Below are 57,671 nucleotides of genomic sequence, written 5' to 3'. Positions count from 1 at the left end.
CATTGCAGGATGTCAGGATCTGTGGCGGCTACCGCTGGTCTCCGCGGCCGTTCGGCGCCGGGATCTCGATCACGTCGTGGACGGTGCCCTGCCCGTCGATGGGGTTGCAGATGGCCAGAACCCACTTCTCGGGGTAGTACCCGCCGTAGTTGGTGCCGAAGTTCATCCAGTCGGTCCTGACCCGCTCGAACATCTCGCGGGTCATGTGCGGGCCGGCGATCTCGATCTGCTGGTTGGGCAGGAGGATCATGTCGGGCACCAGGTGGGTGCGGATGACGGTCTCTCCGGCGCTGAACGTCCACTGCCAACGCTTGAGGGCGTCGTGGAACTCTTCGCGGGCCCGGTCGCGTTCCTTGTGGCCGATGTTGCCGGCGCACCAGTCGTCGTCGGCTTTCTTGAACGCCTTGAGCTTGGGGAGGACGAGTTCGGCGAAGCGTTGTTCGATGCGGCTGGTGTCGACGTTCTCGGTGGTCTCGACGGGGGCGAGGGTTGCTGATAGCATTGGGGTGTACTCCATTCAGGTTGCTGGGTGGTGGTTGGCCCGGTCGGGTCCGCGATTTGAGTTGCTAGGCTCTGCGGTCCGGTCGGGTTTTCTCGTGCGCGGGGGTCACTGCTCGTTCTTTCCACTGCCCCAAATGGGGCATTAGGGGTTTTCTCGTGCGCGGGGGTCACTGCTCCGGCTTGTCTGTGGGGAGCGGTTCGAGGGGTTTCTTGGGGCGAGGCTCGTAGTAACAGTCCTCGCAGGGCATACCCATCACGCCGCATCACTCTTCGCGGTGTCGCCGACGACCTGCGCCGGGGTGATGCCGAGCTTCTCGGCGAGGGGGGCGACGGGGACGATGTAGCGGCCGCCGATCTTGAATGCGGGGGTGGGGAAGTCGCCGTTGGCGATGGCGGTGTACGCGGTCTGTCGGCTGATGCCGAGCAGCGCGGCAGCACGGGCGACGCCGATTGATGCTGACACTGTGTGCTCCTGTTCGGTCTGGATTGGCTTATATGTTGAAGCGTACACATGGTTGGACTAGACTGCAAGACTGGACCTAAAATAGGGACCGATAAGCATTTTCTAGACAACTGAACAGTGGATCAGGAACACTTGACCGCATGGCAGCGGGCGAATGGGTGTATCAGGGCATTAGCAGGGTTTCTCGGGATGACAGCGAGTTCGTCGCGGGTACTGACCTGCACCGAATTGAAGCGCGTCGCGCTGTCGGCGTGTCCGACATCGATGCTCCGGATGGAGTTGTTCCGCGTGACTATGTCCGCCTACAGATGTTTGCGGAATGGGACCAGAACAGTCGGGACCAGTTCTCCATGCTGAAGATGACGGTTGATGGCATTACGGTCTATGAGTCGCGCTCTGGGATGCAGGTCGACACTGAAGGATCCCCGGATATCGAGCTGCGCACGTGGCTCACACCCGACTCCGACTTACTGCGTAGCGTGCCCTTCCGGCGCCTGTTCAGCCAGGCGTCGGCAGAACTGCTCGCTCGATCGCAAGTCTCGGACCAAGTACCGGCCGACGCGGTGCCCGGATTCCTCCCCGATTTCAGAGAGCTGAGATCGGAGTGGCCGAAGGGGGACACGCGCCAGGTCGCACGGTGGGCGGGCTACGTGTACGCCACTGCGGTGGCAGACGGTCAGCCAGCAAACAAGGCAGTCGAGGAAGCATTCGGAGTCTCACGCACAACGGCGAAACGCATGGTCACTTTGGCGCGTGAGCTCGGTTTCCTCGCAGACAGTGTTGTCGGTGCCCCTGGTCCCTCTACGCGAAAGGGATAGAGCTATGGGCAAGGGTAGGCCGGTCACGCCGCTGGGCACGTGGGGTGAGATCAACGTCAGTGAAATCAGTCCGGGCACGTGGCAGGCAGAGGCGCGGATCCGGATGGAGAGCGGTAAGCGCAAGCGCGTGCGCGCCCGCGGTGCGTCGAAGTCTGCGGCCACCAGGGCGATCAAGGCGAAGCTCTCCAACATGGGGACGACAATCGACTCGGACCTCCTGACGTCGACCAGCACTCTCACCGCGCTGCTCGACCAGTGGATCGACCGGCACGACGTGTCCGGGCGGACAAAGACGATCTACAAGCAGTGCATCCGCCTGCACATCAAGCCGGCGCTCGGCGACGTGTGCCTCAACGAGATCACCACCCCGCGGCTGCAACTGTTCCTCGACGGTCTGTCTGACGCGACGGCGCACACGGCCCGGGCGGTTCTCGGTAGCGCGGTGAGTCTCGCGGTGCGGTGGGGGATCATGTCGCACAACCCCGTGCGAGATACCGCGCTGCGGAAGAAGCAGCGGCAGGAAGTGCGGGCGCTGACGGACGCGGAGATCTCGGCGTACCGCACCCGCCTGGTGAAGTGGTGCGGCGGCAACCAGATGGGCCCGGCCCGCGGTGAGGGGCTGGTGGAGATCATCGACGTGTGTATCGGCTCCGGTTGCCGCATCGGGGAGGTGCTGGCTCTGCGGTGGGAGGATGTCGACATCGACGGTGGTTTCGTCACGGTGACGGGGACGATCGACGACGATGCCGGCGACCGGAAGGAACTCCCGAAGACGGAGGGGAGCCGTCGGACGGTGAAGGTCACCCCGGATGCTGTCGCGGCGCTGCGGCGCCAGTGGGACAAGCCGTACCGGCCTTTCCTGGGCATGCCGGTGTTCCCGACCCGTTCAGGTGGCTACCGGACGGTGAGCAACACGGAGACGCGCCTACGGAAGGCGCGGGACAACCAGGACGACATCACGCCGCACGACTTCCGGAAGACGGTGGCGACGCGGATCGAGCAGCAGTTCGGGATGTTGGCGGCGTCACGGCACCTGGGGCATTCGTCTACGTCGGTGACGGAGCAGGCGTATCTGGCGCGGCCGGAGGTGCTGCCGGACTACACGGCGGCGTTGGTGGTGAAGCCGCTGCGCGCCGTGTGATCGGCTAGAGCATGCGCGACTTCATCGCCTTGTTGATCTGCCTGCTCGCATTGTTCATCTGGGCCTGCAGGTAGCCGCGGGGGTCGTTGACCGTGACCGGCCCGTTGAACACAGCGCCGATCGCGCTGCCGATCTCGCGGCCGCCGGCGTGCTTCGCCGCGTCCATGTTCAAGCCCAGGCGGTCCAGGCTGGTGGTGTCGCCAGATGAGAACTGCAGCTTGCCCTCCATTAGGCCGGGCAGGCCCGATCCGATCAGGTTCGCCATGCTCAGGACGTCGACGCCGAGACGCTTCCCGGTCTCCGCCCACAAGTCCAGGCTGCGGGCCCGCTTGTTCCGCGACAGGGGGATGTAGGCCTCGTCCCCGGCTTCGCCCCACAGAATCGCACTGCCTTCGTTGAACTGCGCGTCACGGGCCGCGCCGAGGATCCCGCTAGTCCCGGTGATGGCGCCGTCGGCCATCGCGGTGATGCCGAACGCCTGACCCGCCGAGGTCGGTGCCGCCTTCTGCTTCTCTACCGCCACCTTGAGCTGTTCGTTGGTCTTGCGCAGCTCCTCAGTCTCATCACGCATGTCGATGAGCTTGTCGGACAGGTCAGCGACCTTATCCCGGGCATCATCCAGCTCCCACTGGGCCTGCTCCTTGTCCTCCGGCTTCGCCTCCGCCAGCGCCTTCTCTTTCTCGCCGATGTCCTTCTTCGCCTGCGCGAGGTCGCGTTCGGTGGACTGGATGTTGCGGTCGTGGGCGCGCATCTCACGCTCGTGGCGGCGCTGCTCGGTTTCGAGGTTCTCGCCCTCAAAGGTGGTACCCAGCCCGAGGACGTTGCCCCAGGACACGACGTCGTCTGCCATCGGGGTGTTGTTGTGCAGGGCCCATGCCGCAGCCGCAGCTTCCAGTACGGACCCGTCCTTCAACAGCGGCCCCGCGCCGCCGTTCACGGACTTCGACACGCTCGACCCGCCGCCGCCAGACGAGCCGCCCGCCGACGACGAGTACGCGGAGTACGAGCCCATCTCGTCGTAGCCGTCCTCAACCTCCCCTCCATCGCCCGGCAGGTAAGCCCAGTCGGTGAAGCCGCGGCCATCCAATGGCCCAGCCGCGCCGCCGATCGTCAGGCCGCCGCCAGTGTTGCCGCCGGACTCGATGAACGTGCCGTCCGGCAGAACCATCGCCGTATGCCCACCGCCGGGGCCACCGTTGTACCAGCCGACCACGACATCGCCCGGACCACCGCGGCCCTGCTGGAAGCCGCGCTCGGCCAGCCACCCGGCCATGTTGCCGGTGCCGGTGCGGGACTCCAACGGATCCCGGCCCAAGTAGGAGTTGACGCCCATGGACACGGCGCCGGAGCAGTCCGTGCCGCCCGGCCCCCACCCTCCGAACACATACGGCGTGCCGTTGTAGGGCGACAACTCCGACTTCACCCGGTCAGAAGTACGGCCGCCGTTCGCGAACTGCTCCAAGTCGGTCAGGAACGCCTGCACGACCTGTGAGACGTTGCCACCGTTGACGGCGGCGAGGGTGCCATCCCACGTCTCGGACGAATCCCTGTTGACGATCCACTCGCCAGCATCAACCCATGACGACGGGGCGCCGTTGCCGTCTACGCCGAGGATGCCATCAACCACCCCGGTGCCCGGTCCGGTAGTGGGGAGACGATACCCGCCGTGACGGGCGCCCGATGCGTTCCGGGGAAGCCGTGAACCCCGGGCGTTCCGGGGCAGCCGGCCACCATCAGCGTTGTTCTGCGCCTCGATCGACTGGCGCATAGCCTGCCCCATCTGCGCCGCCCCCTGACGCATCACCTGATTCGACACAACCCGACGCTCCTCAATCGTCAACGTCGCGTACAACTGTCGACGATCCTGCGCGTCCATCTGCGCTGCGATCTGAGCGATGTTGCTGATGACCTTGTGGTCAGCCGACCGCGGGTTCTCCGACTCCCGCAACTGATCCAACAGGCCCGGAAGCTCGTGGTGGATCTCGTGCAGCGCGGTCCGCGTGAGTTCGGTTTCCCGGAGCTGACCGAGCAGGGAATCAAGGTCGTTGTCGATGACCAGCTTTCCATCGACAACTGAGAGGACACCCATCTCGTGCAGGCGGGCGATGGTGCTCCCGATGTCGTCCTTGATCCGCACCTCGCCGTCGATCTCAGCCGCAAGGCCAAGCTCGACGAGTTCCTGCTGCGCTTCGTCGGTCATCGCCTTCACGTTGATCTGGCCATCTTCCATGTATTTTACGGCGTCGCCCATCTGCTCGAGCTGCATCAGCACGCCGGTACCGTCCGGCATCGAGATGCTCAACTCGTTGGATTCGGGCAGATCCTCAACCGTGTACCCAATGTCCTCGAGGGCTTCCTTCGTCGCCATGCGGGTGTCCTCGTCCACCTCGATACGGAGTTCGTCGGGGGATTCAAGACGGGTCGTCTCGTCCGACAGAAGCTCGGTGGCATCTTTCGCCTTCTTGGCGGATTCGGCATAGTTGTTGAGCTTCTGCTCTGCCTCCGCGGAGACGACGTCGGTGGTCATCTCGCCCATTCCGAGGACTTCGTTCTTCAGCTCGCCGGTGGCTCCCGCAGCCTCCCGGGCGCCGTCGCGGAACTCGCGGAAGTACTCACTCCACTCGTTGCCGCGGCCCATTTTGTCGGGGTTGGCGCTCTTCACGTCGTTCAGCATCGACTGGATCTCCGCGGTGCCCCCGGAGGCTTCATCGGCGGCGATGGCGTCGGCTACGTCGCCGGCCTCGTAGCCCTGGCCTTGCCAGTACTCGCCGTAGTTCTGCCAGTAGTCGGACCCCTCGATGTTCTTGATGCGCTTCTGGTCGATGTCAGCATCAGCCTTCGCGGTGAAGTCGCGTGTGGCCTGAGCATCGCCGGTTGTGGCGCCGATGAGCATGTCGTCTGACATGCCGAGCTTGCGAGCGGTGTCCCGGACGCCGGACTCCTCGAGGCTCTTGAGCTGGATCTGTTCAGTTTGCTCGGTGATCTTGCCGGTGGTCTCGTCGAGGGAGTCGCGCAGCTCATTCTGCTTCTGCTTGTGCCTCTCGACCTCCGCGGCGGCGTCCTGGTGCTGCTTGATCAACGCCATGATCGCGGCGGTAACGCCACCGAAGATGAGGCCGGGCAGACCGCCTACCGCGGTCAGTAGGCCCTGCCCGGCGGTCTTGGCGAGCGACAGCCCACCGGCCACCGATCCGCCGACGACGCCGCCGAACGACTGCAGTGTGCCCTTCGCTGTACCGGCAACCCGGTTCAGGCCGCCGAGTTCGCGGCCCATGGCCCTGGACTCCATGCCGGCCAGGCGGAGACCGTCGCCGGCCTTGCGGTACGCGTCGCCCATGCGACCGATGGCGGGCACCCGCTGGCCGAGGGTCATCATGGCAGTGGACACGACGCCGATCTCCCGGCCCTGGCCCTTGAGCGCGGACTGGGACTCGGTCACGTTGTCGAGGAACGAGTCGAACGAGCCCATTCCCTTCGACATTGCGCCGGTCAGGCCCTTGTGTTTCGCTACCGCCATGCCCAGCAGGCCGACGTAGGCCTCCATGGGGATGGCGGTCATGACGGTGCCGATCTTCTCGACGACGGGCCACACGGCCTGCGCGGTGTCCTTCAGTGTGCCGAGAGCGGCCTTGACCTGGGGGATAGCACCCTGGGCGAAGTCAGAGAGCCCCACGGTCAGCTTCTCGGCCATGGGGCCAGCCCGGTCACCGAGTTCATCGATGCTGTCGGTGATGTTCCCGATGACGCCGGGCGCCGCGTCGAATGCAGGCTGCAGGATCTTCTCGCCGAGACGTCCGACTGCGGCACCGGCGTTGTTCATTGCGCCCTGGAACGTGTCGCCGGCGGCCAGCGCGGCGCCGCCCATACCCTCTTCGAGAGCGTTCTGGAACGTCTCGAACGAGACCTCACCATCCGAGGCCATCTTCCGTGCTTCATCCGCGGTGACACCCATCTCCTTGGCGACGAGCTGCAGGATCGGGATACCAGCGTCCATCAGCTGGTTGGCGACGTCCATCTGCATCATGTCGGACGTGGCGACCTTGTTGATGATCGAACCCATCTCGCCGAGTTCAGTGCCGGCGATCGTCGCGGCGTCGCCAGTCAGCTTGAGGGTGCGCTGTAGTGCCTCGCCCGGTTCGATGCCGGCGGCGACGGCCGAGGCGGCGATGGTGGCGGCGTCGCCCATGCCGAACGCGGTGCCCTTCACGCTGGCGAGGGCATCGTCCATGATGGCGGAGACGTTGGCGGTGCTGTGGCCGAGGCCGGTCAGCTTGGCTTCCGCCTGGTCGATGTCGTTGAGCCGGGAGAATCCCTTGGTGAGGGCGACTCCCATTCCACCGATGGCCGCGGTAGCGGAGGTGATGGCGCCCCACTTGATCGTCTTGGTGAGGGCGCCGGAGGTGACCTTGCCGATGCTGTCCACGAGCTTGCCGGCGGCGTTGTCAGCGCGGCCCAGCTCCGCGGCGGGCTGTGAACTGACCTTGAGGCCGGTGCCGGACTTCGATGCCTTCTGGAGGTTCGTGTCGAGGTTCTGTGCTTCCTGGGCGGCCGTGGTGACCGCGCCGGTGCCAGTTGGCGTGACGTCGAGCTTCGTGTTCGCGGTGGCGTCGGCTGTCCGCTGTAGGTCGACGAGGTCGGTCTTCGCGCCTTTGATCTTGGACCTGAACGGGCCGTCGTCGACGTCGATGGTGGCAAAGAGGGTGCCGAGGTCGAGTGACATGTGGTTCTCCCTGTGGTGCTGTGGTGGTTGTGCCGGGATATTTGCACAGGTCGGGCGGTGTTCAGGGCAGCAGAAAAGCCCCCGGGAACAGGGGTGTCCTGGGGGCTTCTCACCACAGTGAACCTCGGCGACCTCATCGAAGCGTTCGGCTCGGTGCACACAGTAGGGCAGCCGGCGGGGTGTTGAGATCCGGCCGGGTAGCGCTGGTTATGCTGGGGAAATGACGTTCAAGAAGATGATGGCGGCCGCCGCGGTGGCAACCGTGGCCCTCATGACCATGGTTGCCTGCAGCAGCGGGGACACCGACAGCGCGGCGACAACGAATTCGGAGGCCGGAGTTCCGGCCCAGAATCCATCAGCGGAGCTACTGGTCGAGCGCACTAACCCCAGCACGATGACCGAGTTCGCTGCTGTTTCCCGCATCCTTGACCGTGACGATATCGCCTACGGGGATGTTGAAGACACCAGCGAAGATTCCGGTAGTGGCACGCTTGACGTTGATGAGCTCGGTTCTCTCTACTTCGGAGAGTCTGACAATCCCGACGTTGCAGTCGTAACGATGCTGAACCGAGCGGGTGACGACGGAACTTCACACGTCATGGTCGGCGGGAACTGGATCATATGGGTCAATGGGGCAGGGAACGATGATAAGGCTGTAGAGGTTGCTGAGTCGCTCGGTGGAGCTCTCTACGCACTGCGCTAGGTGTCACCCCTGACCCCGGGGGGGCTGTGGTGACCCCCGGGTCTGTGGTGCCACCCGGGTCTGTGGTGCCACCCGGGTCTGTGGTGCCACCCGGGTCTGTGGTGCCACCCGGTGTCCACTTAGTGTCCATTTAGTGGGCGAACTCAGGCGTGACTATATGGACACCATTGGCTCTTGGAGTGCCGCTGACCTCGATGGATTCTTACGCTGATTGACTGTGGGTACCTGTGCATCACGGGGTTCAGACTACGAAGGGTTGCTGGTTCGAGTCCAGCTGGAGGAGCAGAACATCACCGCCGACCACACCGTGGTCGGCGGTTTTGCTGTGGGCGATGTCTGGTCGGCTTAGTAGTCATGCAAGCGTACCGGGATCGGTCGAATTGTGGCAGTGGGACAGCGATTTGGGTACGGGTGCACTCACCGCGTCGCCCACGCGACGCAGTGCAGTGCGCTCCATGCAGAGAAAACCCCTACCCTGACGCCGTGCGCTGTGCATATACTGGATCTCCCGTTGAAGGAGCGCCCGCCATGCCTGTCCGGACCGTCACCAAGAACACGGCAGAATCGACCATCGAGGTCGTCGCCGACTACCCCGTCTCTGCGGACAGGCTCTGGAACGCCTACGCCGACCCGTCCCAGCTGGAACGTTTCTGGGGGCCACCGACCTACCCCGCCACGTTCGCCCGCCATGATGTCGCCGTCGGTGGCCGCTCGAACTACGTCATGACCGGTCCGGACGGGGACCGCTCCGCCGGGTACTGGCACTTCACCGATGTTGCAGCGCCGTCCACGTTTACCGTGAAGGACGGATTCGCCGACGACGCCGGGGAACCGAACACCCGGGCGCCCGAGGTGACCATGACCTTCCGGTTCGAGGACGCTGGCCAGGGCGCCACGATGACCATGCTGACGTCTTTCGCCGGGCCCAGGGAGATGGACAAGATGGTCGACATGGGGATGGCGGAGGGGATCGAGGCTGCACTGAGTCAACTCGACGCCGTCCTCGCCGAGCCGGACCCGGCGGCCGTCGGTACCGGAACACGGCCGGTGATCCTCGGAGACACCCTCGTGCGGATCAGCAGGGTCTTCCCCGGCAGCGTCGACCAGGTGTGGCGCGCCCACCACGACGCCGACCTCCTGCGACAGTGGCAACTGGGGCCGGACGGCTGGTCGATGCCGGTGTGTGAGGTGACCACCACCGTCGGCGAGACGTACCGCTTCGGTTGGGTGAAAGACGACGTGGCTGACGGCCAGGACGCGGAAGCATTCGGCTTCACCGGTACCGTTCTCGAGTCCGAGGAACCGTACCGCATCGTCACCACGGAGATGATGACCGACGGTGATGGGACCCCCGTGCCGGACGGTCCGGAGACCCGCAACGAACTGACCTTCACTCCGGTGGCGGACGGCACATTGGCGACGCTGATCGTCACCTACCCCGGGGTCGCGGTACGTGACATGATCCTCGGCACCGGCATGGTCGACGGTATGGAGATGAGCTACGCCCGTCTCGATCAGTTGCTGGGCTGAAGAGCGTTCCACAGGTCGTCGTTGAATCCCGCCCAGCGGTCTTTCGCCCAGGTGCCGAACGCCCGGTCTGTCAGCGCCACGCCGGCGCGACCCGTCGGCCGGTGGAACCACAGGAACGTCCCGGACTGCCCGAAGTGGCCGACGACGTCGCGCGGCATTGACGACCCGACCCAGTGCGGGGCCTTGGCGCCGCGGATCTCCGGACCCAGCCCCCAGGGGCACGGGGACTGACGCCCGTAGCCGGGGACGATGCCGTCGAGGTCGCCGTACTGCGGCGACAGGGCGTCCTCCCAGGTCTGCTCGGACACGAGCGTGGGGGAGAGGAACTCGGCCGCGAGCACCAGGAGAGCGGACACGGAGGCGCTGAAGCCGTGACCGGCCGAGCCGGAGAGGTCCAGGGCGTCGACGGACAGTCCCAACGGCTCGCACACGGCCGCCCGTGTGTATTCGGTGAACGGGATGCCGGTGGCAGAGACCAGGTCGGCGAGGATCTCGTAGCCGGCCGAGGAGTAGATTCTGCGCGTGCGGGCAGGCTTCTCACGTTGCCGTGACTGCATCCCGACCCCGGAGGAGTGGCTGAGCAGCTCCCGTACCGTCGCGTCGTCCGGGGCCTCGACAGGGACGCCGTACTCCCGGCTGACCGTGGCCACGGTGTCGTCGAGGTCGAAGGCGCCTTCCTCCACCGCGATGAGCACGCTGTAGGCGGTGATCAGTTTGCTGACACTGGCCAGCGGGAACACCCGCCCAGCGTCGCCGACGGTCACGTCGCCGGCCTCACTGAGTGCGCCGGCAACCACGGTGTCCACCGGCCACTGCGCGGTGGTACGCAGGACGTCCTGCACCGACATGAGGTCAGTTGCTCCCGGACGGCATGTTCTGCCCGGTGGCGGGGAAGCGGGACTCCACCAACCGCGCAATGTCCTGGACGGTCTGCGCGGAATCCAGGTCCTCTTCCTCGACGCGGACGCCGAAGGCGTCCTCGATCCGGATCGCGATGTCGATCCGGGAGACCGAGTCGATGTGGAGGTCGTCGGTCAGGTCACTGTCTGCGCTGATTTCCTCGACGTCGACACCGGTGGCGTCCTCGATGATCATCGAGATTCGTGTCACCGGGTCGACGGAGGCGCTGCGGGCGTTGCGGGACGGACGCGTCCCCTTGGCTGCCCCGCTCTCTGCCGCGGCGGGGTCTCCGCCGAGTTTCTCGGCGAGCTTGTCTCGGGCATCCGGTGAGATCTCCACGGACATCAGCCTTTCTGGGTTCGGTGGTCCCGTCACTGTCGGGGACCACACTACCAACAGTTGAGGCGCCGACTGACCTACGCCTTCGTCGGGTCCGTCAGGTTCAGCTCCTCGGCGGCGTCGTTGACGTCGTCCCAGCTGACCTTGCCGTCGCGGGCGAGTGCGGAGAGCACTGCCACCACGATGGACTCGGCGTCCGAGTTGAAGAAGCGGCGTGCCGCGGCGCGGGTGTCGGAGAAGCCGAACCCGTCGCAACCCAGGGTGGTGTAGTCGCCGGGGACGTAGGCGCGGATCTGCTCGGGCAGGTCGGTGGCGAAGTCGGAGACACCGATGAACGGGCCGGTGGCCTCGTCCAGCACCTCGGTGACGAACGGCTTCGTGGTCTCCGCCGACGGGTGGCGCAGGGCCTCGCGCGACAGTGCGGCACCCTCACGCGCCAGCTCGGTCCAGGACGTCACCGAGTACAGGGACACGTTGACGTCGAACTTCTCGCGCAGCATCTCCTTGGCGCGGATCGCCTCGGTCACGCCCACGCCGGACGCCAGGATGTTGGCGACCAGGTCGGTCTGGGGAGCGGCTCCGACGTCGCCGGCGGACTGCTCACCGGTGCCGATCAGACGGTCTGCCGGGGAGTAGAGGTAGATGCCCTTGAGCAGGCCGTCGACGTCCAGGTTCTCCGGTACGGCCGGCTGGTGGACCGGCTCGTTGTAGGCCGTGAGGTAGTAGATGACGTTCTCACCCTGGCCGTTCTCGCCGGCACCTTCGCCGTACATGCGCTGGATGCCGTCGCGCAGGATGTAGCCGATCTCGAAGCCGAAGGCGGGGTCCCAGGCCACGACGGCCGGGTTCGTCGCCGCGAGCAGCAGGGAGTGGCCGTCCATGTGCTGCAGGCCCTCGCCGGTCAGCGTGGTGCGTCCTGCGGTGGCGCCGATAAGGAAGCCGCGCGCCATCTGGTCGGCGGCGGCCCAGATGCCGTCGCCGGTGCGCTGGAAGCCGAACATCGCGTAGAAGATGTACAGCGGGATCATCGGCTCGCCGTGGGTCGCGTAGGACGTGGCCGCGGCGGTGAACGAGGCGATGGAACCGGCCTCGTTGATGCCCTCGTGCAGGATCTGGCCGGAGGTGGCCTCCTTGTAGGACAGCATCAGGTCGGCGTCCACCGGCGTGTAGTTCTGGCCGTGGTTGTTGTAGATCTTCAGCGTCGGGAACCAGGAGTCCATGCCGAAGGTGCGGGCCTCGTCCGGGATGATCGGCACGAGGCGTTTCTTGATCTCCGGGTCACGCATCAGGTCCTTGAGTGCGCGGACGAGCGCCATGGTCGTGGCGACCTCCTGCTTGCCGGAGCCCTTCAGGACGCTACGGACGCCGTCCTTGACCTCGGGGACCTTCAGCGGTGTGTAGGAGTTGCGGCGCTCCGGCACGGCACCGCCGAGCTCCTCGCGACGCTCGAGCATGTAGCGGACCTCGGGGGAGTCCGGACCCGGGTTGAAGTACGGCGGCAGGTAGGGGTCCTTCTCCAGTTCCTCGTCGGAGATCGGGATCTCCTGCTTGTCACGGAACTGCTTGAGGTCCTCCAGTGCCAGCTTCTTCATCTGGTGGGTGGCGTTGCGGCCCTCGAAGTTGTGGCCGAGACCGTAGCCCTTGATGGTGTGGGCGAGGATTACGGTGGGCTGGTCCTTGGTCTCCAGGGCGCGCTGGTAGGCCGCGTAGATCTTGCGGTAGTCGTGGCCGCCGCGGCGCAGGGCGAAGATCTCTTCGTCGGTCATGTCCTCGACGAGTTTGGCGGTCTCCGGGTTCTTCTCGAAGAAGTACTTGCGGACGTAGGCGCCGTCCTTGGCCTTGAAGGTCTGGTAGTCGCCGTCCGGGGTCGTGTTCATGACGTTGACGAGGTCGCCGTCCTTGTCCTTGGCGAGCAGGTCGTCCCACTCACGGGCCCACACGACCTTGATGACGTTCCAGCCGGCACCGCGGAAGAAGCTCTCGAGCTCCTGGATGATCTTCGTGTTGCCGCGCACCGGGCCGTCGAGACGCTGGAGGTTGCAGTTGACGACGAAGGTCAGGTTGTCCAGGTTGTACAGTGCCGCCTGCTGGATCAGGCCGCGGGATTCCGGTTCATCCATCTCGCCGTCGCCGAGGAAGGCCCAGGTGTGCTGGTCGGAGGTGTCCTTGATGCCACGGTCGTGCAGGTAGCGGTCGAAGCGTGCCTGGTAGATGGCGTTCATCGGGCCAAGGCCCATCGACACGGTGGGGTGCTCCCAGAAGTCGGGCATGCCGTGCGGGTGAGGGTAGCTGGGCATGCCGATGCCGGGCTTGCTCTTCTCCTGACGGAAGGCGTCCATCTCCTCCTCGGAAAGACGTCCCTCGAGGAAGGCACGTGCGTAGACGCCGGGGGAGGCGTGGCCCTGGAAGAACACGTGGTCGCCGCCACCGGGGTGGTCCTTACCGCGGAAGAAGTGGTTGAAGCCGACCTCGTAGAGTGCGGCGGCGGAGGCGTAGGACGAGATGTGGCCGCCGACACCGATGCCCGGGCGCTGGGCGCGGTGGACCATGACCGCCGCGTTCCACCGGATCCAGCGACGGTAGCGCTTCTCCATGTCCTCGTCGCCGGGGAACTCGGGCTCCATGGTGGTGGGGATCGTGTTCACGTAGTCCGTCGACAGCAGCGGCGGCATCGGGACGCGCTTGGCGGAGGCTCGCTCCAGCAGGCGCAGCATCAGGTACCGGGCACGGTCGGGGCCGGCGTCGCCGAGAAGGCCGTCGAGGGAATCCATCCACTCCCTGGTCTCCTCGGGGTCGGAGTCCCGGAGATACGATGCGACACCGTCGCGGATACTGCTGAAATTGCTGTCCGACGAGTCGGACTGGGGTGACCTGCTGGACGCAGTGGTCATAGCGCTCCTCCTGGGTACGGGAAAGGACGTGACGCGCAGTCCAGGATTACGACTGCGGCGTCTGTCGACGGTCTGTCACTGTCCGATACTACGGAAGACAGGGGTGGGTAATTCCAGTGCCGCGGTGTCGAAGTTGGGTCGTCGTCTAGCCATGACCAGATACTTCCCCTACTATGCAGGGGAGATCGGTGCCTTGAACTGCGGGTGTCGCGTCCGTCGCGTCAGATGCAGTGCCGAGGTGCCGCACGAATGGTGAAATATGCCACTCGGAAGATCTACGAGAAGTACCCTCACAGAGGGCGCAACAAGTAATGGCACCAGAAATATCAGAGGAAAGGTCAGGGAACCGCAAGTGGGAGACGCCTCCGGCGCAGCAGTGCACGAAGGACAGGACTGGGCAGAGTTGTTGGATGTGACCAACGGCCAGATCGTGCAGGAGCTCGGTTGGGACGAAGACGCCGACAGTTCCATCAGTGAGGGCCTCGAAGAGATCATCGGCGAAGCCCTGCTCGACGAGGAGACCGACGAGATGGTCGACGTCGTCCTGCTGTGGTGGCGTCACGACGACGGTGACCTTGTCGACGGACTCGTCGACGCGACCAGGAACCTCGGGGAATCGGGACGGATCTGGCTGCTGACCCCGGCGGCGGGCACCCCTGGAACCGTGGAACCCGGTGAGATCGCCGAGTCTGCACAGGTGGCGGGTCTCGTGCAGACGACCTCGACGCGGCTCGGCAGCTGGCAGGGGGCCTGTCTGGTCCCCGGCGGCACGAAGCGCTAGAGTCTTCGGAAGGTTCCCTGCGCACGGTCCTGTCGTGACTTGCACGGGAATGACGCGCATTTAGCTCAGTTGGAAGAGCAGCTGGTTTACACCCAGCAGGTCGGCGGTTCGAGCCCGTCAGTGCGCACCACTACTGGCCAGCGATTTCGCCACTCTCCGGAGTGTCGGGGCCGCTGGTTTCGTCGTTTCCACCTGCTTCTCGGCTACCTGGTGAGCCTCGGGATCAGGAAACCGGTACGTCGGTCGCCGTGCAGTGCTCCCAGGCATCGGCCACCGAGCGGACGTCCAGCTTGAGGGCACCGCAGAGGCGCACCACCGTACCGAAGGCGGGGGAGGGGAGCCTCCCGGTCTCGATCTTGCGCAGCGTTTCGGCGGAGACGCCGGCCTCGTCGGCGACTGTGGCGAGCGTCCGGTCGGCGGAGTTCCTCGCGTCCCGCAGAATCTGGCCGATGCGCCGTCCTGCTTCGATCTCCGATGCGGTGAGTGGGTTTCTGACCACGGTTGCCCCTTTCGTCTACCGGTATTATTGTACCGTCCATGGTGGAAATCAAGACGGTGTCGGAGATAGCGAAGATGCGGGAGGCGGGGCGCCTCGTCGCCACGATCCTCGAGGACCTCAGCGGCATGGTGGAGCCGGGTGTCAACCTCATGGAGCTGGAGTACCGCTGCCGGGAGATGATCAGGGAATCCGGGGCGGAGTCCTGCTACTGGGACTACGACCCCGACTTCGGTGACGGGCCTTTCCGCAACACCGTCTGCCTGTCCCTCAATGACGGTGCCCTCCATGGCCTGCCGCACCCCACCGTGCTCGCCGACGGTGACCTGCTGAGTATCGATCTTGCGCTCAGCCTCGACGGTTGGTGCGGGGACAGTGCTGTGTCTGTCATCGCCGGCACGCCGCGGGAGGACGATGAGCGGCTCATCGAGGCGACCCTCGTGGCACTGGACGCCGGTATCAGCGCCGCGAAGGCCGGAAACCGGCTCGGCGACATCTCCCACGCCATCGGTACGGTCGCGGAAGACTACGGAATACGGCCGAACGCCGAGTACGGCGGCCATGATATCGGGCGCCACATGCACGGTGACCTGGTTATCCCCAACGTCGGTAGGGCTCATCGTGGTCTGACGCTCCGCGAGGGTATGACGTTCGCCATCGAACCATGGTTCGCCGGTACCCACCTGGTGGAGGTCGGTGACGACGGCTGGACCGTCGTCACGGTCGACGGGTCACGTGCCGCGCACTCGGAGCACACCGTGGTCGTCCGTCCCGGGGGTGGGGAGATTCTGACGGTGGCCTGACACCCCGGGGGCGGGTGCCGGCGGTGGGCTTGGTGGTGCTCGTCCCGGAGTTGTAGCCTAGCCTAACTGCGTCCAGCTGCTCTCCGACATCCTGAGGAATGAGATACCCGTGGGTTCCTCCCCGTTTTTCCGCCCCGCCGTGGGACGCTTCCGCGTCATGACCGTGGCTGCCCTGGTCCCGCTCGTCGGCGTCGCGACGGTCGTGGCGCCGACAGCCGCTGCGCAGCAGCCACAGGACAATGCGGCCGACACGTCCTGTGGCGTCGGGGACCCCGCCGGGCCCACCGTCGTCGACGCCAGGATGGGGTGGGGGGTGCGGGAATCGTTCAGGAGCTACATCACCTCCAGCATCGCCAACGGTGGCTGGACGTCGGGCGACGGTGCGGTCTTCAACGACGGCACGTTCTACTTCCCCGGGGACGGCGGCATCGTGTCCGGCGCTGGTGGGGAGGCGACGGAGATGAACGAGGCGACCCTGTCGTTCGGCGGCTCGGTCACGTTCACCGGTCATGACGGCGTTCTGGACCTGACCGTCGCGAATCCGGAGATCCGGATATCCGGTGACGAGGGGGCACTCGTCGCCGAGGTCACTTCGAATGACACGGACGGGCGTCCCCATGACTTCGGGCGCATCGACGTCGCCTCCCTCTCGCTGAACCTGGATGGCGAAGACGGCGAGGACGGCGAGGACGGCGAGGACGGCGAGGACGGCGTCCTCGACGGGCGTGCCGATGTCACGCTCACCCCGGAGGGGTCGGAGGCGATGGGGCAGTTCTACGAGGCAGGTGCGGAGATGGATCCGTTGTCCTTCCAGGCTGTGCTGGGTGACGGCTGCGGAACCGGCGCTTCGGCGCTCGGGCCCATGCCCCGGGACGAGGGGGACGGCTCCTCCGACGGTGACGGAGAGGTGACGGTCCGCGCCAACGGTGGTGATTCCGCTGACGGACAGGACACGCAGGACGCGCAGGACGGTGAGAATCCCGTCGTGACGTTCCTGACGACCCCTGCGACGGTCGTGCCGACCGCACTGGTTGCACTGGTACTGGTCGTGGGGGCCTGGTTCGGGGTGCGGCATCGGCGTCGAGGACGGTGAGGCCGGGAGTCGGCAACTGTCGCAGCGCCTGCCGGCGGTACTAGACTCGGGGGCGTGTCTGAGCCCGTAGCTGAGCGTGATTCTGCCTCGTCGTCCGGTCCACCGGTCGCTGCCGGGAAACGGCGGCGGACGGGCTGGCGGTCGTTCCTGACTCCAGGGTGGGTCATCACCGCGGTGGTCGCCGTGGTCTTCGCCTATGTCGCGTTCACTGTCCTGGCGCCGTGGCAGCTGGGCAAGAACCGGGACACCAACGAGTTCAACGACCGGCTCCGGGCGGGGCTGGAGGCGGATCCTGTGCCGGCGTCCACGGTAGTGCCCGGGGACGGATCCAGTGCCGGGGTCGAGCACGAGTGGACCCGCGTCGAGATGCAGGGGCGGTTCTTCGACGACGACGAGGTCCTGTTGCGTAACCGGCCGGTCGACGGCCGCCCTGCCTACCATGCGCTGACGCCGTTCCGGCTGGAGAACGGTCTGACGGTCCTGGTCAACCGCGGTTGGGCACGACCTGCCGACGGGACGGCGGCACCGGATGTCCCTCCGGCGACCTCGACACCGGTGACGGTCACCGGTTTCCTGCGGATGTCCGAGGCCCCCCCGGGCAATGCACCGATGACGTCGGACGGTCGGCTGCAGGTCTACAGCATGAACACGGCGATGGTCGGGGAGGCGGTCGGTCTCGACCTGGCGGCGGACTACGTCCAGCTTGACGACGAGTCCGTTCAGGTGGCTGATCCCGGCGGTGAGATGTCGGCGCTGGAACTCCCCAACCTCGATTCGGGCCCCTACCTGTCCTACGGGCTCCAGTGGATCGCCTTCGGTGTGATGGTGCCGCTGGGCCTGGCGTACTTCGTCTGGGCGGAGATCCGTGAGCGTCGGCGTCGGCGGGAGGAGGTCGCCGCGGGGGGCACCCCTGCGGCAGGTGACGACGGTGCCGCCGCGTCGGAGCCGCGTGTTCCGTCGCAGTCCCGGGCCGGCAAGCTGGAGGACCGCTACGGCGGGACCCGGACCCGCTTCCACGAGAAGCGCAACAGCCGGGATGAAGAGAGATTCTAGTTTTCCGGTAGAACTTGTACGGTGTTCAAGTTAGGATGTGTCCATGGACGACATCCTCACAACTGCACGTGCCCGGGTCCTCGACGAGGGCCTCGGGCTTGACTACGACGACCTCCTCCGCATCCTCAGGCTCCCCGACGACCGCATCCCCGACCTCCTGGCCCTCGCCCATGAAGTCCGGGTGCGGTGGTGCGGCGAGGAGATCGAGATGGAGGGCATCGTCAGCCTGAAGACCGGCGGATGCCCGGAGGACTGCCACTTCTGTTCCCAGTCCGGGCTCTTCGAGTCTCCGGTGCGGTCGGCGAAACTGGACGTCGCCCAGCTCATCGAGCAGGCACGCCAGACGGTGAAGACCGGTGCCACCGAGTTCTGCATCGTCGCCGCCGTCAAGGGGCCGGACGAGCGTCTCATGGCCCAACTGGAGCAGGCCGTCGAGGAGATCTACGCCAACGTCGAGGGGGTCGACGTCGCCGTCTCGGTGGGGCTGCTGACCCCGGAACAGGTCGACCGGCTCAAGGCGGTCGGTGTCCACCGCTACAACCACAATCTCGAGACCGCACGCAGCTACTTCCCGAACGTCGTGACCACCCACACCTGGGAGGAGCGCCGCGACACCATGCTGATCATCAAGGACGCCGGAATCGAGGTCTGTTGCGGAGGCATCATCGGGATGGGGGAGTCGGCGGAACAGCGTGCCGAGTTCGCCGTCCAACTCGCCGAACTCGACCCGCACGAAGTCCCGTTGAACTTCCTCGACCCCCGGCCCGGGACCCCGTTCTCCGACATGCCCGTCATGGACGGTAAGGACGCTCTGCGTGCGGTCGGCATGTTCCGCCTGGCCATGCCGGCGACGACACTCCGCTTCGCCGGTGGACGGGAACTCACTCTCGGCGACTTCGGCGTTGAACAGGGACTGACCGGTGGCATCAACGGGCTGATCGTCGGCAACTACCTCACCACGCTCGGGCGTCCGGCCGAGGCGGACATGGACATGGTCGGGAGGCTCAACCTGCCGATCAAGGTGTTGAGCCGCAGTGTCTGACCCTGTTTCTGACCGGCGCACCGGACCTTTCGACCCCTTCACCGGTGCCGACCTCGGACGTGGCGAGGTCATCGCCTACTCCCCGGCGCAGAAGGCCGGGCTCGACGTCCCCCGCTACTGTGCTGCCTGCGGACGTCGGACCGTCGCGCAGGTCACCCCTCACGGGTGGACGGCGACCTGCTCCCGCCACGGCACGACCGATTCGGTGGAGTTCGATCTGCGCTGAGTGGCCCCGCGCCGTCTGGTGGAGCGCGGGGCGGGGTGAGGATGCGGAGTCAGCTCCGGGCGGCGACCTGTCCGCGCGCCCATTCCACGACCCCGGGGATCGCCTCGGCGAGCTGCCGGGAGACCTCACCGAATCCGTCCTTCCCGCCGTAGTAGGGGTCTTCGACCTCTTTCTCCCCGGCGGGACCGAAACTGCGGAACAGGGCGATCCGGTCCTCGGGGACCCCCTGTTTGACCAGTGCTTTACGGTGGGCGCCGGTCATCACCAGAAAGAGGTCGGCGTCCCGGTGCTCCGGGCCGAACTGGGCAGCCCGGTGCCCGGATCCGTTGAACCCGTCCTGCCGCAACCGTGAGACGGCCCGCGGGTCCGCTGCTTCCCCGACATGCCAGCCGTCGGTGCCGCAGGAGTTCAACCGGATGTCACCGGAGAGGCCGGCGTCCTCGAGCGCGGTGCGCAGCATGATCTCACCCATCGGCGAGCGGCAGATGTTTCCGGTGCACACCACACAGATGTGCGGGCGTTCGTCCGACCAGTCGTCCACCAACCGACCCAGTTCGGCGGCGTCGGCGACGGAGTAGTCGGCTTTCCGGTGTTCGTCGCGGATGCCGTAGCCCCAGTCGACCAGCACGGTACGGATACCGAAGGTGTGTGCGCCCTCCACGTCATGGATCCGGTCACCGACCATCAGCAGACCGTCGCGGTGGGACGGGCCTCCGTCGGACGCGGGGGTCACCGGTCCACCGGGGGCGCCGAGCTGCTCGAGGGCGTGGGCGACGACGGCGTCTTTGGCACGTCGGGTGCCGTCGTCGGAGGCGGTGGCGATGACGTCGAAGTAGTCGTAGAGATCGAAGTGCTTCAGCAGCCGCGTCGCCGAGCTGAGGGATTTCGACGTCGCCGTGGCCAGGGTGTAGCCCTGGTCCTTCCAGGAACGCAGCAGGTCCGCGACGCCGGCGAACGGCGCGGCCTCGAGCCAGCCGCCCCCGTCGTAGTGCTTCCGGTAGCTGGCCACGGTGGCGTCGAGCTGGTCGCCCTCGAGCCCCAGGTTGCGCAGCGTGTCGACCATCGGTGGGCCCGCGATGAGGCGGAGCAGGTCCTCCCCGGGGACCGGGACGTCGTTGTCCTCGAGGGCGCGCAGGAAACTCGACCGGATGCCCGGATAGGAGTCGACGAGGGTCCCGTCAACGTCGACCAGTAGAGTCCTGCTGCCGTTTCCTGCGTGCTCATGTGCGTCCGTCACGGACCCCAGGGTGCCAGAATCACGCGCCGCAGGCCACGACCGGGGCCGATTACCTCCCGGCGTGTCTGCCGGATCCCTGGTCCCTGTGCCGGTCCCCGTCGGCCACGTATCGTTGTCGGTGTGAGTGAACATCAATCAGACACGGTACCTGGGCCGTCCGACGGCACGGTCACTGTCGCCGATGTCGTGGCGACCATCGAACACGCCTACCCGCCCCAGCTGGCGGAATCCTGGGACGCCTGTGGTCTGGTCTGCGGTGACCCCCAGGCCCCGGCCCGTCGGGTGGCTGTCGCCCTGGACTGCACGGACGCGGTCGTCGACGACGCGGTCGCCCGCGGGGTGGACGTCCTGCTGGTGCATCATCCGCTGCTGATGCGGGGGGTGACCGGCGTGCCGGCGGACCATCCGAAGGGCCGGATCGTGCACCGGCTGATCCGGGCGGGAATCGCACTGTACGCGGCGCACACCAGTGCCGACGCCGCCCGTCCCGGAGTCAACGACCGCCTTGCGGAGCTCCTCGGTGTCAGGCCTGGCACACCGTTGCGGGCGTCATCGGCTGCGGCGACCACTGCCGCACGGGCGGCGCGTGGGGAGTCCGGGCCGCCCGCGCTGGACTCGTGGGGTGTCACGGTGCCTGAAGGTGACGCGGCGCAGGTCAAGGCGGCCGTCTTCGGCGCGGGTGCCGGCACGACCGACGGACGGTACACCGAGTGTTCGTACGATTTCCCCGTCGCCGGGCAGTTCCGTCCTGCCGCCGACGCCTCCCCGTACATCGGGCACGTCGGGGAGCTGGAACAGGTCGGGGAGCGGCGCGTCGAGTTCGTCGCACCGCGCTCCCGGCGCGCGGACGTGCTCGCTGCGCTGCTCACCGCCCATCCGTATGAAGAGCCGGCCTATGACGTCACTGAGGTCGTCGGGGTCGACCGGGCACCGGACACCGCCTTCGGCATCGGCCGTGTGGGAGAGCTGGACACCCCGATGACACTGCGGGAGTTCACCGCCAGGGTCGCCGACCGCCTGCCGGCGACCCGGTGGGGCGTGCGTGCGGCGGGTGACCCGGACCGCGTCATCCACCGGGTGGCGGTCTCCTCGGGTGCCGGTGACAGTTTCCTGGACACGGTGGCAGGACTGGACGTCGACTGCTTCGTGACCTCCGATCTGCGGCACCACCCGGTCGACGAACATCTGCGCGCCGGGGGATGCCCGGTCATCGACACGGCGCACTGGGCCAGTGAGTTTCCCTGGTGCTCGCAGGCCGCCGACGTCATCGCCGCCGCACAGCCGCAGGTCACCACCGAGGTCATCGGGGTGCGGACGGACCCGTGGACCGTTCACGCAGCCTCGCCGCAGGGTGGTCCGTCACAGCCCGGAGGAGATCACGCATGACCGGCACACCGACCGGGAGTGGCGCCGCACAGCGCCCTGGACGACCCGCACGCACCGTGTTGCGCGACCTGATGACCGTGGACGCCAGACTGCGCGCGGTGACGGCTGAAATCTCCGGGCTTCGCGACTCCGGGGAGATCCGACGCCTCGAGCAGGTGGTGGCGGAAGAACGCCGGGCCAAGGTCGCCGCAGACCAGGCGGCCGGAGACGACCAGGCGAGGATCCGACGCATGCGGCAGGACGCGGCGAAGTTACGGGCCCGACGTCGCGACGACGTCAAGGGGCTGGGGGCGGCGGTGGACGTCGAGAAACGCCGCGACCTGGCCCACGACCTGGCCGTCGCTGAACGTCGACTCGCCGAGGTGGAGGCGGCCATCGAGGAGGCGGAGCGTCCCGCCCGGGCTGACGCGGGCGCCGACCGGGAGCGGGCGTTGGACGAGGCGGTCCGCGCCCTTGACGAGGCCCGCCGGCGGCAGCGTGCGGGTGACCGCGAACTCAGCGGTCAGCGGGACTCGCTCGCAGACCATTCGGCGACGTTGCGTGCCGAGCTTCCACCGCCGTTGCTGCGCAGGTACGAGCGAGGAGAACAGGAGAACGGTGTCGGCGCCGCGACGCTGACCGGCTCGGCCTGCCGGGCGTGCTTCATGTCGTTGGACCGGTCGTCGCTGGCGGAGATTCTCTCTGCACCGCCGGATCTCCCCGCCACCTGTCCGGAGTGCGGGACGATGCTGCTGCCCGACACGGAGTCCTACACCGACTTCGTCGACCGTGGTCGACCGGCGGGGTGAGCGTCGTGGGAAGTCGCGCCACACCCGGGTGGATCGGTGACCGGGGCACCCCGGTCCGTCTCCTTCTCCTGCGTCACGGCCAGACGGCCATGTCCGCCGCCGGTGTGTTCTCGGGGCGCAGCGACCCGTCGCTGACCGAGCTGGGGCAGGACCAGGCGCGCCGGGCGGCGTCCTATCTGGCGTCCCGGCAGGAGGCGGGGGAGGGGATCGGCCGTATCATCTGCTCGCCGTTGGAACGGACCCGGCAAACCGCCGCCGCGGCCGCGGATGCGCTGGGGCTCGGGGTCGAGTACGACGACAACCTCATCGAGACGGACTTCGGACGGTGGGAGGGGCTGACCTTCGACGAGGTCCACCGCCGGTGGCCTGACGAGCACGCCGCCTGGGTCGCCGACTCCCGGGTACCCACGCTCGGTGGCGAGAGCATGAGCCAGGTGGAGCGACGGTGCAGCGAACTGGTGGGAGGGCTGACGGGAGGCTCCCCCGGCAGTTCTCCCGACAGTGGGACGGTTCTGCTGGTCAGCCATGTCTCGCCGATCAAGGCGATCCTGCGCGATGCACTGCAGGTGCCGGCCACGATGTACTCCACCCTCCACCTGGACCTGGCGGGGCTGTCCTCGGTCGAGTTCTACCCGGGCCACTCGATGGTGCGGGAGGTCAATGACACCCACTACCTGAGACACTCTGCCTGAGACCCGTCACCTGGAGGTGACGGTCGCGGACTCGGGGGTGCTAGGATCGTAGCCGTCGAGAGGGCCGGGTGATCGCGGTGCCGGGGACAGCGTCTGCCCGTGTGGCGGCGTCCGCCCGGTGTCGAGGAAAGTCCGGACTCCGCAGAGCACGGTGGTTGTTAACGGCAACCCGGGGTGACCCGCGGGCTAGTGCCACAGAAAACAGACCGCCCCGGAACGTCCGGTCCGCCGGTGTACCGGGGTAAGGGTGAAACGGTGCGGTAAGAGCGCACCAGTGCGTCGGGTAACCGGCGCAGCTGGGTAAACCCCACCGGGAGCAAGGTCAAGTGGCCGCGACCGTTCCTCGTCGTGAGGACCACGGTGCGGCCGTGCCCCGTCGGCTGCTCGCCGGTGAAGGGGCAGGTAGACCGCTTGAGGCAGTCGGTGACGGCTGACCCAGATGGATGATCGCCACCACCTGCGGTGTGCACTGCGCACCGGGGCGTGGAACAGAATCCGGCTCACAGGCCCTCTCGACGCCTCCGTGGCTAGACTGTGGAGTCATGAGCGATCAACAGTGGTACTACGACACCTCCAGTGGAGAAGTCACGCAGGGCAAGTCTTCCGGATGGGACAACCGGATGGGTCCGTACGCCTCGCGCGAAGAAGCGGAGCACGCCCTCCAGATCGCCAGAGAACGAAGCAAGGCCGCCGACGAGTGGGACGAGGACTAGAGGGCACCGGTTAGAAGCAGTGTTCGGCGGCGGGGAACGTCCCCTCCGCCACCTCACGCTTGTAGGCGGCTGCGGCGGCGGTGAGGTCCTCGCCGACCTGCGCCCAGTGCTTGGCGAACTTCGGGCGGTGCCCGTCGGCGGGCAGCGCGGCCATGTCGTGCCAGACCAGCACCTGCGCATCAGTGTCCGGACCGGCGCCGATGCCCACGGTGGGAATGTCGACGGACTCGGTGGCACGGGCGGCGACCTCCGCCGGCACCATTTCCAGGACGACGAAGTCCGCACCGGCGTCGGCGACGGCACGGACGTCGGCGAGCAGTTGCCCGGCGGCGTCTCCGCGCCCCTGGACCTTGAAACCGGACAGGGCGTTGACGGACTGCGGGGTGAACCCGATGTGTGCGCAGACCGGGATACCTGCGGCCACCAGCGCCCGGATCCGCGGGGCGATGCGCACCCCACCCTCGATCTTGACCATGGCGGCACCCGAACGCCGCATCATCTCCGCCGCGGAGTGGACGGCCTGTTCGTCGGAGGCCTCGTAGGTGCCGAAGGGCAGGTCCGCGACGACCAGCGCGTTGCCTGCGCCACGGACCACGGCGGCGGCGATGTAGACCATCTCGTCCAGGCTGATCTGCTGGGTCTGGGGGTACCCGAAGACCACGTTGGCGGCGGAGTCGCCCACCAGCAGGCATTCGACGCCGGCGTCGGAGAACGCCCGGGCGGTGGAGTAGTCGTAGGCGGTGAGCATCGCCCACTTGTCGCCTGATCCCTTGCGCTTGCGCAGGTCGCCGATGCGGACCTGGCGGGTCGGGGCGAGGTATCCGGTGGTCTCTGTCTTGTCAGCCATGTCACGACATTGTGCCACGTCAGACGGGCAGGTGTTAACGATGTGTAACAACCCGTCCGTCGGGCCGGGAAAAAGGGGCTGCGGTCCGGGACGGGCGTTACGATGGGGGCCATGAGTCGCCAACAGGAATACGTCCTCCGCACCCTTGAGGAACGGGACATTCGCTTCGTCCGTCTCTGGTTCACGGACATCCAGGGGTACCTGAAGTCGGTCGCCGTCGCCCCGGCCGAACTTGAGGGGGCGTTTGCCGAGGGGATCGGATTCGACGGCTCCTCGATCGAGGGCTTCTCCCGTGTCGTGGAGTCCGACACGATCGCCAAGCCGGACCCGTCGACGTTCCAGATCCTTCCGCTGGACACCGCCGGTGGTGACAACCAGGTGCTCACCGCGCGGATGTTCTGCGACATCGCCATGCCCGACGGCGAGCCGAGCTGGGCGGATCCGCGTCAGGTGCTGCGCCGCCAGCTCAACAGCGCCGCCGACGAGGGTTTCTCGTGCTATGTCCACCCGGAGATCGAGTTCTTCCTGCTCAAGAACGGCACCGGCCCGGACGGGCGTCCGGTTCCCGCGGACACCGGCGGATACTTCGACCAGGCGGTCACCGACGCCGCACCGTTGTTCCGCCAGGACGCGATCTCGGCGCTGGAGTCGATGGGTATCTCGGTGGAGTTCTCCCACCACGAGGCGGGCCCCGGCCAGCAGGAGATCGACCTGCGGTTCGCCGACGCCCTGTCGATGGCGGACAACGTGATGAGTTTCCGCTACATGGTCAAGCAGGTCGCCACCCGGAACAACGTGCGGGCGACCTTCATGCCCAAGCCGTTCCAGGAGTACCCCGGCTCGGCGATGCACACCCACATGTCGCTGTTCGAGGGGGAGAACAACGCCTTCCACGATCCCGACGACCAGTTCTACCTGTCCGGCACCGCGAAGTCCTTCATCGCCGGGATCCTGGAGCACGCCCCGGAGATCTCTGCGGTGACCAACCAGTGGGTCAACTCCTACAAGCGTCTGACCAGTGGGGCTGAAGCGCCCACGGCGGCGACGTGGGGAGCGTCCAACCGCTCGGCGATGATCCGTGTCCCGATGTACACCGTGCACAAGCCGTCGTCGCGGCGGGTGGAGATCCGCACGCCTGATTCCGGGGCGAACCCGTACCTGACCTACGCCGTGCTGATCGCCGCCGGCCTCAAGGGCATCCGCGAAGGATATGAGCTCCACCCGCCGGTGGAGGAGGACGTGGCGGGTATGACCCGGCGCGAACGCATGGCCATGGGCTACAAGGACCTGCCCACGGACCTGGACCTCGCACTGCGCGAGATGGAGAAGTCCGAACTTGTCGCCGACGCGCTCGGCGAGCACGTCTTCGAGTACTTCCTGCGCAACAAGTGGGAGGAGTGGAAGTCCTATCAGGCAGAGGTCACACCGTGGGAGTTGGCGCACAACCTGGAGTTCTGACACCCCGGTGTCGCCCTCCCCGGCATCCACTACGATGGGACGGAGTCACACGGCCCCGACACGGTGCCGCACCACGATGCCACAGTCCCAGGAGTTGAGTCCCCGGTGAATCAGCCGCGAACCACCCGTCGTCGAGTTCCTTCCCCGGTGTCGCTGGGGCTGACCAGGCCGACGGCGGGGGAGGACCTCGCGACACTCGGGTGGGACGACGAGGACCACCGTGAGGTGCTGTCGGTGCTGGCGTCGACGGGGGATCCTGACCGTGCGTTGAATGCGGTCGTCCGCCTCGTCGAGACCCTCGACCGCGACGGTGTGGACGGCGAGGCGTCGTCGGCCTCGCTGCTGGCCATGATCGACGCCGACGCCGACTTCCGGACGCGTCTGCTCGCGCTGCTGGGAGGGTCGACGCTGCTGGGGGACCATGTGGTCGCCAACCCGGGGATCTGGCCGGCGCTCGCCGGGGAGCTGCCCGGCAGGGACGAGATCATGGGGGCGCTCACCGGGGCCGTCGGCGCCGAGAGAGTGGACGGTCACGACGGGGATTCACTGCTGTACCGTGCCACGGTGACCGGGGTGGACGCCGACCGGGCGATGCGCACGGCCTACCGGACGATCCTCGCGCGGATCGCCGCCATCGACCTGGCGGACACGTTCAGCGGGCGTGAGTCCCCCGGCGACCCGTTGGCCTTCGAGGTCCTCACCGAGCGACTGGCCGACGCCGCCGACGCCGCGCTCACCGCGGCGCTCGCGGTGGCCACGGCGACGGTGTACCCCTCCGGGCCGGTGCCGGCGAAACTGTCGGTGGTGGCGATGGGCAAGTGCGGGGCACGCGAGCTCAACTACATCTCGGACGTCGACGTCATCTTCGTCGCCGAACCCGCCGACGCCCAGACGACGCGTCTGGCCGGGGAGTTCATCAACATCGGGTGTCGGGTGTTCTTCGAGGTTGACGCGGCCCTGCGGCCGGAGGGGCGACACGGTGCACTGGTACGCACACTGGAGTCGCACCTGACCTACTACCGTCGGTGGGCGTCGACCTGGGAGTTCCAGGCGCTGTTGAAGGCACGCCCGATGACCGGTGACCTTGACCTCGGGCGTGAGTACGTCGAGCAACTCGCGCCCATGGTGTGGAGCGCCGCGGAGCGGGAGGACTTCGTCCCGGACGTCCAGGCGATGCGTCGCCGGGTGATCGACAACGTCCCGGACAACCTGCTTCCCCTGGAGCTGAAGCTGGGTCCCGGCGGCCTGCGCGACGTGGAGTTCGCCATCCAGCTGCTGCAGATGGTGCACGGACGCGTCGACGAGTCGCTGCGGGTCCGTTCCACCGTCAAGGCGCTCAACGCACTGGTCGACGGCGGATACGTCGGCCGGGAGGACGGGCAGATCCTCATCGCCTGCTACGAGTACATGCGTCTGCTCGAGCACCGTCTGCAGCTCCAGCACCTGCGGCGTACCCATGCGCTGCCGGCGCTGGACGACGAGGCGGGGCGTCTCCGCCTGGCACGGACCGCCGGGGTGCGGAGCGACGGCCAGGAAGGCGCGGACGCCGCCCTGTCGGCGAAGGTCCGCAAGGTCAGTACCCAGATCCGCCAGCTGCACAACAAGCTGTTCTACCGTCCGCTGCTGTCCTCGGTGGTCACCATGCCCGTCGACGCACTGCGGCTCACCCCGGAGGCGGCGGAGCGCCAGCTGGCCGCCCTGGGCTACCTGCACCCGTCGCGGGCGATGGACCACCTGTCGGCGCTGGCGTCGGGGACGACCCGCAAGGACCGTATCCAGGCGATGATCCTGCCGTCGCTGATGGAGTGGTTGTCCGACACCGTCGACCCCGACGCGGGGCTGCTGGCCTACCGGAAGCTGTCGGAGGCGGCGTTCGACCGGTCCTGGTTCCTGCGCCTGCTGCGCGACGAGAACATCGTGGGCAAGCGTCTGATGCGCATCCTGGGGACATCGCCGTACATCGCCAACCTGTTCATCGCCTCGCCAGACGCGGTGCGCATGCTCTCCGACGGGGCGAACGGCCCGAAGCTGCTGGAGAAGGACGCCGCGGTCATCAGTCATTCGCTCGTCGCTGCCGCCGGACGCCACCGTGACCCGGACGCGGCGATCGCCGTCGCACGCTCGCTGCGTCGGACGGAACTGGCGAAGATCGCGTCTGCCGACCTGCTGGGAATGATCGACACCCCTGAGGTGTGCCGGTCGTTGTCGATGATCTGGGACGCGGTGCTCGAGGCGGCCCTGCGTGCGGAGATCCGGGCCTGGGAGGACGAGAACCACCGCAACGCCCCCGCCCTGATCAGCGTCATCGGTATGGGGCGGCTCGGCGGGGCCGAGCTCAGCTACGGCTCGGACGCCGACGTGATGTTCGTGTGCGAACCCGTGCCGGAGGCAGCCGACGGCACCGACGGCACCGACGGCACCGACGCTGCCGAGCCGTTCGACGCGGACGGGGACGGTGAGGGTGGCACCGACCAGGATGCGGTGACCTGGGCCAGCGGTATCGCCAAGCGGCTCCGGACCCGGCTGTCGCGTCCGTCGCAGGACCCTCCCCTGGAGGTCGACCTGAATCTGCGACCGGAGGGGCGCAGCGGTCCGACGGTGCGGACGCTGGAGTCGTACCGCGCCTACTACGAACGTTGGGGGGAGACCTGGGAGTTCCAGGCCCTGCTGCGCGCGACGTGGATCGCCGGGGACAAGGACCTCGGCATCCGTTTCCTGCGCACGATCGACACGTTCCGCTACCCGGAGGGCGGCGTGGACCGGACCACGGTTCAGCAGGTGCGTCGGATGAAGGCCCGGGTCGACGGGGAGAGGCTGCCACGCGGCGCCGACCGCTACACCCACACCAAACTCGGCCGCGGTGGACTCGCCGACATCGAGTGGACCGTCCAGCTGCTGACCATGCAGAACTGCCACCGGATCGACAACCTGCACAACACCTCCACGCTGCAGGTCCTCGAGGAGATCCGGGTCGCCGGTCTGCTGTCGGAGGCGGACGTGGACACCCTGCGGGACGCCTGGATCGTGGCCACCCGTGCCCGTAACGCGATCATCCTCGCCGACGCCAAACGACGTGACCAGCTCCCGGGTCCGGGACCGCAGCTGGCCAACATCGCCGCGGCGGCGAACTGGGACCCCGAGGATTCCCAGGGCTTCCTCGACGACTACCTGAAGTCGACCCGGCGGGCGCGACGGGTGGTCGACCGGGTGTTCTGGGGCGAGGAAGTCACGGACGCGGAGTTCGGCGATTAGGGGGACCGGAGGGATGACCGACACCCTCACACGTCGTCGTGCAACACGACTGACCACCCTGACGGTCCTGGTGGTGCTGCTTGTCGCGGCGGTCGGGGTCAATCTCGTCCTCGGGCAGTTCACCCTGACCCCGGGCGAGGTCTGGTCGGCGTTGATGCGAGGGCTGGGCGGACGTGGCCCCGGCGACGTGGACAGCGCCGGTGAGGCGGTACGCGCCGCGAACGTCCTGTGGCAGATCCGCCTGCCGCGGATCGTGCTGTGCCTGTTGGTGGGGGCCGCGCTCGCCGTCGCCGGCACCCTGCTGCAGGGGTTGTTCGGCAATCCGCTGGCCGAGCCCAGCGTCATCGGGGTCACCTCCGGTGCCGGTGTCGGTGCAGCGGCGGCGATCGTGCTGAACATCTCGGTGCTGGGGGCCGCTACGGTGCCGGTGCTCGCGTTTGCCGCCGGGGTGGTCACCACCGTGGCGGTGTACCGGCTGGCGTCGATCAACGGGGAGGTCCGTGTCCTGACACTGATCCTCACCGGGATCGCGGTGAACGCGGTGGCCGGTGCGGCGATCTCCTTCCTGGTCTTCCTGGCCCCGACGTCGTCACGCGAACAGGTGATCTTCTGGCAGATGGGGTCGCTCAACGGCGCCCAGTGGAACCAGGTCGCCGTGGTGGCGCTGCCGGTCGTCCTGTGTCTGCTCGGGGCACTGCTCATCGCGGGACGCCTGGACGTCCTCAGCCTCGGCGAGCGGGCCGCGGGGCATGCCGGGGTGAACGTGGCCGTGATGCGGGTGGTGATCATCGGGTTGTCGACGGCACTCGCGGCGTTGGCGGTGAGTTTCGCCGGCATCATCGGCTTCGTCGGCCTGATCGTCCCGCACATCCTGCGCCAGGTCACCGGGCCGGCGAACCGGTGGCTGGTGCCGCTGTCGGCGCTGGGAGGGGCGGTGCTGCTGCTGCTCGCCGACCTGGCGTCGCGCACGATGATCGCGTTCGCCGACCTGCCGATCGGGATCTTCACCGCGCTGGTCGGTGGGCCGACGTTCTTCATCCTGCTGCGTCGCATGCTGAAGAGGGGCGGTGTCGTGGGATGACCGCTGAGGTGATTCTCTCTGCGCGGGGCGTGGTTGTCGCCGTCGGTGGTGCCCGGCACCTCGGGCCCGGGACCGAGATCCTCCACGGTGTGGACCTCGAGGTGCACGCCGGAGAGGTGCTCGGTCTGATCGGGCCGAACGGCGCCGGCAAGTCGACGCTGTTGGCGGCCCTGTCCGGGGACACGGACCCGGTGGCCGGTGAGGTGCTGCTGGCGGGGCGCGCCTACAGGGACTACGCGGTACGCGAGGCTGCCCGGGTGCGCTCGGTGATGCTGCAGGACTCCCGGGTGTCCTTCGCCCACCTGGTCCGCGATGTCGTGGAGATGGGCCGGTCAGCGTGGACGGGCCGACGCGGGACGAATGAACGTGAGGACCGCGGGACCGACCGTGCGCTCGTCGACGACTGCCTGCGCGACGTCGGCATGCTGGAGATGCAGGACCGTGACGTGACGACGCTGTCCGGCGGCGAACGGGCCCGGGTGGCGTTCGCCCGGGTGATGGCGCAGCAGGCCCGGTGCATGCTGCTGGATGAACCGACCGCGGCTATGGACATCGGGCATCAGGAACGCACGATGTGCTCGGTGCGACGTACCGCCGCCGGGGGAGTGGGGGTCATCGTGGTTCTCCACGACCTGAATCTGGCGGCCCGGTACTGCGACCGGCTGGCGTTGCTCGGAGACGGACGCATCCAGGCGGTCGGGACCCCGGCGCAGGTGTGCACCGCGGAACGGTTGTCGGGGGTCTACGGATGGCCGGTGAGCGTCGACGGTGTCGGCGAGGAGTTGTGGATCCGCCCGACGCCGATCAATCTTTCGGATGATCCGAAGTAAGGGTCTCCATTGTTAGCATGACCTGTACACGATGTTGACCGAACGCGAACATCCGAGGACAGGAACGGGAAGGCAGACGATGGCGACAACGACCACCCTGCTCTCCGAGCAACTCCGCGAGGAGACACGGCAGGCCCATGAGGACGCGGAGCACTCCGTGTTCATGGAGCGGCTGCTGGACGGAAGTCTGGATGTGTCGGCTTTCGTGGCGTTCCAGGAGCAGGCCTACCTGTTCTACTCGGCTCTGGAGGATGCGGTCGACGCCTGCGCGGGTGACTCCCGGCTGGGCGCGGTCGCGGACCGGCTGCTGGACCGCCGTGAGGTCCTGCGGCAGGACCTCCGGGCGCTCGGAGGCACCGTGGACGCCGCTCCGCTGCCGGAGACGGCCGCGTATGTCGCCGAACTGCAGCGCATCGGCCGGGAACGTGACGTCCCGGCACTCGTCGCCCACCACTACACCCGCTACCTGGGTGATCTGGCGGGCGGTCAGGTCATCGGCCGACTCATGACGCGTCACTACGGCGTGGATGAGTCGGCCACGGCCTTCTACCGCTTCCCTCACATCGACAAACCCAAGCGTTACCGGGACTCCTACCGTGGCGCCCTGGATGCGATGGAGCTGGACGGCGGGGAGAGGCGTCGACTTCTGCTGGCGGCCCGGGAGGCGTTCGCCTACAACTCCGGGGTCTTCGACGGACTGCGCAGGGCACTGGAACCGCGCTGGCCTGCGCAGCTTAATTAGGGTAGGCTCACAGATCGTGTGGATCCTCGGAGGATCCTCTTTCCCGCGGAAACCCCGCAACCCCGGCAGCGAAGGACGGTGACGGACATGCAACGGCAGACCTCCAGCGCCCACGCCGGCGTTCACGACCGGCGCGAGGGCGGGGCGTCACGCCCCGGGACCACCGAGGTCGTCAGCCTGCTCACCGTCGCGGGAGACTCCGCCCTGGAGTGCGTCCGCCGTTCCACCGTCTTCCGTCGGATGGCGGGCGGGACGCTGCCGTTCGCCGGACGGGCGGCCTACCTCGAACAGCACTGGGAGGGGCTGAGGATCCTGCGGTCGGCACTGGCCACACCCGGCCTGGACATCGACCCCGCGGCCGCGGCGTCCCTGCTGTCCGCGCTCGCCGCGGCCACCGACCAGTTCTCCGGGGCACTGGACCGCGCCCACGCCACCGCCCGGTGGCGCGAACGCCACGTCACCATGCCATCGATGCTGCAGTTCCGCCGCCACATCGCCGAACTGCAGGACAAGGGTGACACCGTCGGCCTGGTCGCGCACACCTACCTGCGGCTGCTGGTGTCCCGTGCGTGTCCCGCGCCGGCGGCCCAGGGCGGGGAGCCACGTGCACTCTACGGTGCAGTGGCCGCGGTCGTGCAGGACGAGGAAACACTTGAACAGCTCTCGGAGGAACTCAGCGTGGCACTGCTGCTGTTGATGCAGCACGGGGCGGACGTCTGTCGTGGCTACCACGAGCGGGACGCGGACAGCGGCTGCGCGGTCACGGTCTCGACGATCCGGCGTGCCCTGCGGTGAGTGGGGCCGTCGGCGACGATATCCGGGTCAGCGCCGTCGCCTTCCTCCGTGACGCACCGGAGGTTCCTGGCGGCGTGGAGGTCCTGACCGTGCGCAAACACGGTACCCGCCTCTACCAGTTCCCCGGTGGCAAGCCCGACCCCGGCGAACATGCCCGTGACGCCGCCGTGCGTGAGGTTGCCGAGGAGACCGGGGTGCACGTCGTCGGCTCCTCCCTGGGCTTCGCCGGAACATTCACGGCGCCGGCGGCCAACGAGGCCGGACACACCGTCACCGCCGACCTGTTCCTGCACGTGGGGGACATGGCCGGGGAGCCGGTGGCGGCGGCCGAGATCGCCGACGCCCGCTGGCTGCCGGTCGGCACACCTCACCGCACACCCGATGATCCGGAGTACCCGCTGGCCCCGCTGATGCACGCCACGTTCCCGCGGTTGGCTGACGCGGTCCCCGCCGCGTCCTACCGAAAGCACAATCCGGGGCGCCCCGGAGACTGGGAGCAGGCCGGACTGGACTGGCTGGACGCCGCCGCGGCGGCCGGTGGGGTCCCCGTGGCCGGGGTCCGTGCCCGGATGCCTGCCGAATCGGGGCGGGGCAGGGGCGACCTGCTCCTGCGTCGGGTGACCCCGGTCGCCCCGGACGTGCGGGCCGCCGAGGACTTCGGACGCCGGCTCGCGGTCACCCATCGCTGCGGAGCCCCCGCTTTCGGTTCCGGACCCGACGGCTGGCAGGGCAGCGGGTACCAGGGACCGAATGACAGCCTGCTGGACCTGCCGCTGGCACCGACGCCGAGCTGGGGTGACTACTACGCCGCCGTCGTCATCGCGCCGCTGGCACGCCGTGTGCGCGACGGTGTGCCGGGCGGTATCCCGGGCACGGACCGGTTGCTCGAGCGGCTCACCGCCGGAGACTTCGACGACGGCCGGCCCCCGGCACGCCTGCACGGCGACCTGTGGTCCGGCAACCTGATGTGGGCCGCCGACGGGGCTGTGCTCATCGACCCCTCCGCGCACGGTGGTCACGGACTGACTGACCTGGGGTTCCTGACGATGTTCGGTGCCCCGCACCTCGACAGGATCCTCGACGCCTACGCTGAGGCGGCACAGCTGCAGGACGGGTGGCGCGAGCTGCTGCCCCTGCACCGGCTGCATGTGCTCTACCTCCACGCCGCGGTCTTCGGCGGCGGGTACGTCGACGAGACCGCGGCCACCGTCCGGCAGGTTCTCGCGCTGTAGCAGTGTGCGACACTGGGGCCATGACCGATCAGTTCGCCGAGGGACCCACACCCCAGACGTCACCACAGGCCGTCCTCGACTCCATGAACCGGGTGTCTGCGCGCTATGTCGCCGCCCGCTACGTGTCTGACCTGCCGTGGACGGTTGTCCCGGCGGTCGGGTCCGTTGTCGCGGCGGTGCTCACCGCAGGCACACTGTCGGCGGTGCTCTGGGCTGTGGCCGCGGTACTCCTGGTTCTGCTGCTGTGGGAGGTCTGGCTCATCCCTGCCCAGGCTGCGAGGAAGCGGTGGGTGGAGACCGAGGATGAACTGCTGATCGCCAAAGGGCGGCTCTGGTGGACATTCACCGTGGTGCCCTACGGTCGTATCCAGTACGTCGACGTCACCGCCGGACCCGTCGAACGTGCCTTCGGGCTGAAGCAGGTCAAACTGCACACCGCCTCCTCCACCAGCGATTCGACGGTGGTGGGGCTCGACGCCGCCGATGCCGATGCCCTCCGCGACCGGCTCGCCGTCGCCGCCCGGGAGAGGATGAGCGGGCTGTGAGTCCTGTGACCCCCGTGACCCCCGTGACCCCCGACAGTGCCGGGGCCGCCTGGCACCGGGTCCATCCGCTGAGCCCGCTGCTGCGCATGTGGGCGGTTCTCGTGGGCCTCGCCGCCGTCCTGGCCGCGCAGCAGGCGGAGACGCTGGGCAGATTGCGTGACCTGCTGGACGACTCGCCGCTGCCGACCGGACTGATCGTCGTGATCGTCCTGGTGGCGATCCCCGTCGTCTTTCTCCTCGGCTGGGTCGTCTCCCTGCCGTGGTGGAAGGCGACCGGGTACCGGATCGACGACGAGGAGATCGCCGTGCGACGAGGCGTGGTCTCCCGCCAACTGCGGACCGCCCGCTTCGACCGCGTCCAGGCCGTCGACCTGGTTGAACCGTTGGCGCCACGCCTCTTCCGGTTGGCCGGGGTCAAGGTCGAGACCGCCGGCGGGTCAGGCAGCTCGGTCCGGGTCGAGTACCTGACGCGACGGGACGCCGAAGCCCTGCGGGGTCGGCTGCTCGCCCTGGTACGGGGAACCCCGGAGCAGGCCGACGACCAGTCCGACCGGGAACCCGCCTCCGCCGGAATCGGTACCGCCGCCGGAATCGTGGTACCCACCATTCCGATCACCCGGTCCCTGGTGGCCGCCGCGCTCTCCGGGGCCACCGGTCTGGTGGTCGCCGGCGTCACCGTCGCAGCGGCGACACCGGCAGGCCTCGCGGTTCTGCTGCCCGTCGTCGCCGGCGCCGTGCCGTGGGTCTGGGGCGTGCTGAACACCAGCTGGCGCTTCACCGCGAATCTCAGCGGGGACGTCCTGGGTATCACCTTCGGGCTGACTGAACGTCGACGGCAGTCAGTGCCCCTGGAGCGCGTCCACGCCGTCGAGGTCTCCCAGCCGGTGGCCTGGCGACTCCTCGGCTGGTGGCGTGTCCGGGTTGACGTCGCCGGCTACGGTGCAGAGTCCGACTCGGCAGGCTCGACGACGACCGTCCTGCCGGTCGGTGACCTGACCACCGCACTGCATGTCCTCGGGATCCTCACCCCGTTGACTGTTCCGGAGATCGAGGCGGTGGCGCACCCGCAGGGGCATGAGGTCGGGTCGGTCCCGGGGAACCGGCAGTACCTGAGCCCCCGGAGTGCCCGGTGGGTGTCACCGGTCGACCGCACCCGCCAGGGGACCACGCTGGTGACGCGCGCCGGCGGTGACGGACAGGTGACGGCCGTGGTCTCCCGTCGTGGGCGGTTCCGTCGGGTGGTCGCGGTGATCTCCCCGGCGCACATCCAGGAACTCAGCTATCACCGCGGCCCGGCGCAACGGATGCTCGGGGTGGCGGGCGTGCGGTTCGACCTGGTCCCCGGTCCGGTGTCCATGGCCGGGCGCGACCTCAGCACCGACGACGCGGTCGACCTGGTGACCCGGTTGCGCGGGCGCCGGCTTCCCGGGCCCACCTCACACAGGTGACGGCCAGGACGACCACCGTGACATTGCGCAGGACCAGTGCGACGGCGGCGACCAGGTAGGGCGGGGTGACGACGAGCCAGTCGTAGAAGACGGGGTACACCAGCGTGGTCAGCGCTGCGGCTGTCAGGACCAACGCCGCGATCACGCGGACCGTCCGGTCGTGTGACACCAGCAGGGCAACGGCGGTCACGGGGGCGATCCACGCGAGGTACTGCGGGGAGAACACCTTGTTCGTCACGATCACCAGCATGATCAGCGCCATACTGAACGCCACCGCACCCACGGGGGTCCAGTCGTCCCTGAGGAGCCGACGTACGGCCCAGACCACGGCGGCGACGATGGCCGCCGCCGTCAGCACCGTCGTCACCGTGAGCGTGACGTCGACACCGGGGCCTACGATCTCGTAACTCTTGGAGCTCGCGTAGCTGATCGACCAGGGGGTGCCGTCCGCGCCCGGTGCCCCGCCAGCGACAGCGGCGTGGAGGGCGGCGGCGAACACCCAGGGTGTCGCCGCGATGGACTCGACCTGGAGACCGCGGTCCCCCTGGTAGGTCAGCGGGGAGAGAAGACGGTCCATGCCACCGGCCAGGACGACGACCAGGCACAACACCACCAGCGAGGCGAAGAACCAGCAGACCCGCACCCATGTCGCCGTGCGACGCGCTCCACCGACGAGCGTGGCTCCCAGGACACCCGGCCACAGCTTCATCATCGTCGCCACCGCCAGTAACGCCGTCGCCACCCGGGCCCACCGGGACCCGCCCAGCAACAGGGCGGCGAATCCTGCCACGAGCAGGCCGGGGAAGATGTCCAGCCGGGTGAGGAAGATCGGTCCGGAGAGGCCGGCGAACAGGATCCAGAACCACACCGGCCACGGGCCGCCGTGGCGGGCAGCACGCCACAGGTACCAGGTGAAGATCCCCGACACCAGGACGGACAACGCGACGAAACCGACGACGAACGCGTCTTCGGAGGCGGCGTCGGTCCGCTGCCCGCCCACCGTGGCGATCCGTTCGACGAGGCGTGCAGGCCACGTCCCGACCTCCGGGTACTCGGTCATCGCCGACGGGTCGAGGCCGGCGAGTCCCTGGAAGTAGTACCGGACGTCACCGGTCGACGTCCCCGCTGCGGCGATCCAGGAGACAGGCGCCAGGTGGGCGATGACCCACCCCACCGCGACGACGACAGGGTGGGACCACGCGCGCCGACGACGGGCGGCACGGGTGGGGCGGGCGGGAGGCGTCGGGGGTGTCACAGCCAGGGATTCTATCGGAGACGCTCCGTCCCCCGGACCCCAGGCCGCAGTGGCCCCACCCGTCCGCCGACGGCACCGGAACGTATAGGTTGTTGTGAATGGAACTTATGGTGCTGGTCTTCGTCACGATCCTCATCGGGTCCTGCATGCAGCGGGTCTCCGGGATGGGGGTCGGACTGATCGGCGGCCCGGTGCTCAGCATCGCCATCGGCCCGGTCGAAGGCATCATGGTGATCAATGCGCTGGCGGCGATCAACGCGGCGATGTCCACCGTGACGGTGCGCCGGGACATCGACTGGGGGAAGTTCGCCCTGATCGGCTCCGTGATGGTGCTCGGGGCAGTCCCGGGCACGTGGCTGATCCACGTGATGCCACCGGCGGTACTGCAGATCGTGGTCGGTGCACTGCTGCTGGTCGCGTTGGGGGTGACGACCTTCGGCAAGCGGTTCATCCCCACCGTCTCCGGCAGACTCCCGGCGGCCACGGCCGGCGTCCTCGGTGGTTTCAGCAACACCCTCGCCGGCGTCGCCGGGCCGGTCATCACGGTGTACGCCCAGGCGTCCCGGTGGGACCAGCGGACTTTCGCGGCGACGCTGCAGCCGTTGTTCATCGTCTCCGGCGTCGTCAGTTTCGCCATCAAGTACCTCACCGGTGCCGGGGACATCTCCAGCGAACCCTGGGGGATCTGGCCGGTCGCCGTGGTCGCGATGGTCATCGGGATCGCCCTCGGCATGGTGTTCAGCCGACGGATCGACCGGGAGAGGGCCAGGAAGCTCGCCGTGGCCATGGCCAGCCTCGGCGGTGTGACCGTTCTGGTACGGGGCGTGGCGGCCCTGCTCTGACCGGGGCAGGGACGGGCCGGTCGGCGGCCGGGGACTAGGGTGGGCACACGTGCCCGCCTCCACCGCAAAAGCAACTGTACCTTCCGACCGTCTCAGCCGACGGGCGTTGACGGTCTGGTCGGCCGGTGTCGTCGCCTACATCCTGGCGATCACCGGGCGTACGTCGATGGGGGTCGCCGGAGTCGAGGCGCTGGACCACTTCCAGATCGACGCCTCCCGGCTTGCGGTGTTCACGTCGGTCCAGGTCGGGGTGTACGCCTGTGCCCAGATCCCGATGGGGATGCTCATCGACCGCTTCGGGGCACGCCGGATGCTCGTCGTCGGTGCCCTGATGATGGGGGTCGGCCAGGTCGTCCTCGGCGCGACGTCGTCCTACCCGGTGGCGATTCTCGCGCGGGTGATCGTCGGTACCGCGGACGCCACGGCGTTCCTCTCGGTCATGCGGATCCTGCCGGCCTGGATCCCGATCCGGAAGACACCGGTGTTCACCCAGCTCACCGGTGGACTGGGCTATGTCGGGCAGTTCATGTCGGCCGTCCCGTTCTCGATGCTGCTGCATGCCCAGGGATGGTCGACGGCGTTCGTGTCGCTGGGGGCGGGCAGTGTGCTCGTCGCGCTGCTCACCTGGGTCGTCGTCGCGGATTCACCGGAGCCGACGCCGGCAGCGGCCGCGGGGCGGCGCGTCGACCGGACCGGCATCTGGGCCACCCTGGCGTTCGTCGTCCGCCAGCCCGCCTGCTGGCTCGGCTTCTTCATCCACTTCACCTTGATGAGTCAGGTGGTGTTCACCCTGCTCTGGGGAGTCCCGCTCATGACCCTGGGAATGGGGCTGAGCGAGTCACAGGCCTCCGGGATCCTGGTGGTGAACATGGTCGTCAGCGTTCTCGTCGGCCCGGTGATGGGGGTCATCTCGGCGCGGGCGGGCCGTCGGCGTCCCGAGGTGGTCATGGTGGCGACACTGGTCGTCGCGGCATCGTGGGTCGTGTTCTTCCTGTCGCCGGATCCGCGCAGTTTCGTCGCTGTCGCGGTCATCAACGTCATTGTGCCGGCGCTGGCCCCTGCCGCGAACTACGGGTTCGACACGGTCCGTGAGGAGGTCGACCGTCGCTTCACGGCCACGGCGACGGGCCTGTCGAACATGGGGGGATTCCTGGCAGCGATGGTCGCTGCGCAGGCGGCCGGTTTCGTGCTCGACGCCGTCTCGGACGGTGGCGACTACACCTGGGCCGATTTCCGGGTCGCGTGGTGCGCGCTCGGCGTGGTCTGGGTCGTCGGGTTCATCGGGCTGTTGGTCAGCAGGGTGACAATGCAGCGGTGGCGTATGGTCGAGGACAACCGGGCCGACCTGTGACGTAGGAGAACGCTGTGGCATCCTCTATCGCGAGTTTTCGTTCTGACCGTTCCCTGTTGAGCGCACTGAGCCGGCGCTCGGCATTCTCCGCGTTGTCTGCGTTCTCGGCGGCCTCGTTCGCCTCCTTCGCCAGTGCGGGGTCGTCGATGTCGGCGGTGTCACTGGGGTCGTTCATGTCCCTGGCGTCGGTCGGCTCGTCGTTCTCGATCCTGTCGGTGGGCGCGCAGGGGGCGGTGCTCAACATCCCGGTGCGGGACCTCGTCGCGCGGTCAGTAGGTCGGTAGCCCCGGCCGCATCTGATGCGCCCAGGCCAGAATCCCACCTTCCAGATGAGCGACGTTATCCTCCCGTCGGGCGAAATGGGATGCCACGGCGTCCATCGCACGGGCTGACCGGGCGCCCGACTTGCAGTGGAAGATGATGTCGCGGTTGCGCAGCGCCGGGGGGAGGGCTGCGACGCCGAGTTCCTCCACCGCGGACAGGTGGACGGCGACGGACCCGGGGATGCTGACGATCTCGCGTTCCCAGGCGTCGCGGACGTCCACGAGGACAGCCCCCGCCCGCATGCGCGCGTCAAGCTCCTCGGGAGAGACCGTCGGGTGGGGGGTGGTCGTGCAGACCTGGTCCCTGTCGGCCATGTCCTCCACGGCCGTCACCGGTGGAGCATCGGTATCGATGGTGATACCCAGTTCACGGAAGGTCATCGACAACCCGTCGTGGAGGAGGAGCCGTCCGTACAACGGCCTGCCGCACCCGGTGATCAGCTTGATCGCCTCCGTGCTCATCAGGGAGCCGATGGTTCCCGGTAGCGAGCCGATGACACCACCGGCGGCGCAGCTGGGGACGGAACCCGGTGGCGGGAGGTCCGGATGCAGGTCCCGGTAGGTGACGCCGTCGTGGGCGGGCCCCGAGCAGAACACCGACACCCGTCCGTCGAAGCGGAGGATCGACCCCCAGACACAGGGCGTGGAGGTCAAGGTGCAGGCGTCGGAGACGAGGTAGCGTGTGGCGAAGTTGTCGGCCCCGTCCAGTACGAGATCGTAGCCGGCGACGAGTCCGGTGACGTTGCCGGCGGCCAGTCGCACGGGGTGGCGTTCGACGGTGACCAGGGGGTTGATCCGGGCGACGGCAGCGGCGGCGGAGTCGACCTTCCTCGTGCCGAGCGAGTCGACACCGTGGATGACCTGACGCTGCAGGTTCGTCACCTCCACGACGTCGTCGTCGACGATGCCGAGCGTGCCGACCCCGGCGGCGGCGAGGTACTGCAGCGCCGGCGACCCCAATCCTCCCGCACCGACGACGAGGACGCGCGCATTCTTCAACCGGCGCTGACCGACGACGCCGATCCGGTCGAGCGTGAGGTGCCGGGCGTACCGGGACAACTCCTCGGGGGTGAGTTCGGTTGCCGGCTCGACCAGGGGGAGTCTGAGCGGGCCGGTCACCCGACCGCTCACCCCGGCGCTCACCACGCCGCCCCCGCCGGGTCCGCGCGACCGATCATCCCGTCCGGGGTCGACGACGCCACGGCACCCTGCGTCCACGGCCGCCGGGGGATCCGTCCGGCACGTCGTGCCAGGCGGCCCGCCTCGACGGCGTGCCGCATCGCGGCGGCCATGGCTGCGGGATCCTGGGCGCGGGTGACCGCACTGGCCAGCAGTACCCCGTCGCAGCCGAGTTCCATCGCCTGTGCCGCGTCGGACGCCGTCCCGATGCCGGCATCCAGGATCACCGGGACGGTTGCCCGGTCGCAGATCATCTCGATGTTGTGGGGGTTGAGGATTCCCAGGCCCGTGCCGATGGGCGACCCCAGCGGCATCACCGCAACCGCCCCGGCGGCCTCGAGGTGTCGGGCGACGGTGGGGTCGTCGGAGGTGTAGGCGTAGACCTCGAACCCGTCGGCGGTGAGGGTCTCGGTGGCGTCGACGAGTTCGACGACGTCCGGCAGCAGCGTCCGGTCGTCGGCGAGGATCTCCAGTTTCACCCGGGTCGTGCCGAGCGCCTCCCGTCCCAGTCGGGCGGTGAGCAGCGCGTCGCGGGCGGTGTAGCAGCCTGCGGTGTTGGGGAGGACGTCGATACCGAGACGGTCGAGAAGACCGAACAGCGACGTCCCGGTGGCGGGGTTGTAGCGGCGCAGTGCGACCGTCGTCATCGACGTCCCCGACGCGGTGAGCGCCTGTTCCAGTACTTCCAGCGACGTTGCTCCGCCGGTGCCGGTGATCAGGCGCGAGGTGAGCGTGGACGTCCCGACGGTGAGCATGTCCTGTGGGGTCGGCACGGTGTCTACCCTCCCTGCATGGCGGTGATGATCTCGATCTCCGCACCGTCGTGGACGTCGGTGGTGGACCACCGGCTGCGCGGGACGATCGCTGCGTCGACCGCCACGGCCAGGCCCAGTTCCTCGGAGTCCGGATTCTGTCCGGTGAGGTCGGAGATGATGTCACCGAGCGTCGCCGCGGTATCGAGGCGGCGTTCTTCTCCGTTGACGGTGATGGTCATGATGTCCTTTCCAGGGAGGTGGCGGCGAGCAGGGCGGCATCGGGCGTGCGGTCGGCTGCGTGGCAGCCCGGGGGAGACCCCGTGACCAGCAGTGTGGCGAGCCTGGCGCACAGGGGAGCGAGCAGGACCCCGTGGCGGGAGTACCCCGTCGAGACGACGACACCGTCCACACCCGGTACGCCGCCGAGGTACGGCAGGTCGTCCGGCGTCCCCGGGCGGGCCCGCGCCAGGATCTCGGTGAGCTCGAGGTCTGCTATCCCCGGGACCAGGATCCGGGCGTCCCGGAGGAGCTGGTGCACCCCGTCGAGGGAGACGCCGTCGAAGCCGTCCTCACGTTCCGTGGCGCCGATGACGATCTCTCCGTCATCACGGGGAACGAGGTACACCGGCCGACCGTCAACCAGGCCACGCACCGTGTGCTCCAGCAGGCCGGGATGTCCCGGTCTCACCCGCGCGCGCAGGATGTCGCCGTGTACCGGGCGCAGTCGCACGCATCGCGCTTCCGGGAGCCCGTCGATATCAGCCAACGTGAGGCCCGGGCACAGGACGGTGGTCTCCGCACGCAGCTCACCGCCGTCGTCCAGCCGCACGCCCGTCACCGTGGCACCCTCGCGTACGACGCCGAGGACACGCCGGGTGACCACCCTGCCCCGCGGCCCGTCCGGACCGGCGGGAGCGCACACGGCCGCGGTGAGCGCCTCCATCAGCATGCGCGGATTGACCTGGTGGTCGTCGGCGACGAGGACGGCGCCCGAGATACCGGGTGCCAGGGACGGTTCCCTCCGGCGCGCCTGGCGTACACCCAGGGGCTCCACCGTCATGCCGGACGCGCGCTGGACCTCGGCGAGGTCCCGGAACGTCGCCATGTCCCCGGGGGTGGACCCCACACCCAGCGTGGCGGTGGGCCGGTAACCGGCGGGATACCCGACGGTCCGCTCGAGGTCGGCGATGAACCGCGGGTACGCCGCAGCTGAGGCGAGCATCAGCGGGCGGATCGCGTCGTGCCGGTGGACGACTTCACTGACGGGTGCGATCATCCCGGCGGCGGCGTGACTCGCCCCGTCACCCGGGGACGGGTCGACGACGGTGACGGCGTGGCCGGCCCGCCGCAGGTACCAGGCTGTACTGAGCCCGGTGACCCCGGCACCGACGACAAGAGTCTCGGGCATGTGCGTTCTTTCCTCCGGCGGCATGACCCGCATCAGGTGTCGACGGTCGACCGGTGGCTCCGGTCCTCTCAGCCCCGGCATCAGGGGCTCCCGTAGTTCGCGTAACAGCTACCATCACACCACATGGACCTACATCAACGCACGCACACCCCTCTCATGCACACCCCTGGCGCATCGGGCACCTCCCCCGGGGACCGACGCCGGCGACAGCTCCGGGCTGCGCGGCTCTACCTCTGCACTCCGGCGCGCCGGGAGCAGGGTGACCTGCGGGAGTTCCTCCACGCCGCCTACGACGGGGGCGTGGACATCATCCAGCTGCGTGACAAGACGCTGGACACCGCGGGCGAGATCGCCGCGATCGAGGTGCTGGCGGAGGTGGCGGCCGAGCACGGCGCACTGTTCGCGGTGAATGACCGGGCGGACATCGCCGCGTTGGTCGGTGCCGACATTCTCCATGTCGGGCAGGATGATCTGGGTATCGCGCAGGCCCGGGAGCTCCTGGGCCCGGACGTCCTCCTGGGGTTGTCGACCCACACCTCCGACCAGGCGGAGGCCGCGGCCCGCGACACCGATCTCGACTACTTCTGCACGGGACCGGTGTGGGAGACGCCGACGAAGCCGGGTCGTGCGGCGACGGGGCTGGGGTTTGTGTCCCGGACCGCCGACATGGTGGGCGACGGGGCAGGGGGGAAGTCCGGTGGGAAGCCGTGGTTCGCGATCGGCGGGGTCAACCGGGACACCCTGCCGGACGTCCTCGCCGCCGGCGCCCGGCGTGCGGTCGTCGTCCGGGCGGTCACCGAGGCGCGGAGCCCGCGCGACGCCGCCTCAGAGCTGAGAACGCAGCTGACGTCCCTTCCGGACCGGACGTGAGTGTCGTGCACGGGGGACTGGTTCAGTCTTCCCTGTGCAGCAGGAAAACATACGGGCGCGGGGTGTGCCGGAAGTCCATCACACCGAGTAGCGTCCTGGGGTCGACGCGCCGGAAGTGGTCGTTGATGGGGAGGTCGTCGTAGACCATCGTCGCGCTGACCACCCCGCGGTACTCCATCATCCGGAGACGGGCCCGGGGACGCTTCGTCGCCGTCGCCCGGAGATAACCCCGCAGGAGTGCAGGAAAGGGTCCGAACGTGGCCAGGGAGCGGAGCCGTATCCCGGTGGACATCGGCACCAGCGCGGGGTTCGCGGCGAAAAGTGACGTTTCTGAGCCGAATATCAGCGGATGACCGTCGTCGACGCTGTCGAACCGCTTGCCGTGCCAGCCCACGGCGGCGAGTACGCCGTCGAGAGGATGTCCCGTCGCGACCTCGGAGCCGCGCCACCGACCCACCAGCTCATCGGTGGTGACCGCGGGCAGTGCATCGAACCGGCTCAGCGCCGTGGTGAGCTCAGCGTCCTGGGGCATGAGCCCATCGTGTCAGAGTTCGTCGACCGGTGAGGAACCGTCCACGAATTCAACGGTGCGCTGCCCGCCCAGGTCCCCCCGGCCGGCGAACTCGACGATCACGTCGGCGACGAGCTCACGGGAGGTGTGTGCGTCCGACCTGTCGAGGTCGTCGGCGACGGGGGCCGCTCCTTCGGCGGGCTCATCGGTGAGCGTCGCCGGCCCGAGGATGAGGTAGTCCAGCCCGGCGGTGGCGTCGAGACGGTCGTCGACGGTCTTCTTCGCGTCGGCGTAGGCGAAGAAACTGTCGGACTCGGGGACGGTGTGGTGGCGTGCGCCGGCGTAGGACACGTTGAGGTAGCGGGGCGTGGTACCGGCGTCGCGCAGTCTCTCGAGGGAGTCGATGACGGCGAGGGCCGCGTCGCGGTCGACGGCGTAGGTGACGTCGGCGCCGGCGCGGCCACCGTTGCCCGCGGTCCACACGACGACGTCGTATCCGGCGAGGAGATCGTCCCACTCGCCGGGGGTGAGCTGGGTGACGTCCCTCACCAGCGCGGTGGCGCCGAGGGACTCGATGTCGGCGACCTGGTCGGGGTTCCGGATGAGGGAGGTGACAGTGAAGCCTCCGGACACCAGTTTCGGGGCTGCGAGGAGCCCCACTTTGCCGTGTCCTCCGATGATGAGAATGTCCGTCATGGTCTCGTCCTCCTGGGGGAGTGGGTGAAGGTCGGCTCTCAGCCGCTGTCTGTCCGGAACAACGGGCGGACCGCTCCGTCTATTCCCCGGAGTGTGGAGAAACGTAGTAACCTGTGTCATGTCAGAACTGAATGGTGATTCAAGACATAGTTGAGGAGCAGTGCCCGTGGATCTCGAGCTTTCCGGGGAGGACGTCGCCTTCCGTGACGAACTCCGCACTATTTTCGCCGACGTACCAGCGGATATCCGCGCGCGTATGCGGGCAGGACACGTCACCCGTGACGACATCGTCGCCTCCCAGCGCATCCTCAACGGCCACGGGGTGGCGGTGCCGCACTGGCCGGTGGAGTACGGCGGACGGGACTGGACGCCCATTCAACGCCACATCTACACCAATGAGATCCAGCGGGCCGGTGTCCCGGAGCCGCTGGCGTTCAACACCAGTATGGTGGGGCCCGTCATCGCCGCCTTCGGCAGCGACGAGATCAAGGACCGTTTCCTGGCGAAGACCGCGAATCTCGACATCTGGTGGTCGCAGGGGTTCTCGGAACCGGGTGCGGGGTCGGACCTGGCCGGCCTGAAGACCACCGCGGTGCGGGACGGGGACCACTACGTGGTCAACGGTCAGAAGACCTGGACGACCCTCGGCCAGTACGGGGAGTGGATGTTCCTGCTCGCCCGCACGGCCCCGGACGCCCCCAAGCCCCAGCAGGGTATCTCCTTCCTGCTGGTGGACCTGGACACCCCGGGGATCGAGCGACGCCCGATCCGGCTCATCGACGGGTCCGTCGAAGTCAACGAGTTCTTCTTCACCGACGTCAGGATTCCGGTGGAGAACCTCGTCGGTGAAGAGAACAAGGGATGGACCTACGCCAAGTTCCTCCTGGGCAACGAGCGCAACGGCATCACCCAGGTCGGCACCAGTCAGCGGCACTACGCCGACCTGGTGGAGATGGCGGCCACGCGCAGCACGGGTGGGCGCCGGGTGATCGACGACCCGATCTTCCGCAACCGTCTCTACGACGTGAAGCTACGGCTCAAGGCGGTCGAGGCGACTCAGCTGCGGGTCACCGCCTCCAGCGCGGACGGTAAGCCCAGCCCGGTGTCCTCGATGCTGAAGATCGAGGGCAGCAGGCTTCTCCAGGAGATCAACGCCCTGGCTGTCGAAGCGCTGGGCAGCGACGCGGCGGAGATCCTGGGGGAGAGCTCCGGCGTCTACGGCGATCCTGTCGTCGAGTACCTGAACAACCGCAAGGTCTCCATCTACGGAGGCACCAACGAGGTCCAGGCGAATGTCATCGCCAAGGCCATTCTCGGACTCTAGGAGCATCACGACATGGATCTTTCCCTGACAGACGAACAGCGCATGCTCGCCGACTCCGTCCGGAGCGTGTTCGCGGGTGCCGACGGAGACCCGACCGCCGGGACGGATGCACCGGACACCGCCCTGGAGTTCCGGCGCGACCTCTGGCGACAGGCGGCCGACCTCGGTGTGACGGCACTGGTCGTCGACGAGGAGTACGACGGCGCCGGTGCAGGCATCGGGGAGGCGTACGCGGCCGCGGAGGCGCTGGGGGGACTGGCGGCACCTGAACAGCTCACCGACCTCGCCTACGTCCCCGCCTGGTTGCTCGGGGACCTCGGCTCCGGCGAACAGAAGTCGACCTGGCTGCCGCAGCTGGCGTCGGGCGAACGGCTGCTGACGCTCGCGCACGCCGAACAGGGGACGGGCTGGGCTGACGGCAGGGCCGCGACCGTCACCGACGGTCGACTCACCGGCGACAAATGTGCCGTGGTCGCCCCCGCCGACATCGACGCCTTCCTCGTCACTGCCGTGGAGGACGGTACCCCCGGCGTCTACCTCGTCACCCCGGGCGACGGGGTCGAGGTGACGGTGCACCGGGATGCGGAGTGGTCGCCGACCGGGCGGGTCTCCTTCCGTGAGGCCCCGGCGGAGCGACTCGGAGGGAGCACCGACGACACCGACCGCGCACTGCGTCGGGCCGTGGCGCTGGCGCGGGTGGTGCAGGGCGGCAGGGCCGTCGGGCTGATGGACAGCGCCCTGAACAAGACCGTGGACTACCTCAAGGTCCGTAAGCAGTTCGGCGTCACCCTGAACACCTTCCAGGTACTGACCCACCGGGCGTCGCAGCTCTACGCCGATGTCGAGCTCGCCCGGTCGACGGCGCTGTGGGCCGCGGCCATGGCGCAGTCCCCGGACCTGGTGCTGGAGGAATTGGAGGCGGCGTCCCTCGACTCCTTCGTCTTCCTGGCACGTCAGGCACGGGTGGTGGCGGAGGAGGCCGTCCAGCTCCATGGCGGGATCGGTGTCACCTACGAGACCGCCGTGAGCCACTACGCTGCGGCGCTGACCGGTTTTCAACAGCTCTACGGAGGCGTGCTGGAGGCGCGGGGAGCCGGTGTCGCCTCAGACGCGCTGCTGGAGACCCCGAGTGCGTTGCTGAACAACGAACTCCACGTCTACGGCTGAGACTCTGCACACGAACGACCCCCGTCACCGACGAGGTGGCGGGGGTCGTTCGTGCGCGGAGCCGGAGAGCGGGAACTAGCAGTCGTAGTAGAGCTCGAACTCGTGGGGAGTCGGGCGCAGACGCGACGGGGAGATCTCGTTGTCGTACTTGTAGGCGACGTAGGTCTCCAGCAGGTCGTCGGTGAAGACGCCACCCTCGGTGAGGAATTCGTTGTCGTCCTCCAGCGCCTGCAGCGCAGCCTCCAGGGAGGTCGGTGCCGTCGGGATGCTCGCGGCCTCCTCCGGGGGAAGCTCGTAGAGGTCCTTGTCGACCGGGGCGTGCGGTTCGATGCGGTTCTTGATGCCGTCGAGGCCGGCGAGCATCATGGCGGCCATACCGAAGTAGGGGTTGCCCGAGGGGTCCGGGGCACGGAACTCGAGGCGCTTGGCCTTCGGGTTGGACCCGGTGATCGGGATGCGGACGGCGGCGGAGCGGTTGCGCTGCGAGTACACCAGGTTGATGGGGGCCTCGAAGCCGGGGACCAGGCGGTGGTAGGAGTTCAGCGTCGGGTTGGTGAACGCCAGGACTGCACCGGCGTGGTGCAGGATGCCGCCGATGTAGTAGCGGGCCAGGTCGGACAGGCCCGCGTAGCCGGCCTCGTCGTGGAACAGCGGCTTGCCGTCCTTCCACAGCGACTGGTGGGCGTGCATGCCCGAGCCGTTGTCGCCGGCGAGCGGCTTCGGCATGAACGTCGCGGACTTGCCGTGGGCGGCGGCGGTGTTCTTGATGATGTACTTGAAGGACTGCAGGTCATCGGCGGCGTGCAGCAGGGTGTTGAACTTGTAGTTGATCTCCTGCTGGCCACCGGTACCCACCTCGTGGTGGAAACGCTCGAGATCGTAGCCCGAGGCGGCGAGGTTCTTCACCATCTCGTCGCGGACGTCGACGGTCTGGTCGTACGGGGGGACCGGGAAGTAACCGCCCTTGACACGGGTCTTGTACCCGGTGTTGGGGGTTCCGTCGGTGTTGGTCTCCTTGCCGCGGTTCCACCACCCCTCGTTGGAGTCGACCTCGTAGAAGGCGGAGTTCTGGTCGGCGGAGTAACGGACCTTGTCGAAGAGGTAGAACTCGGCCTCCAGGCCGAAGTTGCAGGTGTCGGCGATACCGGTGGAGGCGAGGTACTCCTCCGCCTTACGCGCGACGTTGCGGGGGTCGCGGGAGAAGGGCTCGCGGGTGAACGGATCGTGGACGAAGAACTTCACGTTCAGCGTCTTGGTCTTGCGGAACGGGTCGACCTTGGCGGTCGCGAGGTCGGGCAGCAGGTTCATGTCCGACTCGTCGATGGTGGTGAACCCACGCACCGACGATCCGTCGAAGGCGAGGCCGGTCTCGATGGCATCTTCGTCGAAGGCGGAGGCGGGGATGGTGAAGTGCTGCTCCACGCCGGGTACGTCCGTGAACCGGACGTCGACAAACTCGATGTCGTTGTCCGCGATGTACTTGGTGACCTCTTCGGCCGTCTTAAATGCCACTTCTGGACTCCTTGCAGTCATGTTCGACCCAACTCGTTGTGCCGTTGTCTTTCACGAGGGGATTCACCCTCCCGGGTGCGTCGTGAACAACCATAATCTGGGGTTGTTGCCCTAGTGTCAATCCAATGTTACCGGCGTGTAACTGCCGGTACCACGGTCGATGCCGGTGATCCCCGGTCGGGGCTTGACCTCTAGGATACGGACTGCGGTCACCGGGTGTGCACAGTTGGGGTGGGGTGCCGGGGCGACCCGTGGGAAATTGGGGGTCGGTCACGGGGCCGGTACCCTTGGGAATCATGGCGAAACGGCAGAAGAACACCGGCACAGGGGATGACCGCCGTCAACGGCGGAAGGGACTCCGCGAGGAACGCGCCCGGCAGCCGAGCTGGCTGGAGGGACCGCAGGTCCCGGGACAGTACGAGGATCCCCACGACCTGAGTTCCTACCCCGGCAAGCTCCTGGGACTGCCGCCCACGGGGCCGGGGTCGATCGCCTCGATATTCCCGCGGGTCCTTGCCCTGCTGGTCGACTGGCTGATCTGCTACGGGATCGCCTTCTTCGTCACCCAGATGACGACCGCGCTGGGGGGGACGTCGACGGTGGTGCTCATGGTCTGGGTCCTCTGGCGCATCGTCACGGTGTGGTTGTTCGGCCAGTCGCCCGGGCATGCGGCGATGGGCATCGGTGTCGCCCGGGTGGACGATCCCGACCAGCGCGTGGGCCTTGTCCGCGCCGTGGTCAGGACGGTTCTCACGATCTTCCTGTTCCCGCCGCTGATCCAGGACACCGACAGCCGGGGTATGCATGACCGGGCCACGGGGACGGCCGTCATCCGGACCCGCTAGGTGGAACTGCCCCGGGGCTCCGCTGACCGGTGCGGTCGGCGGAGCCCCGGGGTGTCACAGGGGCAGGTTCAGCCCTTCTTGTTGCGCTGCGCGGCCCGACGGGCACGGCGGTTGACGCCGGCCGGGTTCGAGGCGTTGCGGGGCATCGGCCCCTTCGGGAGCATCGACTCCCGCGAGTGCAGGCGGGCGATTGACTCCACCTTGCTGTTGAGGGCGTCGACCTCGTTCTTCTTGATGTTGCGGGGCAGACGGACCAGGTGGTTCTGCAGCTTGCGGATCTGGACTTCGTCCTCGCCCTCGCCGACGTACACGTCGTAGATCGGGGTGTTGCCGAGGATACGGGCGAGACGCTTGCGCTCCTGCGCCATCATCGGCTTCAGGCGGTGACGGCTGCCCTCACCGACGAGGACGACACCGGGCACGCCGACGACGCGGTGGACTGCGTCCATGTGGGTGTTGGAGGCGACCGCGGTCTCGGTGATCCACTTGACACCGACACCGTCACGGAGGTTCTGCAGGGCCCAGCCGGCGGCGCCGGCCTCGCCCTCGATCTGGTCGTAGACGCCGGACTGCAGGCGGCGGGAGAAGATCCAGAAGGCGACCATCACACCGACGGCGATACCGACGATGAGGTTCAGCCACCACCAGCCGAGCACCAGGCTCAGCGCCAACATGACCACGACCGGGCCGAGCAGGCCCAGCAGCATGTAGGGGATGAGCTTCTTGTCCTTCTTGCGCTGCATCTGGAAGGCCTGCCACATCTGGCCTCGCGTCTGCTTGCGACGTGACTTCTTGGCGGCCTTCTCGAGCCGCTTGTTTTCTTTCTCCCGGGGATCCTTCGCCATACCGCCTACCTTAGAACATCGGGGCCCCAGGGCCGGCAACGGCATCCGCCCCGGGGCGGGGGACAACTATCGTGCCGACGAGACCGGGGTCTCGGCTGAGGGGCCGTACTTGTCCAGCAGGGTGCTGGCTTCCTGGCTGGTGGTCGAGCCCAGGGTGTCGCCGAGGTGGGTGAGGTTCTCGGGCAGGGCCTCGCCACGGGCGGCCTTGGCCTCGGCGTAGAGCCGGCCGGACCGGTAGGACGACCGGACCAACGGGCCGGACATGACCGCACCGAAACCGAGTTCCTTGGCGAAGTCGGAGTGCTCCATGAACTCCTCCGGCTTCACCCACCGCTCGATCGGGTGGTGCATCGAGGTCGGACGCAGGTACTGGGTGATCGTGATGATGTCGCAGCCGGCGTCCTTGAGGTCCGTCAGGGACGACTGCACCTCCTCGGCGGTCTCGCCCATGCCGAGGATGAGGTTCGACTTGGTCACCAGACCGAAGTCACGGGCGGCGCGGATGACCTCCAGCGAGCGGTCGTAGCGGAACGCCGGGCGGATCCGCTTGAAGATCCGGGGCACGGTCTCGAGGTTGTGGGCGAAGACCTCGGGACGTGCCTCGAAGACCTCGGCGAGCAGGTCGGGCTTGGCGGAGAAGTCCGGGGTGAGGTTCTCGACGCCGGTGTTCGGGTTGAGCTCGTGGACCTTACGGACGATCTCGGCGTACAGCCATGCACCTTCGTCGTCGAGGTCGTCACGGGTCACGCCGGTGATGGTGGCGTAACGAAGGTCCATCTCCCGGATGTTCTCGGCGACCCGGCGGGGCTCGTCACGGTCCAGAGGGGACGGCTTGCCGGACTTGATCTGACAGAAGTCGCACCGCCGGGAGCACGTGTCGCCCCCGATGAGGAAGGACGCCTCGCGTTCTTCCCAGCACTCGTGGATGTTGGGGCAACCTGCCTCCTGGCACACCGTGTGAAGTCCGGCGCCGGCGACGCGGTTCTTCATGTCACGGTATTCCGGCCCCATCTTGGCCTGGGTGCGGATCCACCGCGGTTTCTGTTCGATGGGGGTCTGGGAGTTCTTCGCCTCGATGCGGAGAAGTCGTCGTCCGTCTGATGTAACAGTCACGGCCCCCACCCTACGCTGCATCGTTCAGTGACGCTAACTGACTTCACCCGCGATGACCGTGGCAAAAGGCCAGTTCAGGACGGTACGACCCCGTGGGCGAGCTCGTCGGGGACGTCCGTCTCCGACATCGCCAGGTCGCCGTCGAGCGCCGCCAGCAGATGGCCGGTGAAGACCCCGGTGACCTCGGCGACGCCCACCGGACGCCCCAGCTCCTCGGACAGGGTGGTCACGCCGGTGTCGGCGAGACCGCAGGGCACGATGTGGTCGTAGTACTCCAGGGTGTTGTCGCAGTTCAGCGCAACCCCGTGCATGGTGACGCCGCGGGTCACACGGATCCCGACGGCAGCGACCTTCCGTGCGGGGACGAGCTCGCCGCGACGCAGTCCTGCGGGGAGCCAGACCCCGGAGCGGCCGGGGACCCGGCCGACGTTGTCGAGCCCGATCTCACGGCAGGTCGCCAGCACCGCCTCCTCGATCCGACGGACGTAGTCGACGACGTCGATCGGGTCGTCGAGCCTGATGATCGGGTAGGCGACGAGTTGGCCGGGGCCGTGCCAGGTGATGCGGCCTCCCCGGTCGACGTCAACGACCGGCAGACCGTTGGTGGGCAGGTCCTCGGGCTGCGTGCGCTTCCCGGCGGTGTAGGTCGGCGGATGTTCCAGCAGCAGCACGGTGTCGTCGATGAGGTCCTCGGCACGCCGGCGTGCCAGGTCGGCCTGTCTGTCCCAGGTGGTGAGGTAGTCCACCGTGCCGATGTTGTCGACGGTGACGGGGGTGTCCGCCATGCGGATGGATCCGTGTTGATATCCCATGCCTAACGACTCTACCCCGCCTCCGCGCTGATGCGGGGGCGGGGTAGCGGGGTCGGGGGACCTAGAGCTCGAGGTCGGCGGTGAAGTCGCTGTTCTCCAGGCGGTCCCTGACGGTGGTCAGGAAGCGACCGGCGTCGGCGCCGTCGACGATCTGGTGGTCGTAGGTCATCGGCAGGTAGACCATGCTGCGGATCGCGATGCTGTCGGACGCGTCCTCGGTGATCACGACCGGGCGCTTGCGGATCGCACCGGTGCCGATCATCGCGGCCTGCGGCGGGACGAGGATCGGGGTGTCGGTGAGTGCGCCCTCGGAGCCGATGTTGGTGATGGTGAAGGTGCCGCCGCTGACGTCGTTCGGCTTGAGCTTCTTGTTCCGTGCGCGGTCAGCGATGTCGGCGATGGCCTTGGCCAGCTCCGGCAGCGACATGTCCTGGGCGTCGTGGATGACCGGGGACAGCAGGCCGTCCTTGGTGTCGACGGCGATACCGAGGTTGACCTTGCCGTGGTAGGTCATCTCCTGGGTGTCGGCGTTGTAGGAGGCGTTGACGTTCGGGTGCGCCACCAGTGCCTCGACGATCGCCTTCGCGAAGAACGGCAGGAAGGTGAGGTTCAGTCCGTGCTTGTCCTGGAAGGCGGCCTTGGACGCCTTGCGCAGGTCCGCCACGTGGGTCATGTCGACCTCGTGGACCTGGGTGAGCTGCGCTGCGCCGTGCAGGGACTCCAGGGTGGTCTTGGCGGTGATGGCACGGATCCGGTTGACCTTCTGCGTGGTACCACGCAGCGACGCCTTCTCCGGGTCGACCCCCTTGGCCGGCGCCGGAGCGGAGTCCTTGGCGCTGCCGCCCTCCGCGGCCGCGAGGACGTCCTGCTTGCGGATACGCCCGCCCACGCCGGTGCCCTCGACGGTGGAGAGATCCACGCCGTGCTTCTCGGCGAGCTTACGCACCAGGGGGGTGACGTAGGGCAGGTTGCCGTCGGCAGGCTCGCCGGCGTCAGAGGAGGCGGCGGGTGCCTTCTGCTCCGTCGGGGCCTCCTGCTTCGGCTCTGCCTTCTTCTCCGGCTTCTCCTCTGCCTTCGGCTCGTCCTTCTTCTTCTCTTCCTTCGGCTCCTCCTCGGCGGGGGAGGCCTCGGCGGCGCCGGCGTCGCCGACCCGGGCGATCACACCACCGACGTCGATGGTGTCGTCCTCGTCGGCGAGGATCTCCAGCAGCGTACCGGCGACAGGCGAGGGGACCTCGGTGTCGACCTTGTCGGTGGAGACCTCGAGCAGCGGCTCGTCGACCTCGACCTCGTCGCCGACCTTCTTCAGCCACTGCGTGATGGTTCCCTCGGTGACGGATTCGCCGAGCTCGGGCATCGTCACGTCGGTGCCGGCACCACCGCCGGTGGAGGCGGACGGGGAGCCCGACGTGTCGTCGTCGGCGGACTCGTCCTGCGCGTCGTCCTGCTCCTCGTCGGAGGTGTCGTCCTCGTTCTCGTCCTCGGCCGGGGCCTCGTCGGAGGACGAGTCGTCGCCCGCTTCGCCCTCGTCACCGATTTCGGCGATGACGGCACCGACGTCAACGGTGTCGTCCTCGTCGGCGATGATCTTCAGCAGGGTGCCGGCGACGGGGGAGGGGATCTCCGTGTCGACCTTGTCCGTGGAAACCTCGAGCAAGGGTTCGTCGACCTCCACGGTGTCGCCGACCTTCTTCAGCCACTGGGTGACAGTGCCTTCTGTGACGGATTCGCCCAGCTCGGGCATTTCGACGGAGTGCGCCATGGTGTTGAAGCTCCTATTAAACGACGGGGTACAGATGTGGAGTACGTGGATCGGTCCGCAGTACGCAGAGATAGCAGAGAAGTGGTCTCTGACCGAATACTACATATGGTACCGCTGTCGGCATTCTCGTGCCGGAAGGGGTCGGCCCATGGTACGGCTCCGGTGCGGTGTCACGGAATCCCTTAGAATCTCTGGTGTGTTCAATCTATTCGGTCGTCCCCGTCGTTCCGGCCCCCGCCCGCCGCGGACCCCCGGTGGCCGGGCACGGCCCGCCGACCTCGACTACCTGCGCCACTGGGCGGCGCAGCGGTCGGGGGTGGAGGGGTTCGTCGAGCCGGAGACGCTGGTCAACGAGATGTCGGTGGTCCTCGTCGACGGTACAGGGGAGTGGACCCGCCGGCGTATCGGCGGGCCACGGGGCGTCGACGAGGTGGCGACCGTCACCGGGGCGCAGTTGTTCGACGCGGAGAAGACCGGTTACCCCCAGCGGATGAGGGACCTGATCGAGCGGGACCGGATCCTCCGCAAACGTCAGGAACAGCAGGAACGTCGGGCCAGATTCGAGCAACGCCGCGGGGAACGGGACTGACGGGGGTTTACACGGGTTCCGCGTCGTCGCTGCCCGGTGTCGACGCCCCGCCGGCGGCGATGTCGTCGAGCACGGCGATGATCGTCCGCACCGGGACGCCGGTGCCTCTGGCCGGTGTGTAGCCGTGTGGTGCTGCAGTGTTGTAGGCCGGGCCCGCCACGTCCAGGTGGACCCAGGGCACACCCTCCGGCACGAAGGCGGCGAGATAGTGCCCGGCCGCGGCCATGCCTCCCCACCCTGTCGAGGCGATGTTGCGCAGATCGGCCACGTCGGAGCGGATGTCGGTGGCGATTTCCGCAGGGAGTGGCATGGGCCACGCCCCCTCCCCGGTCTCACGGGACACCTCCGCGACCCGGTCACGCAGTCGGGGAGTGCCCATCACGGCCGGTGTCCGGTCGCCGAGCGCGCGGACCTGGGCACCGGTCAGCGTGGCGGTCTCGATGAGGTAGTCGGGGTCGTCCTCGCACGCCCGGGCGATCGCGTCGCCCAGGATGAGCCGGCCCTCGGCGTCGGTGTTGAGGACCTCCGTGGTGAGACCCCCGTAGTGCCGCAGCACGTCGCCCGGGCGTACCGCGGCACCGTCCGGCATGTTCTCGGCGAGCGGTACCGTCGCGGTCACCGACACCGGGAGGTCGAGCTCGGACGCGGCGATCACGGCGGCGACGACCGCCGCGGACCCGCCCATGTCGGAGATCATGTTTCCCATGGTGGCCGGCGTCTTCAGGGAGATTCCGCCGGTGTCGAAGGTCACGCCTTTGCCGACGAGGGCAACCCGGGGAACGGTCCTGTGACCGGCGACCTCGGGTCGGTAACTCACGCGGACGAGCCGCGGCGGACGGGTCGACCCCTGCCCGACTCCGACGAGTGCGCCGAACCCCGCCTCGGCGAGATCGCGTTCGTCCAGGATCTCCACCTCCAGCCCTGCCTGCGTCGACAGCTCGCCGATGACGGTGGCGTAGCTTTCCGGGTAGAGGGCATTCGCCGGCGCATTGACCAGGTCGCGGGCGCAGGCCACCGCCTCGATGACGACGCAGGCCCGTGAGAAGTCGGTGTCGGCGGTCTCGGCCGCGCTGGGGGAGGTCGGGGGCGCGACGATGATTCGCCCCACCCGTCCGGCGCGGAGGTCATCATGCCGGAAGCCGTGGTAGCTGTAGCTGCCGAGGCCGTGCCCTTCGGTGGCCGGGATGATCCCGAGTGTGCCGAGGAGGCTGAGCACGGTGAGGTCGCTGCCGGTGTCGGCGGCGGTGCGTCCGAGCTGGCGGGACGCGGTACCCGCGGCCGAGCGCAGCCCCTCGTCGGTCAGCGCGTCCGCGTCGCCGAGACCGACGGCCAGGATGCGCGTCGCAGCGACCCCGGGCACCGACGGAAGGTAGTGGGTTTCACCGGCGTGCCCTCGGGCGCCGATGTCGACGAGGGACTTCCACAAGGCGACCTGGGTCGACCGGTCGACCAGGGACGGGGAGGCCGACGGTGGACCGGGGGCGGAACCCAGGGACAGCTCGATCCCGTTCTCCCCGGAGAAGGTGGGGATCACCAGCACGTCCACGGACACGTCGGCGATCGCCGAGGCGGCCCTGAGCAACTCCAGTGACGGCATGGTGCCGCGGGGGAGTCCGGCGGAAGTCATCGTTCACCTCAATACTGTTCGGGGTCATCACCGTCGGAGTTGCCGGGCACGTGTGCCGGACCGGCGCCGACGGGTCTAAGATACAGGCCATGTCTGATTCCGCGCCCGCCAACTCCACGCCCGTCGCCTTCTCCCGCACGCTGGCGGAGAATCCCACTCCGCCCGGGGCGATCGCCGAAATTCTCGCCAATCCGGGATTCGGCCGCTACTTCACGGACCACATGGTGGTTGTCGACTGGACGGAAGAGGCGGGATGGCACGATGCGCGGGTCGTCCCTTACGCACCGATCGCGATGGACCCGGCGACCTCGGTGCTGCACTACGGCCAGGCCATCTTCG

The 57,671-nt window shown here is 68.0% G+C and carries 54 protein-coding genes, 1 tRNA gene, 1 other RNA gene and 1 riboswitch (1 of these 57 cut by a window edge); of the genes, 34 read left to right on the top strand and 22 right to left on the bottom strand.

The features are described from left to right. Positions 1–28: 28 nt before the first annotated feature. Both PQI66_RS04350 and PQI66_RS04345 read right to left on the bottom strand, forming a co-directional pair. Entirely contained in the window at positions 29–502 is a 474-nt protein-coding gene (locus PQI66_RS04350; protein WP_339996320.1) for a hypothetical protein, read from the bottom strand. Between the two features lie 252 nt (positions 503–754). After that, positions 755–964, bottom strand: a complete 210-nt coding sequence (locus tag PQI66_RS04345) for a helix-turn-helix transcriptional regulator (RefSeq protein ID WP_339996319.1) — start codon at positions 962–964, stop codon at positions 755–757. Positions 965–1,104: 140 nt separating this feature from the next. Between PQI66_RS04345 and PQI66_RS04340 the strand changes: the two genes are divergently transcribed. Then, positions 1,105–1,782, top strand: coding sequence for a hypothetical protein (locus PQI66_RS04340; protein WP_339996318.1), 678 nt, complete (start codon positions 1,105–1,107; stop codon positions 1,780–1,782). 4 nt (positions 1,783–1,786) lie between these two features. Further along, complete coding sequence (locus PQI66_RS04335) at positions 1,787–2,923, top strand: site-specific integrase (RefSeq protein WP_339996317.1); 1,137 nt, start codon at positions 1,787–1,789, stop codon at positions 2,921–2,923. A gap of 4 nt (positions 2,924–2,927) precedes the next feature. Here PQI66_RS04335 and PQI66_RS04330 read toward each other — a convergent pair whose 3' ends face one another. Next, positions 2,928–7,643, bottom strand: a complete 4,716-nt coding sequence (locus PQI66_RS04330; protein WP_339996316.1) for a tape measure protein — start codon at positions 7,641–7,643, stop codon at positions 2,928–2,930. A gap of 220 nt (positions 7,644–7,863) precedes the next feature. Between PQI66_RS04330 and PQI66_RS04325 the strand changes: the two genes are divergently transcribed. Then, a complete protein-coding gene (locus tag PQI66_RS04325; protein WP_339996315.1) occupies positions 7,864–8,346 on the top strand; it encodes a hypothetical protein in 483 nt (160 codons plus the stop codon). 528 nt (positions 8,347–8,874) lie between these two features. After that, on the top strand, positions 8,875–9,876 hold the full coding sequence (locus PQI66_RS04320) for an SRPBCC family protein (RefSeq protein ID WP_339996314.1): 1,002 nt from the start codon (positions 8,875–8,877) through the stop codon (positions 9,874–9,876). On the opposite strand, the gene PQI66_RS04315 is transcribed toward PQI66_RS04320, so the two are convergent. From PQI66_RS04315 to aceE, 3 genes are all read right to left on the bottom strand, one after another. Further along, positions 9,861–10,724, bottom strand: coding sequence for a serine hydrolase domain-containing protein (locus PQI66_RS04315; RefSeq protein ID WP_339996313.1), 864 nt, complete (start codon positions 10,722–10,724; stop codon positions 9,861–9,863). The two genes, PQI66_RS04320 and PQI66_RS04315, sit on opposite strands and share 16 nt — an antisense overlap. A 4-nt stretch (positions 10,725–10,728) precedes the next feature. Continuing rightward, the gene (locus tag PQI66_RS04310; protein WP_339996311.1) at positions 10,729–11,115 is read right to left on the bottom strand and encodes an acyl carrier protein; all 387 of its coding nucleotides are present in this window, start codon (positions 11,113–11,115) and stop codon (positions 10,729–10,731) included. A gap of 77 nt (positions 11,116–11,192) precedes the next feature. Next, entirely contained in the window at positions 11,193–14,006 is a 2,814-nt protein-coding gene (gene aceE, locus PQI66_RS04305; protein WP_339996310.1) for a pyruvate dehydrogenase (acetyl-transferring), homodimeric type, read from the bottom strand. Positions 14,007–14,358: 352 nt separating this feature from the next. On the opposite strand from aceE, the gene PQI66_RS04300 reads away from it, so the two are divergent. Together PQI66_RS04300 and PQI66_RS04295 are read left to right on the top strand one after the other, a co-directional pair. Further along, complete coding sequence (locus PQI66_RS04300; protein WP_339996309.1) at positions 14,359–14,787, top strand: DUF3052 domain-containing protein; 429 nt, start codon at positions 14,359–14,361, stop codon at positions 14,785–14,787. A 54-nt stretch (positions 14,788–14,841) separates the two neighbouring features. Beyond that, positions 14,842–14,917, top strand: a tRNA-Val gene (locus PQI66_RS04295). 93 nt (positions 14,918–15,010) lie between these two features. Here the strand turns inward: PQI66_RS04295 and PQI66_RS04290 are convergent. Further along, positions 15,011–15,286: a helix-turn-helix domain-containing protein gene (locus PQI66_RS04290; RefSeq protein ID WP_339996307.1), complete on the bottom strand. Its 276-nt coding sequence runs from the start codon at positions 15,284–15,286 to the stop codon at positions 15,011–15,013. Between the two features lie 38 nt (positions 15,287–15,324). Between PQI66_RS04290 and map the strand changes: the two genes are divergently transcribed. From map to bsaP, 5 genes are all read left to right on the top strand, one after another. Next, positions 15,325–16,086, top strand: coding sequence for a type I methionyl aminopeptidase (gene map, locus PQI66_RS04285; RefSeq protein ID WP_339996305.1), 762 nt, complete (start codon positions 15,325–15,327; stop codon positions 16,084–16,086). A gap of 109 nt (positions 16,087–16,195) precedes the next feature. Then, positions 16,196–17,179, top strand: coding sequence for an HtaA domain-containing protein (locus PQI66_RS04280; protein ID WP_339996304.1), 984 nt, complete (start codon positions 16,196–16,198; stop codon positions 17,177–17,179). 54 nt (positions 17,180–17,233) lie between these two features. Continuing rightward, complete coding sequence (locus PQI66_RS04275) at positions 17,234–18,232, top strand: SURF1 family cytochrome oxidase biogenesis protein (RefSeq protein WP_339996302.1); 999 nt, start codon at positions 17,234–17,236, stop codon at positions 18,230–18,232. Between the two features lie 43 nt (positions 18,233–18,275). After that, on the top strand, positions 18,276–19,274 hold the full coding sequence (bioB, locus tag PQI66_RS04270) for a biotin synthase BioB (protein WP_339996300.1): 999 nt from the start codon (positions 18,276–18,278) through the stop codon (positions 19,272–19,274). Next, a complete protein-coding gene (gene bsaP, locus PQI66_RS04265; RefSeq protein ID WP_339996299.1) occupies positions 19,267–19,500 on the top strand; it encodes a biotin synthase auxiliary protein BsaP in 234 nt (77 codons plus the stop codon). Before bioB ends, bsaP begins: the two co-directional genes overlap by 8 nt. A 49-nt stretch (positions 19,501–19,549) precedes the next feature. Here bsaP and PQI66_RS04260 read toward each other — a convergent pair whose 3' ends face one another. Continuing rightward, complete coding sequence (locus PQI66_RS04260; RefSeq protein WP_339996298.1) at positions 19,550–20,737, bottom strand: arsenate reductase/protein-tyrosine-phosphatase family protein; 1,188 nt, start codon at positions 20,735–20,737, stop codon at positions 19,550–19,552. A gap of 120 nt (positions 20,738–20,857) precedes the next feature. Here PQI66_RS04260 and PQI66_RS04255 point away from each other — a divergent pair, with 120 nt between their 5' ends. From PQI66_RS04255 to PQI66_RS04235, 5 genes are all read left to right on the top strand, one after another. After that, positions 20,858–22,123, top strand: a complete 1,266-nt coding sequence (locus PQI66_RS04255; protein ID WP_339996297.1) for a Nif3-like dinuclear metal center hexameric protein — start codon at positions 20,858–20,860, stop codon at positions 22,121–22,123. After that, the gene (locus tag PQI66_RS04250) at positions 22,120–22,911 is read left to right on the top strand and encodes a zinc ribbon domain-containing protein (RefSeq protein ID WP_339996296.1); all 792 of its coding nucleotides are present in this window, start codon (positions 22,120–22,122) and stop codon (positions 22,909–22,911) included. The genes PQI66_RS04255 and PQI66_RS04250 overlap by 4 nt, the downstream gene beginning before the upstream one ends. A 5-nt stretch (positions 22,912–22,916) precedes the next feature. Next, positions 22,917–23,603, top strand: coding sequence for a histidine phosphatase family protein (locus PQI66_RS04245; RefSeq protein WP_339996295.1), 687 nt, complete (start codon positions 22,917–22,919; stop codon positions 23,601–23,603). Between the two features lie 56 nt (positions 23,604–23,659). Beyond that, an RNA gene (gene rnpB / locus PQI66_RS04240) (RNase P RNA component class A) lies at positions 23,660–24,122 on the top strand. 23 nt (positions 24,123–24,145) lie between these two features. After that, on the top strand, positions 24,146–24,316 hold the full coding sequence (locus PQI66_RS04235) for an SPOR domain-containing protein (protein WP_339996294.1): 171 nt from the start codon (positions 24,146–24,148) through the stop codon (positions 24,314–24,316). A 10-nt stretch (positions 24,317–24,326) separates the two neighbouring features. Here PQI66_RS04235 and panB read toward each other — a convergent pair whose 3' ends face one another. Further along, complete coding sequence (gene panB, locus PQI66_RS04230) at positions 24,327–25,163, bottom strand: 3-methyl-2-oxobutanoate hydroxymethyltransferase (RefSeq protein ID WP_339996293.1); 837 nt, start codon at positions 25,161–25,163, stop codon at positions 24,327–24,329. Positions 25,164–25,274: 111 nt separating this feature from the next. Here panB and PQI66_RS04225 point away from each other — a divergent pair, with 111 nt between their 5' ends. The 9 genes from PQI66_RS04225 (at position 25,275) to PQI66_RS04185 (ending at position 36,546) form a co-directional block, all read left to right on the top strand. After that, positions 25,275–26,621, top strand: a complete 1,347-nt coding sequence (locus PQI66_RS04225; RefSeq protein ID WP_339996292.1) for a glutamine synthetase family protein — start codon at positions 25,275–25,277, stop codon at positions 26,619–26,621. A 105-nt stretch (positions 26,622–26,726) separates the two neighbouring features. Next, the gene (locus tag PQI66_RS04220) at positions 26,727–29,873 is read left to right on the top strand and encodes a bifunctional [glutamine synthetase] adenylyltransferase/[glutamine synthetase]-adenylyl-L-tyrosine phosphorylase (protein ID WP_339996291.1); all 3,147 of its coding nucleotides are present in this window, start codon (positions 26,727–26,729) and stop codon (positions 29,871–29,873) included. A gap of 13 nt (positions 29,874–29,886) precedes the next feature. Further along, positions 29,887–30,954, top strand: coding sequence for a FecCD family ABC transporter permease (locus PQI66_RS04215; RefSeq protein WP_339996290.1), 1,068 nt, complete (start codon positions 29,887–29,889; stop codon positions 30,952–30,954). Continuing rightward, the gene (locus PQI66_RS04210) at positions 30,951–31,784 is read left to right on the top strand and encodes a heme ABC transporter ATP-binding protein (protein WP_339996289.1); all 834 of its coding nucleotides are present in this window, start codon (positions 30,951–30,953) and stop codon (positions 31,782–31,784) included. Before PQI66_RS04215 ends, PQI66_RS04210 begins: the two co-directional genes overlap by 4 nt. Before the next feature lie 79 nt (positions 31,785–31,863). After that, positions 31,864–32,526 (top strand): biliverdin-producing heme oxygenase, encoded by a 663-nt coding sequence (locus PQI66_RS04205; protein ID WP_339996288.1) that lies wholly within the window; start codon positions 31,864–31,866, stop codon positions 32,524–32,526. A gap of 87 nt (positions 32,527–32,613) precedes the next feature. After that, complete coding sequence (locus PQI66_RS04200; RefSeq protein WP_339996286.1) at positions 32,614–33,321, top strand: hypothetical protein; 708 nt, start codon at positions 32,614–32,616, stop codon at positions 33,319–33,321. Continuing rightward, positions 33,318–34,553: a fructosamine kinase family protein gene (locus PQI66_RS04195; protein ID WP_339996284.1), complete on the top strand. Its 1,236-nt coding sequence runs from the start codon at positions 33,318–33,320 to the stop codon at positions 34,551–34,553. The genes PQI66_RS04200 and PQI66_RS04195 overlap by 4 nt, the downstream gene beginning before the upstream one ends. Before the next feature lie 83 nt (positions 34,554–34,636). Beyond that, entirely contained in the window at positions 34,637–35,098 is a 462-nt protein-coding gene (locus PQI66_RS04190) for a PH domain-containing protein (RefSeq protein WP_339996804.1), read from the top strand. A gap of 14 nt (positions 35,099–35,112) precedes the next feature. Further along, positions 35,113–36,546 carry a PH domain-containing protein gene (locus PQI66_RS04185; protein WP_339996282.1) on the top strand — a complete coding sequence of 478 codons (1,434 nt, stop codon included), beginning with the start codon at positions 35,113–35,115 and terminating at the stop codon, positions 36,544–36,546. Here the strand turns inward: PQI66_RS04185 and PQI66_RS04180 are convergent. After that, a complete protein-coding gene (locus PQI66_RS04180) occupies positions 36,470–37,801 on the bottom strand; it encodes a hypothetical protein (protein WP_339996280.1) in 1,332 nt (443 codons plus the stop codon). The genes PQI66_RS04185 and PQI66_RS04180 overlap by 77 nt on opposite strands. A gap of 98 nt (positions 37,802–37,899) precedes the next feature. Here PQI66_RS04180 and PQI66_RS04175 point away from each other — a divergent pair, with 98 nt between their 5' ends. The 3 genes from PQI66_RS04175 to PQI66_RS04165 are packed head-to-tail and all read left to right on the top strand — an operon-like array spanning position 37,900 to position 40,278. Further along, positions 37,900–38,643: a sulfite exporter TauE/SafE family protein gene (locus tag PQI66_RS04175; protein WP_339996278.1), complete on the top strand. Its 744-nt coding sequence runs from the start codon at positions 37,900–37,902 to the stop codon at positions 38,641–38,643. Positions 38,644–38,692: 49 nt separating this feature from the next. After that, positions 38,693–39,994, top strand: coding sequence for an MFS transporter (locus PQI66_RS04170; protein WP_339996277.1), 1,302 nt, complete (start codon positions 38,693–38,695; stop codon positions 39,992–39,994). 56 nt (positions 39,995–40,050) lie between these two features. Further along, positions 40,051–40,278 (top strand): hypothetical protein, encoded by a 228-nt coding sequence (locus PQI66_RS04165; protein ID WP_339996275.1) that lies wholly within the window; start codon positions 40,051–40,053, stop codon positions 40,276–40,278. Here the strand turns inward: PQI66_RS04165 and moeB are convergent. The 4 genes from moeB to thiO form a co-directional block, all read right to left on the bottom strand. Then, positions 40,264–41,436, bottom strand: a complete 1,173-nt coding sequence (moeB, locus tag PQI66_RS04160; protein ID WP_339996273.1) for a molybdopterin-synthase adenylyltransferase MoeB — start codon at positions 41,434–41,436, stop codon at positions 40,264–40,266. The two genes, PQI66_RS04165 and moeB, sit on opposite strands and share 15 nt — an antisense overlap. A 20-nt stretch (positions 41,437–41,456) precedes the next feature. After that, on the bottom strand, positions 41,457–42,251 hold the full coding sequence (locus PQI66_RS04155) for a thiazole synthase (protein WP_339996803.1): 795 nt from the start codon (positions 42,249–42,251) through the stop codon (positions 41,457–41,459). A gap of 23 nt (positions 42,252–42,274) precedes the next feature. Continuing rightward, the gene (thiS, locus tag PQI66_RS04150) at positions 42,275–42,490 is read right to left on the bottom strand and encodes a sulfur carrier protein ThiS (RefSeq protein WP_339996271.1); all 216 of its coding nucleotides are present in this window, start codon (positions 42,488–42,490) and stop codon (positions 42,275–42,277) included. Continuing rightward, entirely contained in the window at positions 42,487–43,659 is a 1,173-nt protein-coding gene (gene thiO / locus PQI66_RS04145; RefSeq protein ID WP_339996269.1) for a glycine oxidase ThiO, read from the bottom strand. The genes thiS and thiO overlap by 4 nt, the downstream gene beginning before the upstream one ends. Continuing rightward, positions 43,652–43,763, bottom strand: a riboswitch (TPP riboswitch). (Overlaps the previous gene by 8 nt.) A 52-nt stretch (positions 43,764–43,815) precedes the next feature. Between thiO and thiE the strand changes: the two genes are divergently transcribed. After that, positions 43,816–44,529, top strand: a complete 714-nt coding sequence (gene thiE, locus PQI66_RS04140; protein ID WP_339996801.1) for a thiamine phosphate synthase — start codon at positions 43,816–43,818, stop codon at positions 44,527–44,529. 22 nt (positions 44,530–44,551) lie between these two features. On the opposite strand, the gene PQI66_RS04135 is transcribed toward thiE, so the two are convergent. Beyond that, on the bottom strand, positions 44,552–45,061 hold the full coding sequence (locus PQI66_RS04135; RefSeq protein ID WP_339996268.1) for a DUF4334 domain-containing protein: 510 nt from the start codon (positions 45,059–45,061) through the stop codon (positions 44,552–44,554). Between the two features lie 12 nt (positions 45,062–45,073). Further along, entirely contained in the window at positions 45,074–45,736 is a 663-nt protein-coding gene (locus tag PQI66_RS04130; protein ID WP_339996267.1) for an NAD(P)H-binding protein, read from the bottom strand. Positions 45,737–45,902: 166 nt separating this feature from the next. On the opposite strand from PQI66_RS04130, the gene PQI66_RS04125 reads away from it, so the two are divergent. Beyond that, complete coding sequence (locus PQI66_RS04125) at positions 45,903–47,060, top strand: acyl-CoA dehydrogenase family protein (protein ID WP_339996265.1); 1,158 nt, start codon at positions 45,903–45,905, stop codon at positions 47,058–47,060. 12 nt (positions 47,061–47,072) lie between these two features. After that, on the top strand, positions 47,073–48,227 hold the full coding sequence (locus PQI66_RS04120) for an acyl-CoA dehydrogenase family protein (protein WP_339996263.1): 1,155 nt from the start codon (positions 47,073–47,075) through the stop codon (positions 48,225–48,227). Between the two features lie 75 nt (positions 48,228–48,302). On the opposite strand, the gene glnA is transcribed toward PQI66_RS04120, so the two are convergent. Then, positions 48,303–49,739, bottom strand: a complete 1,437-nt coding sequence (gene glnA / locus PQI66_RS04115) for a type I glutamate--ammonia ligase (RefSeq protein ID WP_339996262.1) — start codon at positions 49,737–49,739, stop codon at positions 48,303–48,305. A 296-nt stretch (positions 49,740–50,035) separates the two neighbouring features. Between glnA and PQI66_RS04110 the strand changes: the two genes are divergently transcribed. Continuing rightward, entirely contained in the window at positions 50,036–50,584 is a 549-nt protein-coding gene (locus PQI66_RS04110; protein WP_339996260.1) for an RDD family protein, read from the top strand. A 68-nt stretch (positions 50,585–50,652) separates the two neighbouring features. On the opposite strand, the gene PQI66_RS04105 is transcribed toward PQI66_RS04110, so the two are convergent. The 4 genes from PQI66_RS04105 to sucB form a co-directional block, all read right to left on the bottom strand. Beyond that, positions 50,653–51,429: a DUF4191 domain-containing protein gene (locus tag PQI66_RS04105; RefSeq protein WP_339996259.1), complete on the bottom strand. Its 777-nt coding sequence runs from the start codon at positions 51,427–51,429 to the stop codon at positions 50,653–50,655. 66 nt (positions 51,430–51,495) lie between these two features. Next, the gene (gene lipA / locus PQI66_RS04100; protein ID WP_339996258.1) at positions 51,496–52,542 is read right to left on the bottom strand and encodes a lipoyl synthase; all 1,047 of its coding nucleotides are present in this window, start codon (positions 52,540–52,542) and stop codon (positions 51,496–51,498) included. A 74-nt stretch (positions 52,543–52,616) separates the two neighbouring features. Further along, a complete protein-coding gene (gene lipB, locus PQI66_RS04095; protein WP_339996256.1) occupies positions 52,617–53,354 on the bottom strand; it encodes a lipoyl(octanoyl) transferase LipB in 738 nt (245 codons plus the stop codon). A gap of 61 nt (positions 53,355–53,415) precedes the next feature. Then, on the bottom strand, positions 53,416–55,116 hold the full coding sequence (gene sucB, locus PQI66_RS04090) for a 2-oxoglutarate dehydrogenase, E2 component, dihydrolipoamide succinyltransferase (protein WP_339996255.1): 1,701 nt from the start codon (positions 55,114–55,116) through the stop codon (positions 53,416–53,418). Positions 55,117–55,312: 196 nt separating this feature from the next. Here sucB and PQI66_RS04085 point away from each other — a divergent pair, with 196 nt between their 5' ends. Next, positions 55,313–55,705, top strand: a complete 393-nt coding sequence (locus tag PQI66_RS04085) for an oxidoreductase (protein WP_339996253.1) — start codon at positions 55,313–55,315, stop codon at positions 55,703–55,705. Positions 55,706–55,712: 7 nt separating this feature from the next. Here PQI66_RS04085 and PQI66_RS04080 read toward each other — a convergent pair whose 3' ends face one another. Then, a complete protein-coding gene (locus tag PQI66_RS04080; RefSeq protein ID WP_339996252.1) occupies positions 55,713–57,332 on the bottom strand; it encodes a leucyl aminopeptidase in 1,620 nt (539 codons plus the stop codon). 89 nt (positions 57,333–57,421) lie between these two features. On the opposite strand from PQI66_RS04080, the gene PQI66_RS04075 reads away from it, so the two are divergent. Continuing rightward, positions 57,422–57,671, top strand: partial view of a branched-chain amino acid aminotransferase gene (locus PQI66_RS04075; RefSeq protein WP_339996251.1) — the 5' end (the start) only. It continues 887 nt past the right edge of the window; 250 of the gene's 1,137 nt are visible here — the first part of the coding sequence; its start codon is at positions 57,422–57,424; its stop codon lies beyond the right edge, outside the window.

The organism is Corynebacterium sp. USCH3, from assembly GCF_037619475.1.
GTDB lineage: Bacteria > Actinomycetota > Actinomycetes > Mycobacteriales > Mycobacteriaceae > Corynebacterium.
This window is presented reverse-complemented; position numbering and strand designations above follow the sequence as displayed.

Coding starts and splice junctions, on each gene's coding strand:
- PQI66_RS04350 (WP_339996320.1), bottom strand. CDS start 502: ATGCTATCAGCAACCCTCGCCCCCGTCGAGACCACCGAGAACGTCGAC.
- PQI66_RS04340 (WP_339996318.1), top strand. CDS start 1,105: ATGGCAGCGGGCGAATGGGTGTATCAGGGCATTAGCAGGGTTTCTCGG.
- PQI66_RS04335 (WP_339996317.1), top strand. CDS start 1,787: ATGGGCAAGGGTAGGCCGGTCACGCCGCTGGGCACGTGGGGTGAGATC.
- PQI66_RS04330 (WP_339996316.1), bottom strand. CDS start 7,643: ATGTCACTCGACCTCGGCACCCTCTTTGCCACCATCGACGTCGACGAC.
- PQI66_RS04325 (WP_339996315.1), top strand. CDS start 7,864: ATGACGTTCAAGAAGATGATGGCGGCCGCCGCGGTGGCAACCGTGGCC.
- PQI66_RS04320 (WP_339996314.1), top strand. CDS start 8,875: ATGCCTGTCCGGACCGTCACCAAGAACACGGCAGAATCGACCATCGAG.
- PQI66_RS04315 (WP_339996313.1), bottom strand. CDS start 10,724: ATGTCGGTGCAGGACGTCCTGCGTACCACCGCGCAGTGGCCGGTGGAC.
- aceE (WP_339996310.1), bottom strand. CDS start 14,006: ATGACCACTGCGTCCAGCAGGTCACCCCAGTCCGACTCGTCGGACAGC.
- map (WP_339996305.1), top strand. CDS start 15,325: ATGGTGGAAATCAAGACGGTGTCGGAGATAGCGAAGATGCGGGAGGCG.
- bioB (WP_339996300.1), top strand. CDS start 18,276: ATGGACGACATCCTCACAACTGCACGTGCCCGGGTCCTCGACGAGGGC.
- PQI66_RS04250 (WP_339996296.1), top strand. CDS start 22,120: ATGACCGGCACACCGACCGGGAGTGGCGCCGCACAGCGCCCTGGACGA.
- PQI66_RS04235 (WP_339996294.1), top strand. CDS start 24,146: ATGAGCGATCAACAGTGGTACTACGACACCTCCAGTGGAGAAGTCACG.
- panB (WP_339996293.1), bottom strand. CDS start 25,163: ATGGCTGACAAGACAGAGACCACCGGATACCTCGCCCCGACCCGCCAG.
- PQI66_RS04225 (WP_339996292.1), top strand. CDS start 25,275: ATGAGTCGCCAACAGGAATACGTCCTCCGCACCCTTGAGGAACGGGAC.
- PQI66_RS04215 (WP_339996290.1), top strand. CDS start 29,887: ATGACCGACACCCTCACACGTCGTCGTGCAACACGACTGACCACCCTG.
- PQI66_RS04210 (WP_339996289.1), top strand. CDS start 30,951: ATGACCGCTGAGGTGATTCTCTCTGCGCGGGGCGTGGTTGTCGCCGTC.
- PQI66_RS04205 (WP_339996288.1), top strand. CDS start 31,864: ATGGCGACAACGACCACCCTGCTCTCCGAGCAACTCCGCGAGGAGACA.
- PQI66_RS04200 (WP_339996286.1), top strand. CDS start 32,614: ATGCAACGGCAGACCTCCAGCGCCCACGCCGGCGTTCACGACCGGCGC.
- PQI66_RS04190 (WP_339996804.1), top strand. CDS start 34,637: ATGAACCGGGTGTCTGCGCGCTATGTCGCCGCCCGCTACGTGTCTGAC.
- PQI66_RS04175 (WP_339996278.1), top strand. CDS start 37,900: ATGGAACTTATGGTGCTGGTCTTCGTCACGATCCTCATCGGGTCCTGC.
- PQI66_RS04155 (WP_339996803.1), bottom strand. CDS start 42,251: ATGCTCACCGTCGGGACGTCCACGCTCACCTCGCGCCTGATCACCGGC.
- thiS (WP_339996271.1), bottom strand. CDS start 42,490: ATGACCATCACCGTCAACGGAGAAGAACGCCGCCTCGATACCGCGGCG.
- thiO (WP_339996269.1), bottom strand. CDS start 43,659: ATGCCCGAGACTCTTGTCGTCGGTGCCGGGGTCACCGGGCTCAGTACA.
- thiE (WP_339996801.1), top strand. CDS start 43,816: ATGCACACCCCTGGCGCATCGGGCACCTCCCCCGGGGACCGACGCCGG.
- PQI66_RS04135 (WP_339996268.1), bottom strand. CDS start 45,061: ATGCCCCAGGACGCTGAGCTCACCACGGCGCTGAGCCGGTTCGATGCA.
- PQI66_RS04130 (WP_339996267.1), bottom strand. CDS start 45,736: ATGACGGACATTCTCATCATCGGAGGACACGGCAAAGTGGGGCTCCTC.
- PQI66_RS04120 (WP_339996263.1), top strand. CDS start 47,073: ATGGATCTTTCCCTGACAGACGAACAGCGCATGCTCGCCGACTCCGTC.
- PQI66_RS04110 (WP_339996260.1), top strand. CDS start 50,036: ATGGCGAAACGGCAGAAGAACACCGGCACAGGGGATGACCGCCGTCAA.
- PQI66_RS04105 (WP_339996259.1), bottom strand. CDS start 51,429: ATGGCGAAGGATCCCCGGGAGAAAGAAAACAAGCGGCTCGAGAAGGCC.
- lipB (WP_339996256.1), bottom strand. CDS start 53,354: ATGGGATATCAACACGGATCCATCCGCATGGCGGACACCCCCGTCACC.
- sucB (WP_339996255.1), bottom strand. CDS start 55,116: ATGGCGCACTCCGTCGAAATGCCCGAGCTGGGCGAATCCGTCACAGAA.
- PQI66_RS04080 (WP_339996252.1), bottom strand. CDS start 57,332: ATGACTTCCGCCGGACTCCCCCGCGGCACCATGCCGTCACTGGAGTTG.